The organism is Streptomyces flavofungini (genome assembly GCF_014650815.1).
Classification (GTDB): domain Bacteria; phylum Actinomycetota; class Actinomycetes; order Streptomycetales; family Streptomycetaceae; genus Streptomyces; species Streptomyces flavofungini.
In genome coordinates, this window is sequence record NZ_BMVR01000013.1 from 1 (window position 1) to 57,178 (window position 57,178).

Genomic DNA, 57,178 nt, shown 5'->3' on the forward strand with positions numbered 1-57,178 from the left:
CCGTGCCCGACTCCCCCGAGTCCGAGGCCGGGGTGGTGATTCGCAGGCCCCCCGCATCCAGGGCCGAGGTGGCGGCGGTACGCCGGTCGCTCGCGTCCACGGCCGGGGCGGCGGCCGTACGCGGCTCCCCTGCGCCCGGGGACGGGGTGGTGGCGGTACGCGGGCCGCTCGCGCCTATGCGCGGGTCGGCGGCATCGCGCGGCTCCCCCGGGTCCGGGGCCGAGGTGGCGGCGGTACGCCGGTCTCGCTCGGCCGGCAGCGGGGCGGCACGCAGGTCGCGGGCGTCCGGCACGGAGAGGGGAGCGCTCGCCGGGCGTGCGGGCATCCCCGGCGCCGTGGTCGGCATGGCGGGGACGGCGGCGGCCCGGGCTTCCGCTGCCGGGGTGCGTGCGGTCGGTACGGCGGGCAGCGGGTCGGGGACGCTCGACGGCGGAGGTACCGGCGCGGTACTGCGTGTGTTTGCGGCAGGCGGGCCCGCGGCGGGCGGCGGCACCGACGGCGGCGCGTCCGGCAGTCGCGCCGAAGCGGGCGGGGGCGGCGGCGCGTTCGGCACCCGGTCGGTGGCGACGTCCTCGCGCGCGGGCTTCGGCGGCCGCACCCGGTCGAACGGCGCCAACAAGTCGGCGACCAGCGACTCCTGGTCGTCCGCCGACGGCTCCTCGGCAGGTTCGGCCCTGTCGACCGCCTCGGCCGCACCAGCCGCACCGGTCGTGCCCGCGGCGCCCGTCGTGCCCGCACCGTCCCTCGTGGCCCGCCGAGACGTATCGCCACGGGACGAGTCACCGGACGGGCCCTCGCCCGAACCGCGCCCCAGGTCACCGCGCGCCATCGGCGGACGGACATCGGGAAAGCGCGCGGTGGCGGGCGGAGGCGGCGGATCCGTCGGGACCGGCGGAACGGCCGGGGTGGGGGCGGACGTGACCGGGGCGGCGGCTGATGTGCCCGGGGCGGCGGCGGACATGGGCGCGCCGGAGGCCTGTGGAGGTGGGCCGGATGGCGGAGTCTGCGGGGCGGGGCGCGGGGGGTCCGTGGTGGGGCGAGGTGGGGGGGGCGTCGCGGCGCGTGCGGGTCGCGGCACCTGAGGGGGTGTGCCGGGACGTGGGGGGACGGGGGGCCGTCGCGCCTCCGTGCTCATGCACCCCCCGTTCCGTCGCGTCGCGCGCTCCCTGCGTGCGCGTCACTCTACGGGCTGACCCGACGCCGACGGGCACCAGTCCGCAGGCCCGGGTGATCTGCCCGGATCATCCCCTACCCTGCGGTAGCCACGTCTGGCAGGCTGCGTTCATGAGAGGCCGAGCCGCAGACCGGGCCCGCTACGACCGGGCCACCGCGCACCTCGACGCGCCGCTCGCCGTCGTCGACCTGGAGGCGTTCGACGCCAACGCCGACGACCTGGTGCGGCGGGCCGGCGGGAAGCCGATCCGGGTGGCGAGCAAGTCCGTGCGCTGCCGGGCGCTCCTGGAGCGGGTGCTCGCCCGGGACGGGTTCGCGGGCATCATGTCGTACACCTTGGCGGAGTCCCTGTGGCTCGCCCGTTCCGGCTTCGGCGACGTCCTGCTCGCCTACCCCTCGGCCGACCGCGCCGCCTTCGCGGAGCTGGCCGCCGACCCCAAGCTCGCCGCCGCCGTCACCGTCATGGTCGACGACCCGGCGCAGCTCCGCCTCATCGACGACGCCCGTGACGGCGGCCGCGAAGAGGTCCGGGTCTGCCTGGAGCTGGACACCTCGCTCAAGCTGCTCGGCGGGCGGGTGCGGATCGGCGCGCGGCGCTCGCCGCTGCACGAGCCCGCGCAGGTGGCCGCCCTGGCCCGGGCGATCGGCCGGAAGCCGGGGTTCCGGCTCGTGGGCGTGATGGCGTACGAGGGTCATGTCGCCGGGGTCGGGGACGCCGTCGAGGGGCATCCGGCCAAGTCCCGGGCGGTGCGGATGATGCAGGCCACCGCCCGCAAGGAACTGGCCGACCGCCGTGCCGCGACGATCCGCGCGGTGCGTGCCGCCGCGCCCGGCCTGGAGTTCGTGAACGGCGGTGGCACGGGCAGCGTCCAGCACACCGCCGCCGAGGCCGCGGTGACCGAGATCGCCGCCGGTTCGGGGCTGTACGTGCCGCGGCTCTTCGACAACTACACGTCGTTCAGCGGACGTCCGGCCGCCCTGTTCGCCCAGCCGGTCGTGCGCAGGCCGGGGCCCGGCGTGGTCACGGTGCTCGGCGGCGGCTATCCGGCGTCGGGCGTCGCGGGGGCCGACCGCTCCCCGGTGCCGTATCTGCCGGACGGGCTGCGGTACGACCCGCAGGAGGGCGCGGGCGAGGTGCAGACCCCGCTGCTCGGGCCGCCCGCGGACGACCTGCGCATCGGCGACAAGGTGTGGTTCCGGCACGCCAAGGCCGGTGAGCTGTGCGAGCGGTTCGAGCGGCTGCATCTGGTCGAGGGCGACCGGGTGACGGCGACCGTTCCGACGTACCGCGGCGAAGGCCACACGTTCCTCTAGGCGCAGGTTCCGCCAGCCGCACGGCACCGCGCGGTCAGCGCCTCGTCACGGCGACGGCTCCACGCTGTTGCCCACTCCCCCGCCCGTCTCGCTGTCCCCCACCGGCCTGATCCCCTCGATGACCTTGTCGATGTCGGACAGCGGCGGTGCGCCCTTCGCCGCGTCGATGGTGAAGCGGACGATGACCATCGCCTCGGAGCCGGTGCTCGACGGGAAGGCGAGGGACTGGACGTACCCGCCGGAGCCCTTCTCGGTGTGGACGCGCCAGCGGACGAAGTAGCCGCTGCGGCCGCCGACGGCGACGGTGCCCGCCTTGACCTGCTCGTGCCGGGTCATGCCGCCGAACGGCTCGCGGCCGATGGAGTCCTCGTCGTACGCGGCGTCGACGGCGTCCTTGATGTCCTTCTTGGCGAGCTTCTCCGGCGAGCGTTCGTCGGTGCCCGTGGCCGTGCTGGACGTGATCTTGCCCTGGCGGCAGAGGCCGGGGTCGCCGGGGCAGTCGTAGGTGTCCGGGGTCTGCAGGGTGAGTTCGTCGCCGACGGTGTTCTCGGCCTTCTCCCAGCCGGTCGGTACCGGCAGCGTGATGCCGTTGAGCTGGTCGACGAGCGTGTCGGGGTCCTCGGCGGGCGCGGAGGTCGCGGGCGCGGAGGTGGACTGCGTCGGGCTCGGCGTGTCCACCGTCGAGGTGGTGGGCGCGGTGCTGCCCTGCGGGTCGCCGTCGTCGTCCTGGAGGACCACGAAGCCCGTGACGATAGAGGCGATCAGGACGGCCCCGGCGGCGCAGATGGCGACGGTCCTGGCCCGGCCGCCGCCGCTCCCGCCGCCCGCGGGCACGGGCTGCTGGATCACGGTGGTGGCGAACCCCGGCTGCGGCTGCGGCGGTTGGTACCCGGCGGGCGCCGCGGGAGCGGCGGGCGTACGCCGGTGCTCGGTCCAGGCGGATCCGTCCCACCAGCGCTCGGTGCCGGGCGTCGACGGGTCCGGGTACCAGCCGGGAGGAGGCGACATGCTCATCCCGGCACTCTAGGACGTGGCCACGAGCCACGCCCAACCCGCTCGGGCCGGGCTCCGCACGGAGCCCGGCCCGACATCAGGAGTTCAGCCCCGGTACACGGGGCCTCTGCACACGGAGCCTCAGTTCACCGGACCTCAGTACACCGAGTCGATCTGGTCGGGCACCACGGAGCCGTCCCCGCGCAGCACGGGCGTCTTGCCGCCGTCCGGCGCGTTGTAGGCGGACGTGGAGCACGGGTAGGTGCCGCTCTTCTGCGGCAGCGGCTCGATGAACATCGGGTTCACGACCCAGCGCCCGTCGGCGTTGTCGTACGCCCGGCACATGAACTCGCCCTTGTTGCGGTTGAGCACGAGGTGCGCGCCGGTGGCGTCGCCCACGAACGTCACGTCGGTGTCGGCGTCGCCGCCCCCGATCGCGATGCGCTTGCTCCAGCGCTGCTTGTCCCAGGCCTTCCCGCCCTTGATCTTGTAGATCTCCTGGTTGACGAAGCAGCGCTTGCCGTCGATGTAGGGGATGACCTCGCCCTTGTTGACCCCGACGCCGCCGCAGCCCTGGTTCCAGGTGGTGATGCGGCCCTTGCCGTCAAGGACGGAGCGGATGGCGACGGTGTGCTTGCGGTCGATGCCGACGCCGCCCTTGCCGCCCGCCCACACCTCGGCGACGGGCTCGGAGCCCGCGGAGACGATGTAGACGTCGAATCCGGCCTTCTTCAGGGTGCGGATCAGGTCGCGCTGCTGGTCGTAGTAGCGCACGTACCCCGGCACGGTGTGGCTGCCGATGGTGCGGGTGGTGCCGATCGGCGCGGCGAGGGCCTCCGTGCGGGCCTTCTTCGCGTACGACTCCACCTCCTTGACGGTGTGTCCGGCGAAGAGCTGGGGCACCCAGGCGTACTGCGGGACGGTGCGGCGGTGGTTCCAGGTGCCCGCGAAGGCGGCGGCGCCGCTCATCGTGGTGCCGTCCTCGCGGATCTGCAGGATCTCGTCGGCGCAGGCGCCGTTGGTGGACGTGGGCAGCGGCTTCCCGACGGGCACCTTGGTGCCGCAGGCCCGGGTGAGGGCGCGGTGGCCCGCGGCCGTCATCCACTTGCTGGAGGACTTCCAGCTCTTGGGGCGCAGGATCTTGTCGTGGCGCAGCGCCCAGCTGATGGTGGCGTCGGTGACGTCGTTCTTGGTGATGGTGTTGTCCCAGTCGAAGGCGGCGACCGGGCGCTTGGTGCCGTGACCGAGGTGCGGGTTGGAGCACGTGCCCCGCTCGTCGATGACCTGCTGGAGACGGGCGCGGTTGTCGCCGTACCAGGAGAGCTTCTTCGACAGCTGGGGGCAGTGGGCGCCGGGGTGCGACGCGGGCGCGGCCGTGGCGGCGGCAGCGGGAAGCGTGACGGGCCCGGCCACCAGGGCGGCGGCCGAGGCCAGCGTCAACGCCAGAACGTTTCTGTTACGCATGTGCGTGGACGGTACAGCAGTCCTACCGGGCCGTTGAACCCCCGTACACCGTGTCCTGTTGGTCCTTGATGACCGATCCATCCGTGCGGCGCACCGGAGCCTTGGTGCCGTCCCGTCCGGTGTAGCCGGTGGTGGCGCACGGGTAGGGCGCGGACTGCCTGCCCTTGGGCTCGATGAACATGGGGTTGACCAGCCAGCGCCGGTCGCGGTTGTCGTAGGCGCGGCACATCAGCTCGGGCTTGTTGCGGTTCAGGACGAGCCTGAGGCCGGTGGCGTCGCGCAGGAAGGACACGTCGGTGTCGGAGTCGCCCGCGGCGAACACCTGGCGCTTCGCGGCCGGCTGGATCTTCTCGGCCGCCTTGCCGCGCACCCCGAGAATCCGCTCGTTGATGGCGCAGCGCTTGCCGTCGATGTACGTGATCATCGAGTCGGTGCCGTCCTTGACGGAGCCGCAGCCCTGGAGGCGGGCGGTGAGGCGGCCGTCGCGGGTGACGTTGCGGATGCCGATGGTGTGCCGGGCGTCGAGGCCCACGCCCTTGGCCCAGACCTCGGCGACCGGCTCGGGCGACGCGGAGACGACGTACACGTCGAACCCGGCCTTCTTCAGGGTGCGGATCAGATCGCGCTGCTGGTCGTAGTAGCGGGCCCAGGCGGTGACCTCGCCGGTGCCGACGCGCTGCTCGGCACCGATGGGCGCGGCGAGGTTCTCGGCGCGGGCGGCGGCCGCGAAGTCCTTGACGCGGTGGGGGCTCCAGCCGCGCAGGAGCTGCGCGAGCCAGGCGTACTGCGGCTCCATGCGGCGGTGGTCGAACCCGGCGAAGGCCTGCTTGCCGGTGGTCGTGGCGCCCTCGCCGTACACGGCGGCGATCTCGTCGGCGCAGGCCGTGTGGGTGCGCGTGGGCAGGGTGCGGCCGGTGGCCGGGCAGGCCCGCGCGAGGGCCTTGGCGGCGGGCGCGGTGAGGTAGCGGCTGGTGGTGCGCCAGTCGCCGTGCTCGGGCGTGCGTATCCTGCCGTGGCGCAGCATCCAGAACATGGTGGCGTCGCCCACGTCGTTCCTGATCACCGTGTTGTCCCAGTCGAACACGGCGAGGGGCTTGTCGTGCTTGCGGTAGCCGTCGCCGCAGCGGCCGTAGGTGTCGAGGAGGCGCTGGAGCTGGTTCTTGTTGTCCGCGTACCAGCCCTTGGAGACGGTGAGGGCGGGACACTTCGCGGCGGTCCGGTGGGGGGCCGGAGCGGCCTGGGCGGTGGTGGCGAGGCCGGTTCCGGCAACGGCGAGGGCGGCCGCCGCGGCGGCCAGGGGGCGCTTGATCTTCATGAACACGGTGCCTGTCTACGCAGGTCAGCCGGGCGCCTCACGACGCCCGGCTGACGGGTCGGTGGCCGCTGGGTGAACTACAGCGGCGTGACGTAGGCGCCGGAGATGCCGCCGTCGACCAGGAAGTCCGTGGCGTTCACGAACGACGAGTCGTCGCTGGCGAGGAACGCGACCGCGGCGGCCAGCTCCTCGGCCTCGGCGAAGCGGCCGACGGGGATGTGCACGAGGCGGCGGGCGGCGCGCTCGGGGTCCTTGGCGAACAGCTCCTGGAGGAGCGGGGTGTTCACCGGGCCCGGGCACAGCGCGTTCACCCGGATGCCCTCGCGGGCGAACTGCACGCCCAGCTCGCGGGACATCGCGAGCACGCCGCCCTTGGACGCGGTGTACGAGATCTGCGAGGTCGCCGCGCCCATCCGGGCCACGAAGGAGGCCGTGTTGATGATGGAACCCTTGCCCTGGCGCCGCATGTAGGGGATGGCGGCCTTGCAGCACAGGTACACGGAGGTGAGGTTGACCTCCTGGACGCGCTTCCAGGCCTCCAGGCCCGTGTCCAGGATGGAGTCGTCGTCGGGCGGCGAGATGCCCGCGTTGTTGAAGGCGACGTCGACGGAGCCGTAGGTGTCGTACGCGGTCTTGAAGAGCGCCTCGACCTGCTCGGCGTCGGTCACGTCGACCTTCACGAAGGTGCCGCCGACCTCCTCGGCAGCCTTCTTGCCCGCGGTCTCGTCGATGTCGCCGCACACCACGTGCGCGCCCTCGGCGGCGAGGCGGCGGGCGGTGGCGAGGCCGATGCCGCTGCCGGCGCCGGTGATGACGGCGGTACGGCCGACGAGGCGGCGGCAGGCGGGGGTCTGGGGGGAACCCTCAGAAGATGTCACAGTCTCTTCGGTCACTGGGCGGGCCCTTCCGTGCTGATGAAGACGTTCTTGGTTTCGGTGAAGGCGGCGAGCGCGTCCGGGCCGAGCTCGCGCCCGAGGCCCGACTGCCCGTAGCCGCCGAAGGGGGTCCAATAGCGCACGCTGGAGTGCGAGTTGACGGACAGGTTCCCGGCCCGCACCGCCTGCGAGACGCGCAGCGCACGGCCCACGTCCCGCGTCCAGATCGAGCCGGACAGGCCGTACTCGGTGGCGTTGGCGAGGCGGACCGCGTCGGCCTCGTCGTCGAAGGGCAGGACCACGGCGACGGGCCCGAAGACCTCCTCGACGGCGACCGGCGAGGTCGGCCCGGCCTCGGTGAGGACGGTCGGCGGGAACCAGAAGCCGGGGCCCTCGGGGGCGCTGCCGCGGATCCCGGCGCCGGCGGGCACGTACGACCGCACCCGCTCCAGCTGGGCCCTGGAGATCAGCGGGCCCATCTGGGTCTTCTCGTCGGCCGGGTCCCCGACGACGTACGACTCGACGGCGGGCGTCAGGACCTCGATGAAGCGGTCGTAGACGGAGCGCTGCACGAGGATGCGGGTGCGGGCGCAGCAGTCCTGGCCGGAGTTGTCGAGGAAGGAGCCGGGGGTGGCGAGGGCGGCGGCCTCCACGTCGGCGTCGGCGAAGACGATGTTGGGGCTCTTGCCGCCGAGTTCGAGGGTCAGGCGCTTCACGCGGTCCGCGCACGTGGCCATGATCTGCTTGCCGACGCGGGTGGAGCCGGTGAACACGATCTTGGCGACGCCCGGGTGCTCGACGAGTGCGTTCCCGGCGACGGCGCCCTCGCCGGGCAGGACCTGGAACAGGCCCTCGGGCAGGCCCGCCGCCAGGGCGAGCTCGGCCAGGCGCAGGGCGGTCAGGGGCGTCGTCTCGGCGGGCTTGAGGACGACCGCGTTGCCGGCCGCGAGGGCCGGGGCGGTGCCCCAGGCGGCGATGGGCATCGGGAAGTTCCAGGGCGCGATGACGCCGACGACGCCGAGCGGTTCGAGGATCGTGACGTTCAGGCCGCCGGACACCGGGATCTGGCGGCCGTTGAGGCGCTCGGCGCCACCGGCCGCGTAGTCGAACAGATCACGGGCGTTGCCCGCCTCCCAGCGGGCGTTGCCGATGACGTGACCGGCCTCGCGCACCTCCAACCGGGCCAGTTCCTCGACGTGTTCGTCGATGACGGCGGCGAAGCGGCGCAGCAGCCGGGCCCGGTCGGCGGGGGCCACGGCGGCCCACTTGGCCTGCGCCGCGGCGGCGCGCGCGACGGCCGCGTCGACGTCCTGCGCGGTGGCGGCGGGGACGGTCGCGACGACGTCCTCCGTCGCCGGGTTCAGTACCTGAAGGGACTCAAGCAAGGAAGTGCCTCACATGCGTTCGAAGGAGCGGCGGAGCTCCCAGTCGGTCACCGCGGCGTCGAAGGCGTCCAGCTCGACCCGCGCCATGTTGCGGTAGTGCGCGACGACTTCGTCACCGAAGGCGGCCTTGGCGATGGGGCTGTTCTCCCACAGCTCGGCGGCCTCGCGCAGTGTCGTCGGAACGTGTTCGTAGTCGCCGGTGTAGGCGTTGCCGGTGCAGGCCTCGGGCAGTTCGAGCTTCTGCTCGATGCCGTACAGGCCCGCGGCGACCAGGCCCGCGACGGCCAGGTACGGATTGACGTCGCCACCGGGCAGCCGGTTCTCGAAGCGCATCGAACGGCCGTGGCCGACGACGCGCAGCGCGCAGGTGCGGTTGTCGTGGCCCCAGGCGGCGGCCGTCGGCGCGAAGGATCCGGGCTGGAAACGCTTGAAGGAGTTGATGTTGGGCGCGTACAGGAGCGAGAAGTCGCGCAGCGCGAGGAGCTGTCCGGCGAGGAAGTGCCGCATCACGTCGGACATGCCGCCGGGCCCGTCGCCCGCCATCGCGTTGTTGCCGTCGGCGTCCTGGAGCGAGAGGTGGATGTGACAGGAGTTGCCCTCGCGCTCGTTGTACTTCGCCATGAAGGTGAGCGAGACGCCCTCCTGCGAGGCGATCTCCTTGGCTCCGGTCTTGTAGATGGCGTGCTGGTCGCAGGTGACGAGGGCCTCGTCGTAGCGGAACACGATCTCGTGCTGGCCGGGGTTGCACTCGCCCTTGGCGGACTCCACGGTCAGGCCCGCGGCGGCCATGTCGTTGCGGATGCGGCGAAGCAGCGGCTCGATGCGTCCGGTGCCGAGGACCGAGTAGTCGATGTTGTACTGATTGGCCGGGGTGAGGCCCTGGTAGCCCGCGTCCCAGGCCTGTTCGTAGGTGTCCTTGAAGACGATGAACTCCAGCTCCGTGCCGACGTGGGCGCTGTAGCCCAGCTCGGCGAGGCGGTCGAGCTGGCGGCGCAGTATCTGGCGCGGGGCGGCCACGACGGGCTCGCCGTCGGTCCAGGCGAGGTCGGCCATGAGGAGGGCCGTGCCCTCGTTCCAGGGGACGCGGCGCAGGGTGGAGACGTCGGCGTGCATGGCGAAGTCGCCGTAGCCGCGGTCCCAGGAGGACATCGCGTATCCGTCGACCGTGTTCATCTCCGTGTCGACGGCGAGAAGGTAGTTGCAGCCCTCCGTGCCGTGCTCCAGGACTTCGTCGAGGAAGAACCGGGCGGCGAACCGCTTGCCCTGGAGCCGCCCTTGCATATCGGGGAAGGCCAGGACGACAGTGTCGATCTCGCCGCTCGCCACCAGAGCACGCAGCTCCTCGATGCCGAGCGGGGGTGTGCGGTCTGCCACGGGAAAAGCCTCCTTGGGTCAGCCGAGTGGCCATAAGGTATTGCCGAGAACCATTGCTTGGGAAGGGGGTACGGGCAGATGTCGCACGCGGAGACGGACGACTCGCACCTGGCGGGTGACGAGCGGCTGACGCAGGTCCTGCGTCCGGTCCGGGCGGGCAACGGCTTCGAGGAGGCCCTGGAGCAGATCCTCCAGGTGGTCCGCCTCGGCCTGGTGCCGGGCGGTGAACGGCTGCCGGCCGAGCGGGAGCTGGCCGACCGGCTGGGGATCAGCCGGGTCACGCTGCGCGAGGTCCTGAAGGTGCTCCAGGACCAGGGGCTCGTGGAGTCGCGCCGGGGGCGCTACGGCGGCACGTTCGTGCGCCCGCGCCCGGAGGCGGCGGGCGAGGACGAGCTGCGCCGGCGCATCGCGGACGTGGACGTGGAGGACGCGCTGCGCTTCCGGGAGGTCCTGGAGGTGGGCGCGGCGGGCCTGTGCGCCGCGCACGGGCTCGACGACGGCCAGGCGGGGCGGCTGCGGGACGCCCTCGCCCGCACCCATGACGCGCCGCTCGCCGCATACCGCCGCCAGGACACCCTGCTGCACCTCACCCTCGCCGAGCTGTCCGGCTCCCCCTCGCTCACCGCCCAGTACGCCGCGGTCCGCGCCACGGTCAACGAGCTCCTGGACTGCATCCCCCTTTTGGTACGGAACCTGGAGCACTCCCAGCGCCAGCACACCGCTCTCGTGGAGGCGGTGCTCGACGGTGACGCGGACGGCGCGCGGGAGATGATGCGCGAGCACTGCGGGGGGACGGCGGCGCTGCTGCGCGGGTTCCTGACCTGAGGCGCGGGCACACGGCGGGCGGGGCCGCGGCGGCGCCCGGGAGCCGGGCCGGAGCGCGCGGGTGCGGGCGCCCCGGCTCGCCCCGGCGCCCGCGTGATTAACCACGGCGTAACGCAAGGGTCTTGCTTTCTCACCCCCACCACCGCAAAGGTATGGCTCCATTCCATTGAGTGCCGTTGAATGCCGCCGCAGGGAGCCGTGCCCATGAGCCTGGAGTCCACCGAGCCATCGAAGGTCCGCACCGCCGAGGAAGGGGACGACTATCTGGAACGGCGCGCCCTGCGCCGCGGCAACGCGGGCTGGGTCCTGCTCACCGGCCTCGGCGTCGCCTACGTCGTCTCCGGCGACTTCTCCGGCTGGAACTCCGGCCTCAAGGAGGGCGGCTTCGGCGGCCTCGGCATCGCGATGGCGCTCATGGGCGTCATGTACGCGTGCATGGTCTTCTCGCTCGCCGAGCTGTCGTCCGTGCTGCCGACCGCGGGCGGCGGCTACGGCTTCGCCCGCCGGGCGCTCGGCCCCTGGGGCGGCTTCCTCACCGGCACGGCGATCCTCATCGAGTACATCCTCGCGCCCGCCGCCATCGCCATCTTCATCGGCGACTACGTCGAGTCGCTGAACCTCTTCGGCCTGGAGTCCGGCTGGCCCGTCTACCTGGCCTGCTTCGTCATCTTCATCGGCATCCACCTGTGGGGCGTGGGCGAGGCGCTGCGCTTCAGCTTCGTCGTCACCGGCATCGCCGTGGCCGCGCTCCTGGTCTTCGCGGTCGGCGCCTTCATGGACTTCGACTCCTCCCACCTCAACGACATCGCCGTCGACCACGACGCGTTCGGCTCCAACTCCTGGCTGCCGCTCGGGCTCCTCGGCATCTGGGCGGCCTTCCCGTTCGGCATGTGGTTCTTCCTCGGCGTGGAGGGCGTGCCGCTGGCCGCCGAGGAGACCAAGGACCCCGCGCGCACCCTGCCGCGCGCCATCCGCTGGTCCCTGTGCATCCTCGTCGCCCTGGCCCTGCTCACCTTCTTCGCCTCCGCCGGGGCCCGCGGCTCGGCCGCCATCCAGGACACCGGCAACCCGCTCGTGGACGCGCTCCAGCCCGGCGGCGAGGCGACGGCCCTCAGCCGGGTCATCAACTACGCCGGCCTCGCGGGCCTGGTCGCGTCGTTCTTCTCCCTGATCTACGCGGGCTCGCGCCAGCTGTTCGCTCTGTCCCGCGCGGGCTACCTGCCCCGCTTCCTGTCCCTGACCAGCAGCCGCAAGGCCCCCTACCTGGGCCTCATCGTGCCCGGCGCGATCGGCTTCAGCCTCGCCGCGGCCACCGGCGACGGCGCCCGCATGCTGAACGTGGCGGTGTTCGGCGCCACCATCTCGTACGCCCTGATGTCCCTCTCCCACATCGTCCTGCGCCGCCGCGAGCCGAATCTCCCCCGCCCCTACCGCACCCCCGGCGGCATCCTCACCTCCTCCATCGCCCTTGCCCTCGCCTGCGCGGCCCTCGTCGCCACGTTCCTCGTCGACGTCACGGCGGCCTTCATCGCCCTCGGCGTGTACGTCGTGGCGATCGCCTACTTCGGCCTCTACAGCCGCAAGCATCTGGTGGCACGGGCCCCGGAGGAGGAGTTCGCGGCGCTGGCCGAGGCGGAGGCGGAGCTGGAACGGACGTAGCGTCGACCGTTTCCAGGACGACGGCACGAATCGGTACGACGGCACCCAGCACCACAGCAATACGGCACTACGGCACTACGGAGAGCAACTTGAGCGCGTTGAACAGCGAGGATGCGGCGAACCGGCCGCTGATCGGCATCAGCACCTACCTGGAGGCGAAGGCGAGCTGGGGCGTGTGGGAGCTCCCGGCCGCGCTCCTCCCCGCCGGATACCCGCGCCTGGTCCAGGCGGCGGGCGGTCTCGCGTCGATGGTGCCGCCCGACGACCCGCGGTACGCCGCCGACGTCGTCGCCCGCCTCGACGGCGTCGTCATCGCGGGCGGCCCCGACGTGGACCCGTCCCACTACGGCGCGCGCCGCGAGGACCGCACCGGTCCGCCCGCGCGGGAGCGGGACGCCTGGGAACTCGCCCTGATCCGGGCGGCCCTGGACTCCGGCACCCCGCTGCTCGGCATCTGCCGGGGCATGCAGCTCCTCAACGTCGCCCTCGGCGGCACCCTCGTCCAGCACCTGGACGGCCACGTGGCGGCACCCGGCGTCTTCAGCACCCACACCGTGAAGCACGTCCCCGGCACCCGGTACGCCGAGATCGTCCCCGACGCCGCGACCGACGTCCCCACCTACCACCACCAGGCCGTCGACCGCCTCGGCACCGGCCTCATCGCCTCCGCCCACGCGGACGACGGCACCATCGAGGCCATCGAACTGGCCCCTCCGGGGTGGGTGTTGGGGGTGCAGTGGCATCCGGAGGCGGGGGTGGATTCCCGGGTGATGCGCTCGCTGGTCCTGGCGTCCGCGCCCACCACCTGACCCACGCCCGCAGGACCGCTGAGGACTAGCGCACCCCGCGCGTCAGGCTCAGGAGCTCCCGCACCGGCCCCGCCGGGACGTGTCCCACCGGCCACACGGCCCGAAGCTCTCGCCGCAACCGCACCCCGTCCACGGGCACCCGCACCAGCCGCCGGGCAGCCAGTTCCTCCCCCACGGCCAGCTCGCTGAGCACCGCGGGCCCGGCGCCGCTGACCGCGGCGGACTTCACGGCGGTGGTCGAGGACAGTTCGAGGAGGGGCCGCGCGAGCCCACCGAGCGCGGCCTCAAGGACGGCCCGCGTACCGGACCCCTCCTCCCGCAGGATCAACGGCGATGCCGCGAGCTCCGCCGCCCCCAGCGGCACCCGCCGCCGCGCCCACGCGTGCCCCGGCGCGACGACCACGACGAGCCGGTCCTGCGCGACGACGGCCCCGTCGAGCCCGGCGGGCACCCCGATCCCCTCGACGAACCCGACGTCGGCCTCCCCGGCGAGCAGCCGCCCGGCGACCACCGCCGAGTTCCCGGCGAGCAGCGACACCGCCGTGTCCGGCAGCCGCGCGCGCAGCGCGATGAGCCAGCCGGGCAGCAGATACTCGGCGATGGTCATGCTGGCGGCGACGCGCAGCCGCGAGTCCCGCCGGTCCCGCAGCGCCTGCGCCCCCGCGTCGAAGGCCTCGGCCGCCTCGACGATCCGCCGCGCCCAGTCGGTGACGAGCGCGCCCGCCTCGGTGAGCCGCGAGCCGCGCGGCGAGCGGTCCACGAGGGCCACGCCGAGCAGCCGCTCCATGGACCGGATCCGCCCGCTGGCCGCGGGCTGGGTGATGCCGAGTTCCCGCGCGGCGCGGCCGAGACTGCCGAGGCGCGCCACCGCCAGGAGGAGTTCGAGGCCGGCGAGGTCGGGCACTCGGTGCGCGAGCGGCGCCCCCGTCGTCGTACCAAAGGCACTGCCCGACGCACCAGCGGCACCCGAGGGCGCGCCGGAGCCACCCGCCGCACCGCCGGAACCGGCACCCGCTGCCCCCGCACCACCCGATCCACTCATAAGTCCAGGTTATGCCCTCATAGCCAGGAGATCCCTGGTGGGCCCGGCCGGACAGGCGCACGGTGGAGTCATGGTCACAGTCGCCCCCACTCCCGCATCGGCATCTCCCGCGTCGGCCCACCCGGCCACCGGGCCCCGTACGGGCACCGTCCGCCACCTCGGACCGAACTGGTACGCCTCCGTGATGGGCACCGCCATCATCGCCAACGCGGGCGCCGCCCTGCCGGTGGACGTCCCGGGCCTGCGCTCGGCCGTGACCGCCGTGTGGGCCCTCTCGCTGGTGATGCTGGCGGTCCTGCTCGCCGCGCGCGCCGCCCACCTCGTGCACCACCGCGACCAGGCCCGCGCCCACCTCGCCGACCCGGCCATGGCCCCGTTCTACGGCTGCCTGGCCATGGCGCTGCTCGCCGTGGGCGCGGGCGCGGTGCTCGTCGGCTCCGACTGGATAGGCACCACGGCGGCGATCGCCCTGGACACGGTCCTGTTCACCGCCGGTACGGCCATCGGCCTCGCCGCGGCCGTCACCATCCCGTACCTGATGGTGGTCCGCCACCGCGTGCAGCCCGGCAGCGCCTCGCCCGTGTGGCTGCTGCCCGTCGTGGCGCCGATGGTGTCCGCGGCCGTCGGCCCCCTGCTCGTCCCGCATCTGCCCGCCGGGCAGGCCCAGCAGACCCTGCTGTACGGCTGTTTCGCGATGTTCGGCCTGAGCCTGCTCGCCACCCTGGTGATGCTGCCGCTGATCTTCGCCCGCCTGGTGAACGGCGGCCCGCTGCCCCTGGCGCTCACCCCCACCCTCTTCCTGGTCCTCGGCCCCCTCGGCCAGTCGACGACGGCCGCCAACAAGTTCGCCGACGTCGCCCGCGGCGTCCTTCCCGCCCCCTACGACCAGGGTTTCGCCGTCTTCGCCGTGCTGTTCGGGGTGCCCGTGATGGGCTTCGCGCTGATGTGGCTCGCGCTCGCGACGGCGCTGGTGCTGCGGGCCCGGCGGCGCGGCATGGGCTTCGCGATGACCTGGTGGGCCTTCACCTTCCCGGTCGGTACGTGCGTGACGGGCGCCGAGGGCCTGGGCAAGCACACCGGCCTCGCGGCGTACGACTGGCTGGCCGTGGCGCTGTTCGTGGTGCTCGTGTCGGCGTGGCTGGTGGCACTGGTGCAGACCCTGCGGGGTGTGGCCAGCGGCAAGCTGCTGGCGGCGCCGCGCTGAGCTCCGGGCGGGGGTCGCGCCCGCACCGGCCCGGGCCCCGGCTACGGGTACGTCAGCGGCGGGCGGCCCGCAGCGCCTCCCCGAGCACGGCCGGGGCTTCGGCGAGCGACGGCCCGTACCAGGTGAGATGGCGCCCGCCGACCAGCGCGGCGGGCGTCCGCGGGAACGCCTCGGGCCCGTCGTCCGGCGTGAACCGGTACGGCTCGTCCGGCAGGACCACCAAGTCCAGCTCCGCGGCCCGCAGTTCGTCGAGGGAGACCCGCGGATAGCGCTCGGCGTGGTGCGCGTACGCGTTGTCCACGCCGAGGCGGGCCAGCAGGTCCCCGGCGAAGGTGTCCCGGCCGAGGACCATCCAGGGCCTGCGCCAGATCGGCACCACGGCCCGCGGCCGCCCGCTCTCCCGGGTCACCCCGGCCAGCGGCTCCACGTCCCGCCACGCGGCCTCCGCGTCCACCAGCCACCCCGGCCGCCGCTCACCCCCACACGCGGCAAGTACCCGCTCCAACTCATAGAACGCTCGTTCTAGCTCCCGCACCTCGGTGACGAGCACCGCCACGCCCGCCGCCCGCAGCGCCGCGATGTCCGGCGCCCGGTTCTCCTCCTCGTTGGCGATCACGAGGTCGGGGGCGAGCGCCACGATCGCGGGGACGTCGGGGTTCTTGGTGCCGCCGATCCGGGCGACGTCGAGGTCCGCCGGGTGCGTGCACCAGTCGGTCGCGCCGACCAGGGCGCCGGGCGCGCTGACGGCGACCGCCTCGGTCAGCGACGGCACCAGGGACACCACCCGCACGGAGGGCATCGCTCAGCGCCGTCCGCCGTCCACGGCCTCGATGTGGTCGCCGACCGCGACGACGAGGACGCGGGCGTCGGCGGCCGTGGCGCGCCAGCGGTGCCGCACCCCGCCGGTCAGATACAGGCTGTCGCCGGGCCCGAGCCGGTAGGCACGCCCCTCGGCCTCGACCTCGACGGCGCCGCCGATGACGTACATCAGCTCGTCGTTGCGGTGCTGGAACTCGCGGCCCTCGTCGTGGTCGCCGACGTACTCGAAGGCGTGCAGCTGATGGTGGCCGCGCACCAGGTCGCGCACATGGGTCTCCGGGGTGCCGCCCGCGAGGCTCACCTCGTCGGCGGCGCGCACCACGTCGACGGTGCAGGCCGGGTCGGCGGCGGCGAGCAGCTCGACGGCGGTCGTGCCGAGGGCGTCGGCCACCCGCTCCAGGGAACGCATGCTGGGCCGGGCCCGCTCGTTCTCGACCTGGCTGAGGAAGGGCACCGACAGGCCGCTGCGCGCGGCGACGACGGCAAGGGTGAGCTCAAGACGGCGGCGGCGACGCCGCACGGCCGCGCCCACCCGGAGGGTCTCCTTGTGCTCGTCCATGGCCCCGGCTCCCTTCCTCCGCTCCCGGCCCCGCTGCCGCGCGCACCGGCCGTCCTGCCCTCGTCGTCACCCTTGCGGGTCGACGCTGTCACCCTGATGGGTTTTCTGCACCCTACGCATGTTCGCCAAACGGTTTTACCCAGTTGGGCGCTTCGGGCGCCGGTTATGGCCGCCGCGGGCCCCCGCGCGCCCCGTACGCACCGTGCGCGGTCGGTGACAACTCACGCCAGTAGATCATCTGTCCGGATTCCCCGGGAACGGGTCGGGGACCGGGGCCGCGGAAACAGGTCGGGGGCCGGGGCGGCGGAAACAGGTCGAGGGCCGGGGCGGCCCGCCGGAACGCCGCGAGGGGCGGACCGCGCCAGACGGCGGGGCCCGCCCCTCGGAGGACGGTGCAGACTGCGGCCTACTGCACGGCCGTCATCTTCTCCTCGAAGCCCGGGTTCTTCTTCAACCAGGCGTCGACGGCCTTGGGCTCGTTGTTCTTGCCCGCCTTGTTGATCTCGTTCTCCAGGCTGGCCAGCTGCGGCTCGGTCATCTTGAAGTTCTTGAGCCACTTCGTGAGCTGCGGGTACTGCTGGGGGAAGTCCTTGCTGGAGAGCGTGCGGATCGTGTTGCCCTTGCCGAAGCCGCCCTTGGGGTCCTTCAGCTTGGTCAGGTCGTACTCGTTGTATGCCCAGTGCGGCGACCAGAGCAGGACCGCGATGGGCTCCTTCTTGGCGTACGCCGTCTTCAGCTCGGAGAGCATCGCGGGGGTCGAGCCCGCGGCGATCTCGTACTCGCCCTCCAGGCCGTACCCGGGCAGGACCTTGTCCTTGAGCGCCTGCATCACGCCGGTGCCCGGCTCGATGCCGATGATCTTGCCGTTGAACTTGTCGCCCTTGCCCTTGAGGTCCTCGAGCGACTTCACGCCCTTGACGTAGGACGGGACGGCGACCTCAAGGGACGTCGGGCTGTACCAGGAGCCGAGGTCCTTGAGGTTGGCCTTGTTCTTGTCCCAGTACGACTTCTGGGCGGTGGGCAGCCAGGCGTCCAGGTTGAGGTCGAGGTCACCCTGCGCGAGACCGGTGTAGGCCGGGCCCACGTCGGCCGGGGTCAGCTCCATCTTGTAGCCGCGCTTCTCCAGGACGCGCTTCCACAGGTTGGTGACGGCGATGTTCTCGTCCCACGCGAAGTACGCGGCCTTCAGCGGGCGCTTGTTCTCGTCGCCACCGGCGTTCTTCGGCAGCGGTGCCATCTTGTCGAGCACGCCCGGGTTCTGCTTCAGCCAGGTGCGCACGGCTTCCTGCTGCTTGCCCTTGCCCGCCTTGTTGATCTCGGCCTCAAGGCTGGTGAGCTGCTTCTCGCTCATCTTGAAGTTCTTCAGCCACTTGCCGACCTGCGGATTCTCCTTCGAGAAGCCCTTGCGCGCCAGCGTGTGCACCCCGTCGCCCTTGCCCCAGGCACCCTTCGGGTCCTTGAGCTTCTTCAGCTTGAAATCGCTGTACGCCCAGTGCGGCGACCACAGCGTGGTGACGATGGGCTCCTTCTTGGCGTACGCCGACTTCAGCTCGGCGAGCATCGCGGGCGTCGAGCCGTCGACGACCTTGTACTCCTTCTTGAGGCCGTACGCGTCGAGCACCTTGTCCTTGAGCAGACCCATCATCCCGGCGCTCGTCTCGATGCCGGTGATCTTGCCGTCGAACGTGCCGCCCTTGCCCTTGAGGTCCTCGAGGGAGTCGATGTCCTTCATGTACGCGGGGACCGTCAGCTCAAGGGACGTCGGGCCGAACCAGGAGCCCAGGTCCTCCAGGTCCTTGCCGTACTTCTTCCAGTACGAGGCGTGCGTCGTCGGCAGCCAGGAGTCGGTCTGGAAGTCGATGTCGCCCTGCGCCAGGGAGGTGTACAGCGGTCCGGCCTCCAACTGGCTGGTGGTCACCTTGAAGCCGCGCTGCTCCAGGGCCTCCTTCCAGAGGAAGGTGGAGGCGACGCCCTCGTCCCAGGGGATGTAGCCGATCTTGACTTCCTTGCCCTGGCCGACGTTCTTGGCGTCGGCCACCGACTCGGAGTCGCTGTCGCCGTCCCCGAAGATGCCCATGCCGCCCGCGACCAGCGCGAGGGCGACGACACCGGCCATCGCGACGACGGGCCGGGGGCGGTAGTTCCAGACGTTCAGGCCCTGCGCGGCCCGGAGCTTGGCGAGCGCGCGACGGCCGAGCGGCGAGACCTGGCCGCCCAGGCCGCTGGTGACGCGGTCCAGGTAGATGGCGAGGATCACGATGGAGATGCCCGCCTCCGCGCCGAGGCCGACGTCGAGCTGGCCGATGGCCGCGTTGACGTCGGCGCCGAGGCCCGGGGTGCCGACCATGCCGGTCAGGGCGGCCATGGAGAGGCCGAGCATGATGACCTGGTTGACACCGGCCATGATCGTCGGCAGCGCGAGCGGCAGCTGGACCCGGAAGAGGGTGTTGCGGGGCGTGGTGCCGAACGCGTCGGCGGCCTCGACCAGCTCCTTGTCGACCTGGCGGATGCCCAGCTCCGTCATGCGCACGCCGGGGGCGAGCGCGAAGACGATGGTGGCGACGATGCCCGCGGGGGCGCCCATCCGGAAGAACAGCAGCGCCGGGATGAGGTAGATCATCGCGGGCAGCGTCTGCATCAGGTCGAGGACCGGCCTGACGATGCCGCTGACCGTCTTGGAGCGGGCCGCCCAGATGCCCACGGGCACGGCGATGACCAGCGCCACGACGGTGGAGACGAGCACCAGGGACAGCGTCATCATCGCGTTGTCCCACAGTTCGAGGGACACGATGAACGCGAAGCCCGCGAAGGCGAGCACGCCCCCGAGCAGGCCGCGCAGCCAGAACGCGATGACAGCGAAGATGCCCGCCATCAGCAGCGGCTCGGGCGCGGAGAGGACGTCGTAGAAGCCGTCCCACATGTTCTGGAAGACGGTCTTGATGAAGTCGAACAGCCAGTCCATATGGGTTCTGAGCCATTCGACCGAGTCATTGACCCAGTCGCCGAAGGGAATCCTAGGCACCGCTGCTCACCTTGCCCACGTTCTTGCCGCCGTCGCCCTCGGCGTCATCGTCCTGCTCGACACCGGCGTCCTTGGATATGTCCTGCGCCGGGATGACGGCGCCCGCGGGGGCGTCCTCGGGCGTCATCGGCTCGCCGAGCACCGCGAGCAGCCTGGCCCGCGGCACCACGCCGATCAGTTCGCCGTCGTCGTCGACGACGGCGACCGCCACCCCGCTGGTGGAGCAGGGCGTGAACAGCTCGATGATGGGCGTGGACTCGGTGACCGTGGCGGGGGCCGCGGCCAGCACGTCCTTCGCCGTCTTGAGCTCCTTGCCGTCGGGCGTCCTGGTGCCGTAGGCGGTGTCCGGGTCGGCCATGATGGCGCCCGCGGTCAGCACCCGGGAGCGGTCGACGTCCTGCGTGAACGCGGCGACGTAGTCGTTGGCCGGGGTGACCAGGATGTCCTCGGCCGAGCCGATCTGGACGATGCGGCCGTCGCGCATGACGGCGATCTGGTCGCCCAGGCGCATGGCCTCGTTCAGGTCGTGGGTGATGAAGACGATGGTCTTCTTCAGCCGCTTCTGCAGCTCCAGGAGCTGGTCCTGCATATCGCGGCGGATCAGCGGGTCGAGCGCGCTGAACGACTCGTCCATGAGCAGCAGGTCGGCGTCCGTGGCGAGCGCGCGGGCCAGGCCCACGCGCTGCTGCATGCCGCCGGACAGCTCGTCGGGCCAGGACTTCTCCCAGCCCTTGAGCCCGGCCAGCTCCAGCGCCTCCAGGGCCCGCTTCTCGCGCTCGGCGCGCGGCAGCCCCTGCACCTCGAGGCCGTACGCGGCGTTCTCGAGGACGCTGCGGTGCGGGAACAGGGCGAAGTGCTGGAAGACCATACTGATCTTCTTGGAACGCACCTCGCGCAGTTCGCGCGCGCTCAGCTTGGTCAGGTCCTGCCCGTCGAAGAGCACCTGCCCGGCCGTCGGGTCCGAAAGCCCGTTGAGCATGCGCAGCAACGTGGACTTGCCGGATCCGGAGAGACCCATGACGACGAAGATCTGGCCCGGCTCGACGGTGAAGGACGCGTCGATCACCGCGGCGGTGGTTCCTTCGGCGCGCAGTTCCTCACGGTCGGCTCCGTGGCGGAGTTTCTCCACCGCGTCGGTGGGTCGTCTGCCGAACACCTTGTACAGGTGCTCGGCTTGCAGCCTGGACACATACACCTCTCGGGTTGAACCAAGACGGCCCGCCTCCCCCGCCGGCGGGCCGTGGAGCGACGCGGGTCTGCCCGCTTGCCCGTCAAGAAGTTGAAAACTCGACCGGGTTCGCTCCGCGTGCGCGCCTGCCCACGCTTTCAGGAGCCAAACCCAAGAGTGCCCCAGGTCACATTCACCACTGTTCTTCGACTGCCCCTGTCAGTGCCGTGCGGCATGATGCGCACGTGACTCAAGCAACGCGGCGGCTGATGCTGCTCGACACGGCGTCCTTGTACTTCCGGGCCTACTTCGGGGTCCCCGAGTCAGTGCGGGCCCCGGACGGCACCCCGGTGAACGCGGTGCGCGGCCTGCTCGACTTCATCACCCGCCTCGTCCAGGACCACCACCCCGACGACCTGGTCGCCTGCATGGACGCCGACTGGCGCCCGCACTGGCGCGTGGAGCTCATCCCCTCGTACAAGGCGCATCGCGTCGCCGAGGAGGCCCCCGCGGGGACCCCCGACCCGGACGCCGAGGAGATCCCCGACACCCTCTCCCCCCAGGTTCCGATCATCGAGGACGTCCTGGACGCCCTCGGCATCGCGCGCGTGGGCGTGGCGTCGTACGAGGCCGACGACGTGATCGGCACGTACGCGGCGCGGGCGACGGGCCCGGTCGACATCATCACGGGCGACCGCGACCTCTATCAGCTCGTGGACGACGCCCGCGGCATCCGCGTCCTCTACCCCTTGAAGGGAGTGGGCACCCTTCAGGTCACCGACGAGGCGTGGCTGCGCGAGAAGTACGGCGTGGACGGCTCCGGCTATGTCGACCTCGCCCTGCTGCGCGGCGACCCGAGCGACGGGCTGCCCGGGGTGCCCGGCATCGGCGAGAAGACCGCGGCGAAGCTGCTCGACGCCTTCGGCGATCTGGCCGGGATCATGGCGGCGGTCGACGATCCGCGCTCCAGGCTCACGCCGTCGCAGCGCAAGCGCCTGGACGAGTCCCGCGCCTATGTGGCCGTGGCCCCGAAGGTGGTCCGGGTCGCGAGCGACGTGCCGCTGCCGGACGTCGACCTCGCGCTGCCGCGCGAGCCGCGCGATCCGGCCGCCCTGGAGGAGCTGGCGGCCCGCTGGGGGCTCGGCGGGGCCGTGCACCGGCTCCTGTCGGTGCTGCCGCAGTGACCTTTTCCCGTGTCCCGGACGGAATGCTAAGTTAGGCTTACCTAACCAATAGCGTTTCAGGGGAAGGCCGACCGCCATGGCAGAGCGACCCGCACGCAGGACTCCGAAGCCCCACATCGCGCAGGTCGTGCGCACCGAGCAGCTGACACCACACATGCGGCGCGTGGTCGTCGGCGGCGAGGGCCTGGCGGAGTTCACGGCCGGGGACTGCACGGACCACTACGTGAAACTGCTCTTCGCGCCCGACGGCGTGACGTACCCCGAGCCCTTCGACATCCAGCGGATCCGCGAGGAACTGCCGCGGGAGCAGTGGCCGGTGACCCGTACGTACACGGTGCGCTGGTGGGACCCCAAGGCCCGCGAGCTCGCCCTCGACTTCGTCATCCACGGCGACGAGGGCCTCGCCGGGCCGTGGGCGCGCGGCGCCCGGCCGGGCGATACGGTCCGCATGCTCGGCCCCGGCGGCGGGTACGCCCCGGACCCGACCGCCGACTGGCACCTGATCGCCGGTGACGAGAGCGCCCTGCCCGCCATCGCCGCCGCCCTGGAGTCCCTGCCCGAGGGCGCCGACGTGCGCGCCTTCGTGGAGGTCGAGGGCCCCGAGGAGCAGCAGCCCATCGACACGCACGCCGAGGTCGTCTGGCTGCACCGCGGCGACCGCCCCGTCGGCCAGGCCCTGGTCGAGGCGGTCCGCGCCCTCGACTTCCCCGCCGGCGACGTCCAGGCCTTCGTCCACGGCGAGGCGGGCTTCGTCAAGGAGCTCCGCCGCCTCCTGCGCGTCGACCACCAGGTCCCCCGCGAACGCCTCTCCGTCTCCGGCTACTGGCGCCTCGGCCACAACGAGGACGGCTGGCAGGCCTCGAAGCCGGAGTGGAACGCGCAGGTGGAGGCGGAGCAGGAGCAGACGGCGGCGTAGGAACCGCGCCGGCACGCGGTTCCGGTGCACGGCGCCCGCCCTGGGCGGTGCCGTTGCGCGACGCCGGACGAGGGCGGCCACCCCGAGCGGGGGTGGCCGCCCTTCCGCGTGCACCCCGGCCGGGGACAACCGCCCGCGGACGCGCACCCCGCTCCGGGCGAACCCACCCGCACGAGCCCCCGGCCCGCCGTACGGGCTCCCGTCACCCGGCCGCCGCCTGCCCGTCCCCCCTGATCCGCGCGTGCAGATGCATGTCGTGCCAGCCGTCCTCATGCAGCACGGCGCTCCGCATCGTGCCCTCCACCGCGAAGCCCGTCTTGAGGGCCACCCGGCAGGAGGCCTCGTTGGCCGTGGCGTGGGTGAGTTCGAGGCGGTGCAGGCCGACCACGTCCAGCGCCCAGGCGGACAGGGCGGTCACCGCGCGGGGTGCGACGCCCCGGCCCCGGGCGCGGGGCAGCGTCCAGTACGCCAGCTCCGCCTGGCCGTCGGCGAAGGTCACCTCGCGCAGCGCGACCCGGCCCGCCACCTCGTCGGTGGCCGTGTCCACGACCGCCCAGGTGGCGGTGCGCTCCTCGGTCCAGTCCGCGATCCAGCCCCCGATCCACTCGCGGGCCTCGTCCTCGGAGTCGGCCACGCGCGCGTGCCACCGCTGCAGCGCCGGGTCCTGGAACGCCTCGTACACGGCGGGCGCGTCGGTGAGCGCCCAGGGACGCAGGCGCAGGCCGCCGTCGGCGGGCAGGGTCGGCTGCTCCTGGCCCGCGAAGGTGCCGTGCTCCACCACGTTCGGGATCTTGTAAGGCATGCCGTCATCGTGCAGCGCGGCCGCCGGACAGGACAGCGATTTTCCGCGGCGGGCGCACGGCCGCCCCGGCGCCACCGCGCCCCGTACGCTTGCCCGGTGTGACCCGCAGACGCCGCACCCCGCCCGCTCCCCTGCCGCAGCGCGACGGCGTCGACCCCGTGCGGGTCCGGCTGCCGGACGGCGTGACCTGGACGACCGTGCGGGACCATCTCGTGGACCGGCTCTCGGCGCCGCCCGGCGTCATCGACGCGATGCTGCGCGACGGCCGGGTCGTCGGCGCCGACGGCGGCCCGGTGGCGCCGGACGCGCCCTACGCCCCGGGCACGTACCTGTGGTTCCACCGCGACCTGCCGGACGAGCCGCGGGTGGCGGACAGCATCGACGTCGTGTACCGCGACGAGCACATCGTCGTCGCCGACAAGCCGCACTTCCTCGCCACCATGCCGCGCGGCAGCCACATCACCCAGACCGCCCTGGCCCGGCTGCGCGCCGGCCTCGGCATCCCGGCGCTCGGCGCCGCCCACCGCCTGGACCGGCTCACCGCCGGGCTGCTCCTGTTCACCGTGCGACCCACGGAACGCGGCGCCTACCAGACCCTGTTCAGCGACCGCCGGGTGCACAAGGAGTACGAGGCCGTGGCCGCGTACGACCCCGCAGTGGAGCTGCCCCGCACCGTCCGCAGCCACATCGTCAAGGAGCGGGGCGTCCTCGCCGCCTATGAGGTGCCCGGCGCCGAACCGAACAGCGAGAGCCGCGTCGAACTCATCGAGCACGACGGCCGCCTCGGCCGCTACCGGCTGCTCCCGCACACCGGCCGCACCCACCAGCTCCGCGTCCACATGAACGCCCTCGGCCTGCCGCTCCTGGGCGACCCGCTCTACCCCGAGGTGCGCCCGCCGGTGGCGCCGGACGACTTCCGGCGCCCCCTGCAACTCCTGGCCCGTGTCCTGGAGTTCACCGATCCCGTGACGGGCGCCGCCCGCCGCTTCGAGAGCGGGCGCTCCCTGGGAGCCTGGTCCGCGTACGACGCGTGGGCCGGGCCGGCACAGGACCGGTGAGCCGCGGGCTCAGTAGCCCCGCCACCACTCCAGGAGGCGGCGCCACGCGCCCTTGCGCCGGACCGGCGCGGCCGACGGCTCCGCGGCCGGGGCGGCGGGCACAACCGGCTGCGGCGGGGCGGCCGGTGTTTCGAGGGGCAGCGGCGCCGGGGACGTCACCTCCCAGTGCTTGCGCGGCGTCGGCACGTGCGACATGGGCCGGGCCTTGACGTCCTGCGGCGGCCGTTTGCCGAACTGCACCGGCAGGTCCACCAGATGCCGCGAAAGGATCGACGACCGCCAGCTCAACTCCCGCTCGTCCACGGAGAGTTCCACATCGGGCAGCCGCATGAGCAGCGCGTCCACGCCGGTGTCGGCGATGGCGCGGCCGATGTCCTGGCCGGGGCACTCGTGCGGCCCGCCGCCGAACGCGAGGTGGGAGCGGTTGCCCTGCATGTTCGCGGACAGGTCGGGGCGTACGACGGGGTCGACATTGCCCGGCTGGATGCCGAAGAGCAGGCCGTCACCCTGCTTGATCTGCTGGCCGCCGAGCTGGGTGTCCTGCTTGGCGAAGTAGCCGCACATCGCACTGAACGGCGGCTCGTCCCACAGCGACTGCTCGACCGCCTCGGGCACGGTCATCTGACCGCCGCTGAGCTGGGCGCGGAACCGCGGGTCGGTCAGCACCACGCGCAGCACGTTCGCGATGAGGTTCGCCGTGGCCTCGTACGCCGCGATCAGCACCAGACGCAGATGGGCGGCGACCTCGTCGTCGGTGAGCTGCGCGGGCTGGGCGATGAGGGCGCTGGTGAAGTCCTCCTCGGGCTGGGCGCGGCGGCGCACGCAGTGGCGGGTGAGGGCCTCCATCACGTACGCGTTGCTCTCGATGGCAGTCGCGGTGCCCTTGATCATGTCGCGGGCCGCCTGCACCATGCGCTCGCTGTAGTCCTCGGGCATGCCGAGGACGTGCAGCATCACCATCATCGGCAGCTGCTCGGCGAACTGGCTCACCAGGTCGGCGCGGCCGGTCTCGCAGATGTCGTTGAGGAGTTTGTTGCTGTAGCGGTTGATGTGGCGGCGGATGCCGCGGTGGTCGAGGCCCGCCATGGCGCCGGTGACGGCCCCGCGCAGCCGCTGGTGCTCGGCGCCCTCGGCGAAGGTGGCCATCGGCTGCCAGGTGAACACGGGCGCGAGCGGGTTGTCCGGGCCCGCGGTGCCGTCCTTGACGGCGGTCCACTGCCGGGAGTCGCGGGTGTACTGCGACGGCGTACGGATCATGTGCAGGTTCTCGCTGTGGCCGAGCACCGCCCAGAGGCGTACGTCGTTGTGGATCAGCGCCGGGGCCACCGGGCCGTGTTCGGCGCGCAGCTTCTCGTACACGCCCGCGAGGTCCTGGTCGGCCTCGGGGCCGTACAGGCGACGCAGTCCGTCGCGGCCGAGGCTGGAGGACTGGTGGGCGGGGCAGCCGGGGGGCGGGGCGGCGGCGGGATCGGTGCCGGTGCTCGATGCGGAGTGGGGAGAGTGCCGGGAGGGGGTCGTCACGGTGGTGGCTCCGGGGTCGTGAAGGTTCCGGGGTGGTGCGGGTTCCGGGCGGGTGCGGTACGGGGGGTGGGCTCAGGTCTTGGTCGCGGAGAGGGAGTGCAGATAGCGCATGAGCGTCAGCAGCGTGTCTCTGCTGGAGACCCGGTGCCGGGCGTCGCAGTGCACGATCGGCACGCCCTGCTCCAGGTCGAGCGCCCGGCGCAGGGTGTCCATCGGGTGCCGGGGCGCGTCCGGGAAGTCGTTGACGGCGATGATGAACGGCACGCCCTTCTCCTCCAGGCGTCCGATCACGTCGAAGCTGACCTGCAGGCGACGGGTGTCGATGAGAACGACGGCACCGAGCGCTCCTTCGAAGAGGCCGTTCCACAGGAACCAGAACCGCTCCTGGCCCGGGGTGCCGAACAGATAGAGCACCAGCTCTTCGGAGATGCTGATCCGGCCGAAGTCCATGGCGACGGTCGTGGCGGTCTTGGTCTCGGAGCCGTAGTTGTCGTCGACGCCGATGCCGGCCTGCGTCATGGTCTCTTCGGTGGTCAGCGGACGGATCTCGCTGACCGAGCCCACCATCGTCGTCTTGCCGACTCCGAACCCGCCCACGATGACGACCTTCACGGCGGCCGCGGCCGTGGCGGGCAGGACGTCCTGCGCGCGGGGGCCGGTGATCGCGCCGGAGGTGAGCGTGTCAGAGCTTTTGAAGTCCATGCATCACCGCTTCGAGAAGGGAACGGTCGGGGAGTGCGGAGCGCACGATGGGGGCGCGCGCCAGCACTAAGTCCGCCGCGAGCATGTCCGTCAGGACCACGGTCACCACGCTGAACGGCAGGGCCATGTAGGCCGACAGCTCCGCGACGGACAGCGGCGTCCCGCACAGCCGCACCACGGCGGACTGTTCGGGCTGTGCCGTCGGGGAGGGATCGCCTTGGGCGACGATCAGCGTGACCAGGTCGAGCGGTGCCCGTTCGGAGTCCTCGCCGGTGAGGATGTACAGCCGCTCGGGGTTCTCCGGGCTGCGGCGTTCACGTCGGACTGGCACCTCCGCCTGGAAGCGGGCATCGGGTTCATCGCCTTGCGGGGGGTGTAGCGGATGAGTCATACGGCCTGCCCGTCTCGCCGCGGGGGGCTCGTGAGGTGCGCGCCGATGCGCACCACCAGGTCCCGCATGCGGTTGCCGATCAGTCCGGCGTCGACGGTCTCCTCGGCGAGCACGGCGAGGTAGGCCCCGGCTCCCGCGGCCATCATGTAGAAGTAGCCACCGTTGACCTCGATGATGACCATCCGCATCTTGCCGTCGCTCTCCGGGATCTCGGTGGCCACGGCGGCGGCGAGGCTCTGCAGCCCCGCGCAGGCGGCCGCGAGTCGATCGGCGGCGTCCGGGTCGCCGCCGTGGCGCGCGATGCGCAGCCCGTCGGCGGAGAGCACCACGATCTGCCGGGTGCCGTGGACGCCGTCGGCGAGTTCCTTGAGCATCCAGTCGAAATTGGCCCGCTGCTGGATCACTTCCAGCCCCCCTCGTCGGCGTTGTCGGTGCTGCCGTGGTCGTTCTCGTCGCGGACCTGTCGCTGGGCCGCCGGGTCGCCGGGGCGGTCGCCCTCGGTCGGGTCGTCGCCGTTGACGCCCTTCATGAAGGCCTCGATCCACAGACCGGGTTCCTTCTCCTCCCGCGGGGCGGGCGGCGGAGGCGGCGGCGGGGCGGCGGCCATGGCCGCCTCGGCGCGGCGCTGGGCCTCGGCCTCCTGCGCGTAGCGCTCGCCGAGCGACATCTTGACGCGACTTCTGCGCTGTGGAAGGCCGTTGGCCGTCCACTCGGTGACCTCGGGGATCTCGTCCTCCATGGACACCGTGAGCGGCATGGAGGGGCGGGGCACCGTGGTGACCTTGCGCGGCTTCTTGCGGCGGATGTCGCGGGCCTCTTCGATGATCGTGCCGTCGGCGTTCACCCGCGGCACGGCGGAGGCGCCGATGCCGTGCGCGAGCCCCGGCGCGGCCCCGGTGGTGATCATCTCGCGCGGCACGATGAGGACGGCGCGCACGCCGCCGTACGCGGACTGCCTGAGCGACACCTGGAGGTTGTACATCTGCGAGAGCCGGCCGACGACGGCCATGCCCAGGCGGGGCGTCTCGCCGAGGTCGTTGAGGTCCATGCCCTGCTGGGCCTTCTCCAGCATCCGCTCGGCGCGGCCGCGGGCCTCCTCGCTGAGGCTGACGCCGCCGTCCTCGATCTCCACGGCGATACCGGTCTGCACCTCGACCGCGGTGACGTGCACCCGGGTCTGCGGCGGCGAGTAGCGGGTGGCGTTGTCGAGCAGTTCGGCGCAGGCGTGGATCAGCGGCTCCACCTTGGTGCCGTGGATGGCGACCTTGGCGATGGAGTGCAGATCGACGCGCTGGTACTCCAGGATCCGGGACATGGCGCCGCGCAACACGCTGAACAGCGGTACGGGCTTGGGCCACTGGCGTCCCGGGCGGGCGCCGCCGAGCACGGTGATCGAGTCGGCGAGGCGGCCGATGAGGGCCGTGCCGTGGTCGATGCGCAGCAGGTCGTCGAAGACCTCGGGGTTGCGGCCGTGGAACTCCTCCATGTCGCGCAGTTCGGCGGCCTGCTGGTGAACGATGGACTGCACGCGCCGCGCGATGTTGACGAAGGCGCGCTGGGAGTTCTCGCGCATCTCCTCTTCGCGGTCGAGGGTGTCGAGGATGTGGCGCAGCAGGATGCGCTGGGCCTGCGGCAGGCGGCGGTTGGTCTCGTCGCCGTCGATGACGTGCCGGATGACCTCCGAGGGCGCCTCGCCCTGCCGGACCCGGTAGAGGGTCTCCGGCAGCAGCTCGCGGCCAAGACGGATGGTGTCCTCGTCGTGGGTCTCGATGCGGCGCTGGAGGTGGGCGGTCTGTTTCGCGTGGCTCCGGTGCAGGTCGCGGATGACGCGGCCGCGGCGCGCCGCCTCGGCGCCGACGGCGACGACCATGAGCGTGGCGACGGCGCCGCACCAGCCGACCGCGATCCGGGCCGGCTCGGTCACCGCGGCGACGGCGGCTCCCGTCGCCGCCGCCATCACCATGGCCGGCAGCAACAGCACGCGTGCGTAAGGGACTTCTCGGCCACCGGGAGGCGATTGAACACTCACCATGTATGCCCTCTGAACACTCGTCGTGGGGGAGGAAGTTGGGGAACGGTACGGGGGTGACTTCGGTTGCGCATGGGATGCATGTGATTGATGTGGGGGTGCCGAAGGGATGCGGGGTATTGATGCGTCTTCCGCCGGGTTCGGCCCCGCGCGAGAAAACGAACTTTCGAATATCCGGGAACAAGCGCGCGAATCTGTCGCAACTCGTTCAACTCGCCGCGCTTCGGGCGAGCTTAGTCCGCTCGCATCACGCTGGAGTCATATTCGGCAACCCTCTGCGAGCGCCCGCCGAGAGGCATACACTCTGCTCCATTTGCACGCATGGCGACCGGAACGCTGCGTGCGGTGACGATTCGGGGGCGCGCACCGGGCGCCAACGACGGCGCGGGCACGAAGAAGGCCCCCACCGGTTTCACCCGGCAGGGGCCGCCCCAGAGCTGATGTACGTCAGCCGACGGAGCTGTACGCCACCACACCGCGCAGCAGTTCCTCCACCGCCTTGCGCGCGTTCTTCCCGACCGTGCTGCCCTCGCGCGGCGCCGCCGCCGAGATCTGCCCGAGCACGTCGATGACCTGCTTGCACCAGCGCACGAAGTCACCGGCCGGCATCTCCGCCTCGCGCAGCACCTCGTCCAGGCCCTTGCCGCTCGCCCACATGTACGCCGCCCAGGCGAAGCCGAGGTCGGGCTCGCGCTGCCCGACGCCCTCGGCCTGGTTGATCTTGAACTCCTCCTCCAGGGCGTCGAGCCGGCCCCAGATGCGGACCATCTCGCCGAGCGCCGCCTTGGCCCCGCCGGAGGGCAGCTTCGGCGCGAGCGCGTCGTCGCTGACCCGGGCCTCGTACACCAACGCCGAGACGCACGCGGCCAGTTCGGCAGGGCCGAGCCCCTCCCAGACCCGGGCGCGCAGGCATTCGCTGGCCAGCAGGTCCAGCTCACCGTACAGCCGGGCGAGGCGCTTGCCGTGTTCGGTGACCTCGTCGCCGCGCAGATAGTCGAGCTCGGTGAGCAGCGCGACGATGCGGTCGAAGGTGCGGGCGATGGTGTTGGTGCGGCCCTCGATGCGCCGCTCCAACTGCTGGGTGTCGCGCCGCAGTCGGTAGTACCGCTCGGCCCAGCGGGCGTGGTCCTCGCGCTCGTCGCAGCCGTGGCACGGGTGCGCGCGCAGCTCGGCGCGCAGCCGGGTGATCTCGTGGTCGTCGGCGGCGGCCGCGCGGCCCTTGCGGTGCCGCTCGGGCACGAGGTGCCCGGCCTTGGTGCGCAGCGCGGTGGCGAGGTCGCGGCGCGACTGCGGGGAGCGCGCGTTGAACGACTTCGGGATGCGCATCCGCTCCACGGCCTCGACGGGCACCGGGAAGTCCATCGACGCGAGCCGCTTGACCTGCCGCTCGGCGGTGAGCACCAGCGGCCGCGGCCCGTCCTGGTGCTCGAAGCCGCGGTGCCCGTTGGCCCGGCCCGCGGGCAGCCCCGGGTCGAGCACGAGCGCGAGGCCCGCGTACTTCCCGGTCGGCACGTGGATCACGTCGCCCGGCTTGAGCTTCTCCAGGGCGGCCGCGGCGGCGGCCCTGCGCTGGTTGGCGCCCTGCTTGGCCAGGTCGTTCTCGCGGTCCTTGAGCTCGCGGCGCAGCCGCGCGTACTCCTCGAAGTCGCCGAGGTGGCAGGTCATCGAGGCGTGATAGCCCTCTAGGCCTTCTTCGTTCTTCTGCACCTGCCGGGAGATCCCGACGACCGACTTGTCGGCCTGGAACTGCGCGAAGGACGTCTCAAGGAGCTCGCGCGAGCGGTGCCGCCCGAACTGCTCGACCAGGTTCACCGCCATGTTGTACGACGGCTTGAAGCTGGAGCGCAGCGGGTACGTACGCGTGCCCGCGAGGCCCGCCAGGTGCTCGGGGCTCATGGCGCGCTGCCACAGGACGACCGCATGGCCCTCGACGTCGATGCCGCGACGGCCCGCGCGACCGGTGAGCTGGGTGTACTCCCCCGGGGTGATGTCGGCGTGCTGTTCGCCGTTCCACTTCACGAGCTTCTCCAGGACCACGCTGCGCGCGGGCATGTTGATGCCGAGCGCGAGGGTCTCGGTGGCGAACACTGCCTTCACCAGGCCGCGGACGAACAGTTCCTCCACGACCTCCTTGAAGGTCGGCAGCATGCCCGCGTGGTGGGCGGCGATGCCGCGCTCCAGGCCCTCCAGCCACTCGTAGTACCCGAGGACGTGCAGGTCCTCGTTCGGGATGGACTCGGTGCGCTCCTCGACGAGTTCACGCACCCGCAGCCGCGCGTCGTCGTCGTTCAGCCGCAGTCCCGCGTACAGACACTGCTGCACGGCGGCCTCGCAGCCCGCGCGGCTGAAGATGAACGTGATGGCGGGCAGCAGCCCTTCGGCGTCCAGGCGCTCGATGACCTCGGGGCGGGCGGGTGTCCAGATCCGCGACCGCGATCTGCGCTCCCGCTCGCGGTCGGCCTCACGGACCATCTTGCCCTTGCGGCGGTCCCGCGGGTTGTACGACCGGCTGGCCTCCAGGCGGGCCATCCGGGTCAGGTCCGGGTTGACCGCCTTGCGCTGGCCCTCGCCCTCCTCGAAGAGGTCGTACATCCGGCGGCCCGCGAGCACGTGCTGGAACAGCGGCACGGGGCGGTGCTCGGAAACGATCACTTCGGTGTCACCGCGGACCGTGTCGAGCCAGTCCCCGAACTCCTCCGCGTTCGAGACGGTGGCCGAGAGCGACACCAGGGTGACCGACTCCGGAAGGTGAATGATCACTTCCTCCCAGACGGCGCCGCGGAAGCGGTCGGAGAGGTAGTGCACCTCGTCCATCACCACGTAGCCGAGGCCGCGCAGGGACTGGGAGCCCGCGTACAGCATGTTCCGCAGGACCTCGGTGGTCATCACGACCACCGGTGCCTCGGAGTTGACGCTGTTGTCGCCCGTGAGCAGGCCGACCTGGTCCGCGCCGTACCGCTTGGCGAGGTCCGCGTACTTCTGGTTGGAGAGCGCCTTGATCGGCGTGGTGTAGAAACACTTCTTGCCCTGCTGGAGGGCGAGGTGCACGGCGAACTCGCCGACGATCGTCTTGCCGGAGCCCGTGGGGGCGGCCACGAGCACGCCCTTGCCGGCTTCGAGCGCCTGGCACGCCTCGATCTGGAAGGGGTCGAGGCCGAATTCGTACATCTCGCGGAAGGGCGCGAGTGCGGTGGCCTGCTCGGCGGCACGCTGACGCGCCGCCGCATACCGCTCGGCCGGTGAGAGGTCCTCTGTCATCGTGCTTTCGAGCCTACCGGCCACCACTGACAACGGACGATCATTATCGGGACCGGGGGGAATCCGCAGGTGGCGGGCGTGCGCCGCGTGCGCCCCCCGGTGCGGGAAGCGGTCACGGCCCGAGGACGCGCACCGCCCCCGGCACGCAGGTGGCGGTCAGCGGCAGCTCCCCCAGGCGCTCCCCGTCCGCGTACCCGGTGGTCCCCGCCGCCTCGATCCGCACCTTCGCGGCCCGGTGCGCGGTGACCTTCGGGTGGTCCAGGTGCGTGCCCTTGTAGACCCGCGGAAAGACCTTCAGGAGCGTGCTGCGGCTGCAGTCGCCGACGACCGTGACGTCGAAGAGCCCGTCGCTCATGTCGGCCCCGGCGCAGATCCGCATGCCGCCGCCGTACGACGACCCGTTGCCGATCGCGACCAGCGTCGCGTCGACCTCGTGGACGTCGCCGTCGTCCAGGACGACGCGGTACGGCACCGGCTTGAACGCGGCCAGTTCGGCGAGCATGGCGAGGTCGTACTTGAACCGTCCGGTGGGCCAGCGCATGCGGTTGCCCCGGTCGTTGACCCGTGAGTCGAACCCGGAGGCGAGCACCGTCCCGAACCAGGTCGCGCCGACCCGTCCGAGGTCGACATCCCGGATCCGCTCCTCCTTCAGGGCCGCGGCGACGAGGGCGCCCGCGGCGGCGGGTTCCCGCACAGGCAGGCCGAGGGCGCGCGCGAAGTCGTTGCCGGTGCCCACGGCGATCACCCCGAGCGGGGTGCGAGTCCCGGCGACGGCCTGGAGGGCGAGGCTCGCCATGCCGTCGCCGCCGACGGCTATCAGGGCTCCGGTGCCGCCGTCGACGGCGGTCCTGGCCCGGCGCAGCGCGTCCCCGGCGTCCTCGCCGATGACGGTCCGTACGGAGAATCCGGCCGCGCGCAGGGCGGCCGCGGCGGGCTGCGCGGCGTGCGCGCCCCGGCCGCGGCCCGCGGTGGGATTGACGAAGAGGGTGATCTCGCTGGTCACGGGCGGACCCTACACAGCGGTCCGCCGCCGCAACCAGTCGTGGGGCTCGGCGCCCCGGCGCCCGAGTGGCGTCGTCGTGCCTGTCAGGTGACGTCGTCGTAGCCGTTGTACCGGGAGGTGCGGCCCTCGGCGCCGCTGCTGTCGGTCTGCTCGGGGAGCGCCTTGGCGGCGGGGACGGGCGGGTTCCCGTTGATCGGCTCGGGGGTGAGGTCGAGGTCGGAGGCCTCGTCGTCGTCGAGTTCCGCGTCGGGGTCGGCGCGGCGGCGGCGTTTGTCGTTCAGGACCGAGAAGCCGACGGCGAGGAAGTACAGGACCACGATGGGTCCGGCGAGGGCGAGCATGCCGACGGGGTCGGTCGTGGGGGTCGCCACCGCGCCGAACACGAAGACGCCCATGACGACGCCGCGCCACCAGCCGAGCATGCGGCGGCCGGTGACCATGCCGGTCATGTTGAGCATGACGAGCAGCAGCGGCAGTTCGAAGGAGGCGCCGAAGACCAGGACCATCCTGACGCTGAAGTCGAGGATCTTGTCCATCGGCAGGATGTTCTCGGAGCCCTCGGGCGTGATGCCGAGGAGCACCCGGATGCTGACGGGCATGATCACGTATGCCAGCCAGGCGCCGCCGAAGAACAGCGGCACGGCCGCGGACACGAAGGCGTAGGTGTACTTGCGCTCGCTCTTGTGCAGTCCGGGCGCGACGAAGGCCCAGAGCTGATAGAGCCAGATCGGGCTGGCGCCGATGATGCCCGCCATGAGGGACACCTTCACCGTCGTGGTGAAGGGCGAGAGGAGATCCGTGTACGCGACGGTGGCGCACTCACCGCCGGTCGTCGACATGCCCTCCTTGCAGCGGGGCACGGGGTCGGCGAGGAACTCCATGAGTTGCTCGCTGTAGAACGCGGCGACGATCGCGACGATCGTGATCGCCAGCATCCCCTTCGCGAGCCGGTTGCGGAGCTCGCGCAGATGGTCCGCGAGAGGCATCCGCCCCTCGGGGTCCCTCTCCTTCTTGCGGGCAGACTTGAGCAACCCACGTCCTCATCTCGTGCGGCAGGCCGGCGGTGGCAGCCGGCCTTGGATCAGCGCTGCGTCGTGTGGTCGGTCGGCTCGGCGACCGGACGGGAGCTGCTCACGTCGCCGGGGGCCGCCTGGATCGTACGGGGCTGCTGCTGCGGGGCGCTCTGGTCGGCGGGCGCGGGCGGGTCGGCCGGGGCCTTCTCGTCCTGCTTGCCGTCCGACTTCATCGCCTTGGCCTCGCTCTTGAGGATGCGCGCCGACTTGCCGAGGGACCGGGCCATGTCCGGCAGCTTCTTCGCGCCGAAGAGCAGGACCAGGATGACGAGGATCAGGATGATCTCGGTGGGGCCGAGCCTACCCATAGCTGTCTACCTTCTTCACCGAGGCGTCAGATTTCGGGACCGGCTGTCGGACAGTCGTCCGACCACCGGGCTTGGCAGCGATCGTAACCCCCTGGAGTAAACGCAGGGCAATCCCCGTGCATACTCCCAGTTGCGGCCCGCGCCTCACATTTCGGGCCACTTCAGCAGCGTACCTGCCGGGTATGGGGAGTTGACAGGCCGCACCACGCCCCGCGCCGACGCCCGGCCGGGGCGGGCGGTCAGCCGAGGTCCCTGCCCGCGTGCGCCATGCCGGTCGCGGCCTTCTCCAGGTCCTCGGCGGCGCGGTTGATCCGCCGCGTGGTCTCGGAGACCTGACGGCCGAGCCGCTGCGCCTCGATGAAGACCTTGATCGCGAACACACTCAGGACGGCGAGGCCGCAGAACCCCAAGCCCACCGCCAGCATCGCCCAGAACATGTGCCGAGCCTAGACGGTCGAGTGCAGCCGCAGGGTCCGCACCCCGCCCCCGGTGAGCAGCTCGACGATGCGCTCCCCGGCGGGCTTGCGCACGGCGGTGCCGCACTCCGGGCAGGTGAAGGAGTAGAAGGTCGTACGGCGGCTGGCGCCGATGGCCAACCGCAAGGACCCCGCGGCCAGTTCGAAGCGGGCCCGGCAGTCCGGGCAGGCGGCCTTGAAGAGAACCGCGGCCACCGACTGGGGCGAAAGGGGCATCAGTGACATACTGCGCAACTCTCCTCAGTTCCGTTCTCCACGCACCGCACGGTCCCGCACCACGGGGTCACGCCCCCGCGGTGCCGTCCCCGTCCACGCTCTCCTCGGCCTGCTCCCCCTCGTACGCCGCCAGCGCCTCCTGGGCCGCGCGGCGGGCGCTGTCCGTCAGGTCCTGGGGCGAGACGATGTGGCCGTCGCGGCCCAGGCGCAGGGCGAGACGGCGCAGCGACGCCGGATCGGGCGTGCGCAGGGTGATGCGCAGGCCGCCGTCGGGCAGCTCGTCCGCGCTGTCGTGCGGGTAGTACTCGGCGACCCAGCGGCCGCCGGGGCCCACCTCCACGACGACCTCGGGGTCCTCGGCGGCAGGCTGCACAAGCCCCGCCGAGAGGTCCCGCAGTTCGACCTCGGGCGGCGCGGACGGCTCGTCCAGGATCTTGATCTCGGCGACCCGGTCGAGGCGGAAGGTGCGCCGCGCCTCGGAGCGGCGGCACCACGCCTCCACATAGGTGTGACCGACGCTGACGAGCCGGATCGGGTCGATCTCGCGCTCGCTGAGCTGGTCGCGGGCCGGGGAGTAGTAGCGGATCCAGAGTCTGCGGCGCTCGGAGATGGCGCGGTCCACATCGGCGAAGACGCCGCCCTCGGACTCGAAGGTGACCGACAGCCGGGAGCTGGCCCCGGCGGCCTCGCCGGCGGCCTCCTCCAGCTTCGCCGTGGCGCGCAGCAGGGCGAGCCGGTCGCCCTCGCGCAGGCCGGGCAGCGTGGCGACCGCGCGCGCGGCCACGAGCAGTGCCGTGGCCTCGTCCGCAGCGAGCCGCAGCGGCTCGGCCGTGTCCGCGCCGAGGGCGCCGGGGTTGCGCCACCAGATGCGGTCGCCGTCGGTGTCGATGTCGAGGAGGTCCCCGCCGCGGAAGCTGGTCCCGCACAGCGGCAGGACGTCAAGGTCGGAGATCAGCTCGTCGGGGGTGATGCCGAAGGCGCGGGCGACATCGGCGACGCGGGCGCCGGGGCGCTCGCGCAGATAGGTCACCAGGGACAGCATGCGCCTGGTCTGGTCGATGGCGTTCGCGGCCATTGCTAGTTCCGTTCCCCCTCAGGCCTTGGCCACGGCACGCAGCCGGTCCACGACGTCCGCCCGCAGCTCGGCGGGCTCCAGGACCACCACATCGGGCCCGAACTCCACCAGCCAGGCGTCCAGACCGTGCCCGTACGGAATCTCCAACTCGTCCCAGCCCTCGCCGAGTTCCCGGGCGGCGACGGCCTTGGCGCGCAGCGGATACCCGGCGCCCTTGCGCAGCCGGATCAGCGCGGTGCCGTCCGCCCGCTCCCCCGCCCAGCTCGCCACGGTCTCGCGCACGGTCACCACGTCGGGCACCTCGGCGCGGAACTTCCCGGCGCGCGAGCGGACCTTGCCGGTGATGCGGGAGAGCCGGAACACGCGCTCGGCCTCGCGGTCGCGGTCCCAGCCCGCGAGGTACCAGTGGCCGCGCCAGCACTCCAGGGCCCAGGGCTCGACCTGGCGCTGCTCGGGGCGCGCGGCGGTGGCCTTGCGGTAGTCGAAGACGACGGGGCGCCGGTCGCGGCAGGCGAGCATCAGCGGCTCGAAGGACGCCTCGTGGACGGGAATGTGCGGTTCCAGGGCGCCGTGCGACTCGTACGGGTCCACGTCCTCGGGCAGGCCCGCGGCGCGCAGCTTCTGCAGGGCGCCGCTCGCCGCGCCCGCGAGCCGGGCCTGCTGCCACACCTTCGCGGCGAGGCCGAGGGCGGCGGCCTCCTCGGCGTCGAGCGTGATGGGCGGGAGCCGGTTGCTGTCGCGGCGGGCGAGATAGCCGACCTCGCCGTCCAGGTTCTCCACCGTCTCGATGACCAGGCCGAGTTCGCGCAGATCGTCCTTGTCGCGCTCGAACATGCGGTTGAAGGAGTCCTCGGACCCGGTGGACGGCCCGGAGAGCGCGCTCCGGCCCGGTCCGAAGGGTGCGCCCGGTCCCGGCCCGAAGGCCTCGACGTAGGCCTCGATGGACTCCCGCAGCTCACGCTTGCTGAGCGGACGCCTCGTCCCGAGCAGACACAGCGCCAGATTCATCAGCCGCTCGGCCTTGGCAATGGCCATCGACGCCCTTTCTCTCTCCCGGTCGACGACCGTACCGCCCCGGGGTGTCGCGGCAAAAGCCGAGGGCCCCGCCGTAGCCGGCAGGGGCCCTCGACGGACGTGTCCGGTCGCGGCCGGGCTCGCCCGGGTCCGGCCCGGCGGCTCGCCGCGGCCGGGGTGCGTAAACCGGCGGCGGTCAGACCGCGACCAGGTCGCAGACGAAGATCAGCGTCTCGCCGGGGGCGATGCGGCCGCCACCGGCGCCGCGGTCGCCGTACGCCAGGTGCGCCGGGATGGTCAGCTCGCGACGGCCGCCGACCTTCATGCCCTGCACGCCCTGGTCCCAGCCGGAGATGACCTGGCCGGCGCCGAGCTGGAACTCCAGCGGGTTGCCGCGGTTCCAGGAGGCGTCGAACTCCTCGCCGGTGGAGAAGGCCACGCCCACGTAGTGGACCTTGACGAAGTCGCCCGCCTTGGCGACGGCGCCTTCGCCCTCCCAGATGTCCTTGATCTGCAGGTCAGCGGGGGGCTCACCGACGGGGAAGTCGACCTCGGGCTTGTCGATGTTCACGAATAACTCCTGCTCATGTGCAATATGGGCAACCGGGACAGTCTCGCATCCCGCGACGTCACATCTTGGCGAGGATGTCCACGGAGAAGACCAGCGTGGAGTCCTTCTTGATGGAGCTGCCCTGCGGCGGCTTGTTGGCGTAGCCGTCCTTGGGGGGCACGACGACCAGGACGCGGCTGCCGACCTTCTTGCCCTTCAGGCCCTCGCGCCAGCCGGGGATGACCTGCGCCAGCGAGAACTGCGCGAGCTGACCGCTCTTGTACGAGGAGTCGAACTGCTTGCCGTCCGCCCACAGCACGCCCTTGTACTGGCAGAGCAGCGTGTCGCTCTCCTTGACCTCGTCGCCGTCGCCCTCGATGACGTAGGCGGAGGCGACCCTCTTGGGGGCGTCCGTCTTCGGCACGTCGATGGTGGGTGCCTTGCCGTCGGTGTTCGTCCCGACCTTCGGCAGGTCCTTGTTCTCCTGGGCGACTTCCTTGCCCTTGGCGGAGCTCTTCGTGCTGAACGTGTTCACGATGTCGACGACGAAGACCAGGGTGTCCGTGCCCTTGATGCCCGCCTGCTTGTTGCCCTGCTTGCCGTACCCCAGCTCCGGGGGGATGGCGAGCTCGACGCGGCTGTCGATCTTCTTGCCGACCAGGGCCTGGTCCCAGCCCGGGATGACCTGGCCGACGCCGATCGGGAAGATCGTGGGCGCCTTGCGGTCGTAGGAGTTGTCGAAGACCTTGGCCGTGTCCCAGATCTGGCCCAGGTAGTGAGCCTGGAGATAGTCGCCCTTGGCGACCGTGGCGCCCTTGCCCGCGATGAGCGTCTTCACCGCGAGGTCGGTGGACGGCTTGCCGGAGCCCTTGGCGACCGTCGGCTTCTCGCCGAACTTCGTGCCCTTGGTCACGGCGGGCACGGGACCGTCGACGATCTTCGCCTTCGGCGGCGTGGAGTTCGACGGGGACGGGCTGTCCTTGGACTTGGCCTTGTCGGGCTTGTCGTCGTCGCCGCATCCGGCCAGGGTCAGCAGGCCGGCCGGAACGGCCAGGAGAAGTGAGCGTCGGCGCACGGTGGGGGCCTCGTATCGATCGATCTTGTGGGTTGGCGTGCGCGCAACTCTACGCAGTGAGAAGGGCGCCGTACGAGGAACGTACGGCGCCCCGCGTTGCGTTCCCACAACACCCTGGCGTCTCGTGGGCCACAAACCGGCCACCCACCGACCATGAGCCGGTCACCCGCCGACCGCGGTCCGGTCACCCGGCGGCCGGGCCCGGCTCACCCTGCCCGGCTCACATTCCGGCGATCAGCTTCTCCACCCGGTCGTCGACGGAACGGAACGGGTCCTTGCACAACACGGTGCGCTGCGCCTGGTCGTTGAGCTTGAGGTGCACCCAGTCCACCGTGAAGTCCCTGCGCTGCTCCTGCGCCCGGCGGATGAAGTCGCCGCGCAGCCGCGCCCGGGTGGTCTGCGGCGGCACCGACTTGCCCTCGAAGATCTTCAAGTCGTTGCAGATCCGGGCTGCTTGGCCCTTCCTCTCCAGGAGGTAGTACAGCCCACGACGGCGGTGGATGTCGTGATACGCGAGGTCTATCTGGGCGACCCGCGGGTGCGACATCGTCATGTTGTTCTTGGCCCGATAGCGCTCGATGAGCTTGTACTTCATCACCCAGTCGATCTCGGTGCCGATGCGGTCCAGGTCCTCGGCCTCGATCGAGTCGAGCGTGCGGCCCCACAGTTCGAGGACCTGCTCGACCGTGCCGGTGCGGATGCCCCGGCGGTCGACGAAGTCGACGGCCTTCTCGTAGTACTCGCGCTGCACCTCCAGGGCGGAGGCCTCCCGGCCGCTGGCCAGGCGGACCTTGCGGCGTCCGGTGATGTCGTGGCTGACCTCACGGATGGCCCGGATCGGGTTCTCCAGCGTCAGGTCCCGCATCACCGTGCCCGCTTCGATCATCCGCAGGACGAGATCGGTCGCGCCCACCTTCAGAAGCATGGTCGTCTCGGACATGTTCGAGTCGCCGACGATCACATGCAGTCGGCGGTAGCGCTCGGCGTCCGCGTGTGGTTCGTCACGCGTATTGATGATCGGCCGCGAGCGTGTCGTCGCCGACGACACACCCTCCCAGATGTGCTCCGCGCGCTGGCTCACGCAGTACACCGCGCCGCGCGGGGTCTGCAGCACCTTGCCCGCGCCGCACAGCAACTGCCGGGTGACGAGGAACGGAATCAGGATGTCCGCGAGACGCGAGAACTCCCCGTGCCGGGCCACGAGATAGTTCTCATGACAACCATAGGAGTTTCCCGCCGAGTCGGTGTTGTTCTTGAAGAGATAGACGTCGCCCGCGATTCCCTCCTCGTGCAGGCGGCGTTCGGCGTCGACGAGCAGGCCTTCCAGAATGCGCTCGCCTGCCTTGTCGTGGGTGACCAGCTCGGTCACGTTGTCACACTCGGGTGTCGCGTATTCCGGATGTGATCCCACGTCGAGATACAGGCGGGCGCCGTTCCGCAGAAAGACGTTGCTGCTGCGGCCCCATGACACAACACGGCGGAAGAGGTAGCGCGCCACTTCGTCAGGCGACAGACGGCGCTGTCCCCTGAACGTGCACGTGACGCCGTACTCGTTCTCCAGCCCGAAAATGCGGCGGTCCATGACTGAACATTACGCCCGATGCCCCGTACTGAAACCGGGTTCGGCTGCACCGTTTCGATCATTTTCCGATGAACCCGCAACCACCGGGCCCACACCTGCGGATGCGAACACCCGCGCCGTGCACACGAGCACCAGCAGCGCCGCGCCACCCGCCAGCCCCGGAACCGCGAACCCCCACCGCGTCCCGGCCCACTCGACCACGGGACCGCCCGCCGCCGTCCCCACCGACGTCCCCACGGTGAACGTGGTCACCAGCCACGAGAACGCCTCCGTCACCGTGCCCCGGGGCGCGTGCCGGTCCACGACGATGAACGCACACGCGAGCGCCGGCGCGAGGAACACCCCGGCGAGCGCCGTCAGGGCCACCATCCCCACCGCCCCGGGCGTCAGCACCAACGGCACGTAGCAGACCGCCAGAAGTGCCACGAGCGCCACAAGACGCCGCTCCGGCGCACCACTCCACTGCCGCGCCCCGTAGACCGTGCCGCCCGCCAGCGCCCCCAGGCCGAGGCCCGCCATCATCCAGCCGTACACCGCGTCACCGCCGTGCCCGTCCGCGTACGACACCCCCGCCACCGTGATCGCGCCGAGCGCCGTACCGACGAACAGGAACGCGCCGAGGAGTGCGAGCAACCCCGGCGAGCGCAGCGCGCCCAGCCAGTGCGCCTCGCGCGGCGCCGACCGCCACACGCGCGAGGGCCGCGACACCACCACCGACAGCGCGCCGAGCACACCGATCGCGTTGACCACGAGCAGCGCCGCGCTCGCCGACCACAGCGACACCAGGCCGGTCACCAGGAGCGGCCCGACGGTGAACATGACCTCCTGCGCCACGGCGTCCATCGCGTACGCCGTATGGACCTGCCCCTCCTTGCGCAGCACGTCCGGCCACAGCGCCCGCAGCCCGCCCTCCAGGGGCGGCGTGAACAGACCGGCCACGACCATCGCGGTGTACGCGGCCACGAGCACGTCGGGGCCGGTGAACGCGAACGCCGCCATGCCGAGGCCCGAGACGACGGCCGCCGGCAGCATCACGCGCGGCTGGCCGTGCAGGTCCACCAGACGGCCGAGCAGCGGCTGGCCCACGGCCGTCGCCACTCCGTAGACCGCGGCCAGCGCCCCGGCCAGGCTGTAGGAACCGTCCTCGGCGCGGACGAACAGCACGATGGCGATCGCCGCCGTCGCGTTCGGCAGCCGCCCTATGAGGGTGCCCACGAGCAGGCGCGTCGCGTAGGGCGTGCGCAGGATCTCGCCGTATCCGGAAGCCATCTGTGAGCCTCTCCTCGCCCGCCCGCGCGCCGAGGCGCCCTTAGTTGTACGTATAACTTCGCGGGGTCATACGTACCATGTGCGCTGTTCACCAGTCCACTGCCCGCACCCGCCCGCAGCGCGCCGGGCGCACCGACCGTCGGAGCGTGACCGCGCGCCGGTGCTCACCGAAGACCCAGACCGCCCCGCCGCGCCGGGGCCCGACAGCGACCAGGAGGCGTCCGTGGCCGGACTCCAGCACGACACCGCGGCCCCCCGCCCGACCAGCCGCGACGTCGCCCGCGCCGCCGGGGTCTCGCAGGCCACCGTCTCGCTCGTCCTCGGCGACAAGTGGCAGGGCCGCGTCGCGGAGCGCACCGCCGAGCGCGTCCGCGCCGCCGCCCGCGAGCTCGGCTACCGCCCCAACCTGGCCGCCCGCAACCTCCGCCTCGGCCGCACCCGCACCGCCCTGCTCGTCGTCCCCGCCCTGACCAACGAGTTCTTCGCCCGCGTCCACACCGGGGCCGCCCGCGTCGCCGCCCAGCACGGCTTCGGCGTCGTCCTCTACCCCGCCCCGGACCTCACCGCCCCGGCCCGCGACCCCTTCGACTCGGCCCGCGCCTCACTGGACGGCGTGCTCGCCTCGTCCATGGCCTCCGAGGCCCTCGGCGCCATCCGGGGCGACGAACTCCCCCTCGTGATGCTCGACAGCGACCCCGCCGGCAGCCTCGGCGCGAGCACCGTCAACCTCGACATCGCCGACGGCATGCGCCAGGCCACCGAGCACCTGCTCGGCCTCGGCCACCGCGACCTCCTGCACCTGGCCGCCGACATCGACTCCTGGACCTTCCATGTGCGCCGCGCGGCCCTCAGCACCGCCCTGCGGGGCACGGGCGCGACCGTGCGCACCGCCAAGGCGCTCTTGACCGTCGACGACGCCCGCGTCGCCGCGGAAGCCGCGCTCAGCGCGCCCGGCCCCCGCCCCACGGCCGTCATCTGCGACGACGACATCCTCGCTGCGGGCGTCTGCAAGGCCGCGCGCCGTCTCGGGCTGCACGTCCCCGACGACCTCAGCGTCACCGGCTTCGACGATCTGACCCTCGCCACCGCCGTCGAACCCGAACTCACCACCGTCGCCCTGCCCGCCGAGCAGTTCGGCGAACAAGGCATGGCCACCCTCATCGCCGTCCTCGACGGCCGCGCCCCCGAGCCCGCGCCCCTGCCCGTCCACCTCGTCGTCCGCGGCTCCACCGCACCAAGCCCCACAGCGCAGAGCCCCGTGCCCCGGCACTGAACGCCGGGGCACGGGGCCGATTCGCCTGCTTCAGGCCGCGGAACTACTCCTCGGACGCGCCCGAACCGGAATCCGATTCGGCGTCCGAGGCGGCGTCCGACTCCGCGTCGTCCCCCGCATCCGCCGCCGTGCCGTCCTCGCCGAGCAGCCGCTCCAGCTGTCGGCCGACGATCCGCTTGAACTTCCGCTGCTGCGGCCGCGTACGGTCGAGGACCGCCACCTCAAGGCGCTCCGCGGGGATCTCCCGCTCACTGCCGTTGGTGTCGCGCGACAGCGACTGGACCGCGAGCTTCAGCGCCTCGGCCAGCGTCATCCCGTCCTGGTGGCGCTGATCGAGATACGTGCTGATCTGCTCCGCGTTGCCGCCCACCGCGACCGAGCCGTGCTCGTCGACGATCGAGCCGTCGTGCGGCAGCCGATAGATCTGGTCGCCGTCCGGGGTCGCGCCGACCTCGGCCACGACCAGCTCGACCTCATACGGCTTCTCGGCGTTGCTGGAGAAAATCGTGCCCAGCGTCTGCGCGTACACATTCGCCAGACCGCGGGCCGTCACATCGTCACGGTCGTATGTGTACCCGCGCAGATCCGCGTATCGGACACCGCCGATGCGGAGGTTCTCGTACTCGTTGTACTTTCCGGCCGCGGCGAAACCGATCCGGTCATAGATCTCGCTGAACTTGTGCAGCGCACGGGACGGGTTCTCACCGACGAACACAATGCCATCGGCGTACTGCAGCACGACCAGACTGCGACCGCGGGCGATGCCCTTGCGGGCGTATTCCGCCCGGTCGGCCATGGCCTGCTGGGGTGAGACATAGAACGGCGTCGACACCGGCTATCCGTCCCTTTCTGTCAAAAATTCACACAACAACAACGGGGCACTCAGAGCAGCGCGGCGCGCGGACCGTCCGGCTGCTCGAGACGACGAGCCAGAATCGTGCGCGCGATCTCGGAGGTCTCCGCCTCCGCCAGCCTCCGGAAGCCCTCTTCGGAGATCACCGTCACAATCGGATAGATCCGCCGGGCGACATCCGGACCGCCCGTCGCCGAATCGTCGTCCGCGGCGTCGTACAACGCCTGCACGACGAGCGTCGTCGCCTGCTCCTCCGTCAGATCGTCGCGGTACAGCTTCTTCATCGCGCCGCGCGCGAAGACCGAGCCCGAGCCCGTCGCCGCGAAGCCGTGCTCCTCGCTGCGGCCGCCCGTCACGTCGTACGAGAAGATGCGGCCCTTGGCGCGGTCCACGTCGAACCCCGCGAAGAGCGGGACGACCGCGAGGCCCTGCATCGCCATGCCCAGGTTGGACCGGATCATCGTCGAAAGGCGGTTGGCCTTGCCCTCCAGGGAGAGCGTCGTCCCCTCGACCTTCTCGAAGTGCTCCAGCTCCAGCTGGAACAGCTTCACCATCTCCACGGCGAGACCGGCCGTGCCCGCGATTCCGACCGCCGAGTACTCGTCGGCTGGGAAGACCTTCTCGATGTCGCGCTGCGCGATGACATTGCCCATCGTGGCGCGACGGTCACCGGCGAGCACCACGCCGCCGGGGAACGTCGTCGCCACGATGGTGGTGCCGTGCGGAGCCTCGACCACGCCCTGCATCGGCGGCAACTGCCGCTTGCCGGGGAGCATTTCCGGCTGATGCGCGGAGAGGAAGTCCATGAAGGACGAAGAACCGGGGGTCAGGAAGGCAGCCGGTAGACGCCCGGTGCTACGAGTGTTGGCTTCCACGGGATTCCTTCCAGGTAACTGATGGCCCGGCGAAAGGCACCGGGATCACATCCCAACTCGCCGATCGCCGAATTGCAGTTGAAGCACAGTACGCCACGGACCCTACCCGTCCCGTGGCAGTGATCCACATAGACCGCCGGGCGCTCATGGAGGGCCCGACAGCCCCCGCCCGCCCTTGGAAGCCAAGGGAGAAGCGGCTTACTGGCCACCCTTTTGCACGAAGGAGCGCACGAAGTCCTCCGCGTTCTCCTCGAGGACGTCGTCGATCTCGTCCAGGACGGAGTCCACGTCGTCGCTCAGCTTCTCCTGGCGCTCCTTGAGGTCCTCGGAAGCCTGCGCGTCCTGCGCCTGCTCCTCGACCTCCTCGGTGGAACGCGTCGCCTTCTGCTGTCCGCCGCCGGTGTCCTTGGTCGCCATCTACCTCACCCCGCTCGGTTAGACGTTTCTTGATCAGACCCTACAAGCCGGGTCTGACATCGGCCCCGCACTTCGTACAACGTGCGGGGCCCACCTTTGTGATTCCCCCGCCGCGGACCTTTCAGCCGCCTTTCAGCCGCCGGAGAGCAGCCGCACCAGATCCTCCGCCGTGCGGCACCGGTCGAGGAGCTCCTTGACGTGATTACGCGTTCCGCGAAGCGGCTCCAGGGTGGGCACGCGCTGGAGCGAGTCGCGACCGGGCAGGTCGAAAATGACCGAATCCCATGAGGCCGCGGCGACGTCGTCGGCGTACTGCTCCAGACAGCGGCCCCGGAAGTAGGCGCGGGTGTCCTCGGGCGGCTTGGTGCGGGCCCGCTCCACGTCGCTCTCGTCCAGGAGGCGCTTCATCTTGCCGCGGGCCGCGAGGCGGTTGTAGAGGCCCTTCTCGGGGCGTACGTCCGCGTACTGGAGGTCCACCAGGTGCAGCCGGGCGGCATCCCAGTCGAGGCCGTCGCGGCGGCGGTAGCCCTCCATGAGTTCCCGCTTGGCGACCCAGTCGAGCTCCCCGGAGAGGCTCATCGGGTTGTTCTCCAGGCGGTTCAGGACGTCTTCCCAGCGGGTGAGGACGTCCTTGGTCTGGTCGTCGGCGTCCGCGCCGTACCGCTCCTCGACGTACTTGCGGGCCAGCTCGAAGTACTCCATCTGGAGCTGGACGGCGGTGAGTGTGCGGCCGCTACGGAGCGTGACCAGATGCTGGAGGGTCGGGTCGTGGGAGATCTGGTGGAGGGTGCGCACGGGCTGGTCGACGGCCAGGTCCACCGCGATGAAGCCGTCCTCGATCATGGCGAGGACCAGCGAGGTGGTGCCGAGCTTCAGATAGGTGGAGATCTCCGAGAGGTTCGCGTCGCCGATGATCACGTGCAGGCGGCGGTACTTCTCGGCGTCGGCGTGCGGCTCGTCGCGGGTGTTGATGATGGGCCGTTTGAGGGTGGTCTCCAGGCCGACCTCGACCTCGAAGTAGTCGGCGCGCTGGCTGAGCTGGAAGCCGTGCTCGTGGCCGTCCTGGCCGATGCCGACGCGGCCCGCTCCGGCGAAGACCTGGCGGGAGATGAAGAAGGGCGTGAGGTGGCGCACGATGTCCGAGAACGGGGTCTCCCGCTTCATCAGGTAGTTCTCGTGCGTCCCGTAGGAGGCGCCCTTGTTGTCGGTGTTGTTCTTGTAGAGGTGGATCGGCTGGGCACCGGGCAGCGCGGCGGCCCGTTCGGCGGCCTCGGCCATGATGCGCTCGCCGGCCTTGTCCCAGAGGACGGCGTCGCGGGGGTTGGTGACCTCCGGGGCGCTGTACTCGGGGTGTGCGTGGTCGACGTAGAGGCGGGCCCCGTTGGTGAGGATCACGTTGGCGAGGCCGATGTCCTCGTCGGTGAGCTGGCTGGCGTCGGCGGATTCGCGGGCGAGGTCGAAGCCCCGCGCGTCCCGCAGCGGGTTCTCCTCCTCGAAGTCCCAGCGGGCGCGTCGCGCCCGGTGCATCGCCGCGGCGTAGGCGTTGACGATCTGGGACGAGGTGAGCATGGCATTGGCGTTCGGGTGGCCGGGGACGGAGATGCCGTACTCCGTCTCGATGCCCATTACTCGCCGTACGGTCATGCGGCCCTCCTTGCCCGGCGGCGCCCTCGGTCGGGGGCACCGCTCAAGTACCGCTGGTTCTCCGGTGCGTGTGCGGTGCCCGTCCCCGCACTGCGCGACTCGGCGGTACGGAAGAGCCTAGAACGCCTCTGCGCTGGTGGGGAGATCATTTCCTGCTTTGCTCTCGCTGGGTTGGTGACGCGGCTGCGAGGCGCCCGCGACCGGCGGAAAACAGTCGGCTGCGGGTACCCGTGGAGGGCACCCGCAGCCGCCCTGCCATCTACAGGTACTGACCGGTGTTGGCCACCGTGTCGATGGAGCGTCCGGTGTCGGCGCCCTGCTTGCCGGTGACGAGCGTGCGGATGTACACGATCCGCTCGCCCTTCTTGCCGGAGATGCGGGCCCAGTCGTCCGGGTTGGTGGTGTTGGGCAGGTCCTCGTTCTCCTTGAACTCGTCGATGCAAGCCTGGAGGAGGTGAGAGACCCTGAGGCCCTTCTGGTTCTGCTCGAGGAAGGCCTTGATGGCCATCTTCTTGGCGCGGCCGACGATGTTCTCGATCATGGCGCCGGAGTTGAAGTCCTTGAAGTAGAGGACTTCCTTGTCGCCGTTGGCGTACGTGACTTCGAGGAAGCGGTTCTCCTCGGACTCGGCGTACATCTGCTCCACGACGGACTGGATCATGCCGTGCACGGTGGCGGCCTTGTCGCTGCTGTGCTCGGCGAGGTCGTCGGAGTGCAGCGGCAGTCGCTCGGTGAGGTACTTGGCGAAGATGTCCTTGGCCGCTTCGGCGTCCGGGCGCTCGATCTTGATCTTCACATCGAGGCGTCCGGGCCGCAGGATGGCCGGGTCGATCATGTCCTCGCGGTTGGAGGCGCCGATGACGATGACGTTCTCCAGGCCCTCCACGCCGTCGATCTCGGCGAGCAGCTGCGGGACGATGGTGTTCTCCACGTCCGAGCTGACGCCGCTGCCGCGGGTGCGGAAGAGGGATTCCATCTCGTCGAAGAAGACAATGACGGGGGTGCCTTCGCTCGCCTTCTCGCGGGCACGCTGGAAGACCAGGCGGATGTGGCGCTCGGTCTCGCCGACGTACTTGTTGAGGAGCTCGGGGCCCTTGATGTTGAGGAAGAAGCTCTTCCCCGCGGGCTGGCCGGTGACCTCGGCGACCTTCTTGGCAAGGGAGTTGGCGACGGCCTTGGCGATCAGTGTCTTGCCGCAGCCGGGCGGGCCGTAGAGCAGGACGCCCTTGGGCGGCCGCAGTTCGTGCTCCTTGAAGAGGTCGGGGTAGAGGTACGGGAGCTCGACGGCGTCTCGGATCATCTCGATCTGACCGCCGAGGCCGCCGATCTTCTCGTAGCTGATGTCCGGGACCTCTTCGAGGACCAGTTCCTCCACTTCGCTCTTCGGTACGACCTCGTAGACGTAGCCGGAGCGGGGCTCGAGCAGGAGGGCGTCGCCGGGGCGGATGGTGACGTCCAGGAGCGGCTCGGCGAGCCTCACCACCCGTTCCTCGTCGGTGTGCCCGACCACCAGGGCCCGATCGCCGTCCTCGAGGATCTCCTTGAGGGTGACGATGTCCCCCACGCTCTCGTACTCCATGGCCTCGACCACGTTGAGCGCTTCGTTGAGCATGACTTCCTGGCCGCGCCTGAGGTCGTCGAGTTCGACGCTCGGGCTGACGTTCACGCGGAGTTTGCGGCCGCCGGTGAAGATGTCGGCGGTGCCGTCCTCGTTCGCCGTGAGGAAGACTCCGAAGCCGGCCGGCGGCTGCGCGAGCCGGTCGACTTCTTCCTTGAGGGCCACGATCTGGTCGCGGGCCTCGCGGAGCGTGTTGGCGAGCCGTTCGTTCTGCGCGGACACGCCTGCCAGGTTGGTCTGCAGCTCGACGATCCGCTCTTCGAGAATCCTCGTATGACGCGGAGAGTCGGCGAGCTTGCGTCGCAGGACGGCGATTTCCTGCTCGAGATAGGCAACCTGACCGGCTGGGTCCTCAGACCCTCGCCCCGGCCGGATGCCGCGGTTGATGTCGTCGTCGTGGGCTGCCACGGTCCTCACCTCCTCCAAGGGGAGCTGGACGCTTCCTGACCCTACCTGGGTGGGTGCTGATTGAAACCCCTAGATCACAAAGACGGTGGGGGTGTGTCCGATCTTCACCCTTGCGCTCTCCCTCACGCCAGGGGAATACCCACCCAACAACATCGGAAAGCCGCCGGTTGTAGGGTCGAACTGTTCAACACCCGTCAGGGCTGGCCGGACTTGCAGCAAAGTCGGCCCTGCTCGACGCAGTTTCGGCAGGAGAGATGACCGTGCAGCACGAGGCGGAGACCGTCGGCGAGAGCCATGATCTGCTCGAGGTCTGGATCGATCAGGACCTGTGTACCGGCGACGGCATCTGTGCCCAGTACGCGCCCGAGGTCTTCGAGCTGGACATTGACGGCCTGGCATATGTGAAGGGCGGCGACGACGAGCTATTGCAGGCGCCGGGTGCGACAACACCCGTACCACTGCCGCTCCTGCGTGATGTCACCGACTCCGCCAAGGAGTGCCCGGGTGACTGTATTCATGTACGTCGGGTTTCGGACAAGGTCGAGGTCTACGGGCCAGACGCAGAGTGACCAAATAGTTTCGCTGCGTGACCGGAATGGGGTCCGTGGTTACCGTCCGACGGTATCCACGGGCCCTTCTTCGTGTCCGCCGGGTGTCCGCACTGTCCACGCGCCCCCGACTGCGACGGCGCGTGGGGCGGCCGGTGCGTCACACGCCGCGCGTCGCGCCGGGTGTCGAGCGGGTGAACGCGCCGTTCTTCCACTGCCACTTGGCCTCGTCGCGGAGGTCGGGGCGGTAGCGGGGTACGTCGAGCGAGGAGTAGCCGAGGAGCGTCGCCGTCACGGCCCCGTGGCGCACCGCGAGCGCGCGGACGGCGCGGCCCTCCTTGGTGTCGAGGAGGGTGGCGACGACGCGCGGCTCGCCCTGCCGGGTCCGGGTGATGACGTACAGGGCGTGCGGCGGGGTGCCGGAGCCGGCTGCGCAGTGCACGGCGGCGACGGTCTCGGCGCGGCCGTCGCCGTCGAGGTCTCCGGTCGCCTTCTTGGCGACGACGGACTTGGCCGGGCAGTCCAGGGGGTAGGCGACGGCGGCCGGGTCGGGCGCGGGCGCCGGGGCGCTTCGGGACTGCGGTGCGGACTGCTGCTTGGCGTCGGTCGGGGCGGCGGTGGCCGGGTCGGTCTGGAGGAAGCCCGAGGCCGCGACGACGGCGGCGAGCGCGGCGGCGGTGGCCACCCAGTGGATGGGTCGGGTGGCCCACGGCCGGTCCACCGTGTGGGCCAGTTCCGGGACGGCGGGGTGCTGCACGAGGAGTGTCTCCTGTGAGGGCTGTGCCGGTGGGGGTGGGTGGCCAGCATGCTGCCACACCTCACAGCGCCGGGGAACACCGGGGTCCGGTGCGGTGACACGCGTCCAACGCGGCGGCGCCGCCGCCGAGTTCCCTGGGTGCGGTGGGAACTCGGCGGCGGCGCCGGTGCGTTGGGTGAGTACGCCGGATGCGCGCGGTGCGCACCCCGGCGGACGGTCAGCGGGGGCTGCCGCCGTCGGCGTTCGGGCCGGTGTAGTCCTCGCCGTAGGCGCCCTTGGCAGGGCGACGGCGCCGCATGGGCGGCTCGACGCCGTCCGCGAGGCGGCGGGCGGTGAGGAGGAAGCCGGTGTGGCCGATCATGCGGTGGTCCGGGCGGACGGCCAGGCCCTCGATGTGCCAGTTGCGGATCATCGATTCCCAGGCGGTCGGCTCGTTGAAGCCGCCGATCTCGCGGATCGACTCGACGGTGCGGGCGAGCTGCGTGGTGGTGGCCACGTACGCGCACAGGATGCCGCCGGGCACCAGGGCCTTGGAGACGGCCTCCAGGCACTCCCAGGGGGCCAGCATGTCGAGGATGACGCGGTCGACCTCGGTGTCGGACAGGTTGTCCTGGAGGTCGCCGACGGTGAGCTGCCAGGCGGGGTGGGGGGCGCCGAAGTAGCGCTCCACGTTCTGCTGGGCGATCTCGGCGAAGTCCTCGCGGCGCTCGTAGGAGTGCAGCATGCCGTGGTCGCCGATGGCGCGCAGCAGGAAGGCGCTCAGTGAGCCGGAGCCCACGCCCGCTTCCACGACGCGCGCGCCGGGGAAGATGTCGGCGAAGGCAAGGATCTGCCCCGCGTCCTTGGGGTAGACCACGGCGGCACCGCGGGGCATGGACAGGACGTAGTCGGGGAGCAGGGGACGCAGCGCGAGGTAGGCGACGTTCCCCGTGGTGCGGACAACACTGCCCTCGGGAGCACCGATCAGCTCGTCGTGCGGGAAGGAACCCTTGTGGGTGTGGAAGTTCTTCCCGGCCTCGAGCGTGAACGTGTAGTGGCGTCCCTTGGGGTCGGTGAGCTGGACCTGGTCCCCGACCTTGAAGGGCCCGCGTCGGCGGGCGGCACCGGTCGGTTCGGACATGTGACCAGCCTACCGGCCGCGGCGGGAGCCGCCGACCACCGCGGTCGTGCGGGCCCCGCCGGGTGCGGTCAGCTCGGCCGGGCCATGGCGTTGACGAAGGCGCGCTCGACGTCGGCGGCGGACAGGACGCCGTAGATCTCTCCGGAGGTCTCGACGACAAGGTATTCGGTGGCCGGGGTGGCCCGCAGCCGGTCCAGAAGCTCCTCTCCCGCCAGTTCGACGGGGACGCGCATGCCCTCGGTGATGTCCTGGGCGAGGCCGCTGACGGTGACCCAGGGGCGGCGGTGTTCCGGTACGCCGACGATGGCGGCCTCCCGGACGACGGACAGGGGGTCGCCGTCGGCGTCCACCACGACCAGGGCGCGGGCGCCTGCGGCGTTGGCCCGGCGCAGGGCCTCGGAGAGCGGGGTGTCGGTCTCCACGGGGACGGCGCGGCGGGTGAGCGCGCGGGCGCGCAGTTCGGGCAGGTGCTCGCGCAGGCGGGCCATGCGCAGGCTGTTGCCCGCCCCGGTCCAGATGATGGCGGCGAGGATCGCGGCGAGCAGGGCGTCGGTGACGGTGTCCATGCCGCCGATGTCCTGGGTCTCGCCACCGAGGGCGCCGGACTGGTTGAGGATCGGCAGGCCGATGAGGACGGAGATGGCGAGCGCGCGGCCGACCCAGGCGGCGGCGATGGTGCCGCTCATGGGCTTGCCGGTGATCTTCCAGACGACCGCACGGAGCATCCGGCCGCCGTCGAGGGGCAGGCCGGGCAGGAGGTTGAAGGCGGCGACGATGAGGTTGGAGATCATCAGTCCGGCGAGCAGGACGCCGGGGACCGTGCCGGGTTCCACGGCGCGCATGCCCGCGTAGAACACGCCCGCGAGGACGAGGGAGAGCAGCGGGCCGACGAAGGCGAGGACGAACTCGCGCCCGGGGGTCTCGCTCTCCTTCTCGATCTCGCTGACGCCGCCGAAGAACTGGAGCTGGATGCGGCGCACGGGAAGCTTGAAGCGCAGGGCCGCGACCGTGTGGGCCAGCTCGTGGACGAGCACGGAGGCGTAGAAGGCGACCGCGAAGAACAGTGACACGAGATAGCGGGCGTTGCCGAGCTCGGGCAGCACGCGGTCGAGCTGGCCGCCGAACACCCAGGTGATCAGCGCGGCGACGAGGAACCAGCTGGGCGCGACGTAGACGGGCACGCCGAAGGGGCGTCCCATGAGGAGGCCGCCGCCGGGGTTCTTCGGCTCGTCCTTGTGTTCCTTGAGGGGCTCGCCGGTGTGGTGGGCGTGGGCCCGGGTGGGGTGGTCGGCCGGGTCGGGCTTGCGCACGGATACGGGGGTGCCGGGGGCCGGGGGTGCGGTGCGGTCGCTCGCCGGGTTCGCGGGTGCCGGGTGGGGCGTGTCGGACTCCGCACCGGCCGGACGCTCGGCCAAGGGCGGCGCCGCGTCCGCTGCCCCGCCGGGCTCCGCAGGGCGCGCCGCGCCCGACGCCGCCTCCGGCTCGCCGACCGCGTCATCGGAACGCCCGGGGTCGCCGGAGCCGCCCCCCCGGGCCCCGGTCCGGTCCTCCCCCGCGTCGTCCGCAGGGGCGCTCGCCGCCCGGGCAGGCGCGGTCTCCGCCTGACCGGAAGCGTGTTCCGCCAGGCCGGACCCGGCCTCCGCCCGGCCGGAAGCGTGTTCCGCCTGGGCGGGCGTGTGTTCGTCGGACTGCGGCCTGCCGCTGCCGCCGCTTTCGTCCACGATGTCCCCTCGTTCGAAGCGTCCCCCGCTCCTGCTGTGGCGCGGTACACACACGATCATGCAGGGCGGGAGGGTCTGTCGTCGATGGTATGCGGCCGTTGTCAGTGGCGGGTCGTAGGGTCTGTCGTCATGGAGACCAGGACCGAGGATGTCGGGGTGGCCGCGCGCCCGGCGTCGCTTTCACCCTCGCGCGCGAGCGATTTCATGCAGTGCCCGCTGCTGTATCGCTTCCGGGTGATCGACAAGCTGCCGGAGAAGCCGAGCCCGGCGGCGACGCGGGGCACCCTGGTGCACGCGGTCCTGGAGAGACTGTTCGACGCGCCCTCGGCGGAGCGCACGGCGCCGCGGGCCAAGGAGCTGATCCCGGGCCAGTGGGACCGGCTGCGCGAGGCCAAGCCGGAGCTGGCCGCGTTGTTCGCCCCGGACGGTGCGGACGGCACGGATGCCCCGGACGAGGACGGCGCGGCCGCGCGCTTGGCCCAGTGGCTGGCCGACGCGGAGAAGCTGGTCGAGCGCTGGTTCACGCTGGAGGACCCGACGCGCCTTGAGCCCGCCGAGCGGGAGCTGTTCGTGGAGGCCGAGCTGGCCTCGGGCCTGAAGCTGCGCGGCATCATCGACCGCGTCGACGTCGCCCCCACCGGCGAGGTCCGCATCGTCGACTACAAGACCGGCAAGGCCCCCCGCCCCGAGTACGCCGAGGGCGCGCTGTTCCAGATGAAGTTCTACGCCCTCGTGGTGTGGCGCCTGAAGGGCCTGATCCCGCGCCGGCTCCAGCTCGTCTATCTGGGCAGCGGCGACATCATCACGTACGACCCGGTGGCGGCGGACCTGGAGCGGGTCGAGCGCAAGCTGCTCGCGCTGTGGGACGCGATCGTGCTCGCGACGGAGACGGGGAACTGGCGGCCGCGGCCGACGAAGCTGTGCGGCTGGTGCGACCACCAGGCGGTCTGTCCGGAATTCGGCGGCACTCCCCCGCCGTATCCGCTTCCGGTGAGGCCGCCGGAGTCGCCGGGCGACGAGCAGGGCAGAATGGGCCCGAGCTAGGCGAAGGAGAGTTACGTGGCCATCCGCGTCCTACTGGTCGATGACCAGCCGCTGCTGCGCACGGGTTTCCGGATGATCCTGGAGGCCGAGCAGGACATCGCGGTCGTCGGCGAGGCCGGAGACGGTCTGCAGGCTCTGGACCAGGTCCGGGCGTTGCAGCCCGATGTCGTGCTGATGGACATCCGCATGCCGAGGATGGACGGGGTGGAGGCGACCCGGCAGATCACCGGCCCCGGCCGGGACGGACCGGCGAAGGTCCTCGTGCTGACCACCTTCGACCTCGACGAGTACGTGGTGGAGGCGCTGCGCGCGGGCGCCAGCGGCTTCCTCCTGAAGGACGCGCCGGCGAACGAGCTGGTGCAGGCGATCCGGGTGGTCGCCTCCGGTGAGGCGATGCTCGCGCCGAGCATCACGCGTCGGCTGCTCGACAAGTACGCCGGGCACCTCCCGTCCGGCGACGAGCCGGTCCCGGACACACTGCACACCCTCACCGACCGCGAGGTCGAGGTCCTGAAGCTGGTGGCGCGCGGGCTGTCCAACGCGGAGATCGCCGCGGACCTGTTCGTCAGCGAGACCACGGTGAAGACGCACGTGGGCCATGTCCTGACGAAGCTGGGCCTGCGCGACCGCGTGCAGGCGGCGGTGTACGCGTACGAGAGCGGCCTCGTCCGGCCGGGGGCGCAGTAGCCCTCCGGCGGGGCCCTGGCGTACGGGGCTCAGGGCCGGACCGTACGACAGGCCGGGAACAACACTGAGGGGGCGCCCGCCGGGCGCCCCCTCAGTCGTGCTCACCGCAGCCGGGCGTCAGCCCTTGCTGAGCTCCCAGAAGCGGAAGACGGTCGACGCGTCCAGGCAGGACTCCACGCCGTAGACGCTCTCCTGGACGACCGCGTACTGCTTGGCCTGCCAGACCGGGAGGATGGGCAGCTCGTTGGCGACGATGTCCTGGAGCTTGCCGTACTCCTTGTCGCTCTTGGTGCGCTCCCGCTGCGCAGCCGTGCTGGGGATGATCTTCCCGGTGATGTCGTTGTTCTCGTAGTGGTTCGACAGGACGTTGCCCTTGCCGAAGAACGGCTGCGTGAAGTTGTCCGGGTCCGGGTAGTCCGGCACCCAGCCCTTGACGTACACGCCGTACTTCCCGGCCTCGATGTCCTTCTCGTACTGCTCGAACTCGACGGACTTCACGTTCGCCTCGAACAGGCCGCTCGCGTTGAGCTGCTTGGCTATCGCGCGCAGCTCCTGGTCCGTGGCCGGGCCGTAGCGGGACGGGGTGGACCACAGCGTGAGCTTGGCCTTGCCGTTGATGCCCGCTCCGCGCAGGGCCGCGGCGGCCTTGTCGCGCTGCGGGCGGGCGCCGTAGGTGTCGAAGAAGGCGGTGTTGTGGCCGCCGATGCCGGCCGGGACGATCGAGTACAGCGGCGTCGCCGTGCCCTGGTACACCTGGTCGACCAGCGCCTCGCGGTCGAGGAGGTAGGCGATGGCCTTGCGCACGCCGGGCTTGCCGGCCATCGGGTCCTTCATGTTGAACACCAGGTGCTGCACTTCGGCGCTGGTGCCCTCGACGACCTCCATCTTGCTGTCGGAGCCGCCCTTTTCGATGTCGGCGATGTCCGCGGCGGCGAGGCCTCGGTAGGCGACGTCGATGTCGTGGTCGGTGATCGCCTGCTTCAGGCCCTTGCGGTCACCGTGGAAGAAACGCAGGGTGACGCCGTCGTTGCGGGTCTTGGCGGTGCCCTCGTACCCGGAGTTGACGGAGAAGACCGCCTCGTCCTTGTCGAACGAGTCGAGCCTGTACGGACCGGAGCCCACGGCCTCGCCGTCGGCGCGGAGCTTGTCCTTGGGGTACTCGCGGTGGTCGACGATGGAGCCGGCACCGGAGGCGATCTTGCTCGGGAAGGTCGCGTCGGGGAACTTCAGCTTGAAGACGACCGTCTTGGCGTCCGGCGTCTCGACCTCGTCGAGCATCGGGAACATCAGCGCCGGGCCGGTCTTGTCGTTGATCTGCTGGACCCGGTCGAAGGAGTACTTGACGTCCTTCGAGGTCAGTTCGTTGCCGTTGCTGAACTTCAGGCCGTCACGCAGCGTGCAGGTGAAGACCTTGGTCTGCTGGTCGGTGAAGCCGCACTTCCGCGCGGCCTCCGGCTCCGGTTCGGTGGCGCCGTTGGGGAAGCTGAGCAGCGACTGGAAGACGTTGTTGAACAGCAGCCACGAGCCGGGGTCGTAGCCGGACGCCGGGTCGGTGGCGAGGACGTCGTCGGACATCCCCACCACCACGGAGTCGCTGTCCTTGGCGGAGCCGCCCGACTCCGATCCGCAGCCGGTCAACAGGGTGGCGGCCAGACCCGAGGTGAGGGGCAGGGCCAGCCACTGGTTACGCATTTTCACTTACGTGCCTTGT

The 57,178-nt window shown here is 71.4% G+C and carries 50 protein-coding genes and 2 pseudogenes; 12 read left to right on the forward strand and 40 right to left on the reverse strand.

The window, feature by feature from the left end:
* A pseudogene (locus tag IE274_RS29230) lies at positions 1 to 829 on the reverse strand (hypothetical protein); the annotation flags it as partial.
* 455 nt (positions 830 to 1,284) lie between these two features.
* Here IE274_RS29230 and IE274_RS29235 point away from each other — a divergent pair.
* Entirely contained in the window at positions 1,285 to 2,487 is a 1,203-nt protein-coding gene (locus IE274_RS29235) for an amino acid deaminase/aldolase (protein WP_190118929.1), read from the forward strand.
* Between the two features lie 45 nt (positions 2,488 to 2,532).
* Here IE274_RS29235 and IE274_RS29240 read toward each other — a convergent pair whose 3' ends face one another.
* The 6 genes from IE274_RS29240 to IE274_RS29265 all read right to left on the reverse strand — a co-directional run bounded on the left by IE274_RS29240 (position 2,533) and on the right by IE274_RS29265 (position 9,893).
* Entirely contained in the window at positions 2,533 to 3,501 is a 969-nt protein-coding gene (locus tag IE274_RS29240; protein ID WP_190118930.1) for a DUF2510 domain-containing protein, read from the reverse strand.
* Positions 3,502 to 3,636: 135 nt separating this feature from the next.
* The gene (locus IE274_RS29245; RefSeq protein WP_190118931.1) at positions 3,637 to 4,944 is read right to left on the reverse strand and encodes an HAD family hydrolase; all 1,308 of its coding nucleotides are present in this window, start codon (positions 4,942 to 4,944) and stop codon (positions 3,637 to 3,639) included.
* 22 nt (positions 4,945 to 4,966) lie between these two features.
* Positions 4,967 to 6,259 carry an HAD family hydrolase gene (locus IE274_RS29250; protein WP_190119118.1) on the reverse strand — a complete coding sequence of 431 codons (1,293 nt, stop codon included), beginning with the start codon at positions 6,257 to 6,259 and terminating at the stop codon, positions 4,967 to 4,969.
* Positions 6,260 to 6,336: 77 nt separating this feature from the next.
* Complete coding sequence (locus IE274_RS29255) at positions 6,337 to 7,152, reverse strand: 3-oxoacyl-ACP reductase (protein WP_190118932.1); 816 nt, start codon at positions 7,150 to 7,152, stop codon at positions 6,337 to 6,339.
* Entirely contained in the window at positions 7,149 to 8,519 is a 1,371-nt protein-coding gene (locus IE274_RS29260; RefSeq protein WP_190118933.1) for an aldehyde dehydrogenase family protein, read from the reverse strand. The genes IE274_RS29255 and IE274_RS29260 overlap by 4 nt, the downstream gene beginning before the upstream one ends.
* A 9-nt stretch (positions 8,520 to 8,528) precedes the next feature.
* Positions 8,529 to 9,893: a glutamine synthetase family protein gene (locus IE274_RS29265; protein ID WP_190118934.1), complete on the reverse strand. Its 1,365-nt coding sequence runs from the start codon at positions 9,891 to 9,893 to the stop codon at positions 8,529 to 8,531.
* 78 nt (positions 9,894 to 9,971) lie between these two features.
* Here IE274_RS29265 and IE274_RS29270 point away from each other — a divergent pair, with 78 nt between their 5' ends.
* The 3 genes from IE274_RS29270 (at position 9,972) to IE274_RS29280 (ending at position 13,186) form a co-directional block, all read left to right on the forward strand.
* Entirely contained in the window at positions 9,972 to 10,718 is a 747-nt protein-coding gene (locus IE274_RS29270) for a FadR/GntR family transcriptional regulator (protein WP_190118935.1), read from the forward strand.
* Positions 10,719 to 10,922: 204 nt separating this feature from the next.
* Positions 10,923 to 12,377 (forward strand): ethanolamine permease, encoded by a 1,455-nt coding sequence (gene eat, locus IE274_RS29275; RefSeq protein ID WP_190118936.1) that lies wholly within the window; start codon positions 10,923 to 10,925, stop codon positions 12,375 to 12,377.
* Positions 12,378 to 12,466: 89 nt separating this feature from the next.
* Positions 12,467 to 13,186, forward strand: a complete 720-nt coding sequence (locus IE274_RS29280) for a gamma-glutamyl-gamma-aminobutyrate hydrolase family protein (RefSeq protein WP_229909890.1) — start codon at positions 12,467 to 12,469, stop codon at positions 13,184 to 13,186.
* 25 nt (positions 13,187 to 13,211) lie between these two features.
* On the opposite strand, the gene IE274_RS29285 is transcribed toward IE274_RS29280, so the two are convergent.
* Positions 13,212 to 14,228 (reverse strand): LysR family transcriptional regulator, encoded by a 1,017-nt coding sequence (locus tag IE274_RS29285; RefSeq protein WP_190118937.1) that lies wholly within the window; start codon positions 14,226 to 14,228, stop codon positions 13,212 to 13,214.
* Positions 14,229 to 14,298: 70 nt separating this feature from the next.
* On the opposite strand from IE274_RS29285, the gene IE274_RS29290 reads away from it, so the two are divergent.
* Positions 14,299 to 15,432 (forward strand): TDT family transporter, encoded by a 1,134-nt coding sequence (locus IE274_RS29290; RefSeq protein ID WP_190118938.1) that lies wholly within the window; start codon positions 14,299 to 14,301, stop codon positions 15,430 to 15,432.
* 52 nt (positions 15,433 to 15,484) lie between these two features.
* On the opposite strand, the gene IE274_RS29295 is transcribed toward IE274_RS29290, so the two are convergent.
* The 4 genes from IE274_RS29295 to IE274_RS29310 form a co-directional block, all read right to left on the reverse strand.
* A complete protein-coding gene (locus IE274_RS29295; protein WP_190118939.1) occupies positions 15,485 to 16,231 on the reverse strand; it encodes a helical backbone metal receptor in 747 nt (248 codons plus the stop codon).
* 3 nt (positions 16,232 to 16,234) lie between these two features.
* The gene (locus IE274_RS29300; protein WP_190118940.1) at positions 16,235 to 16,810 is read right to left on the reverse strand and encodes a helix-turn-helix domain-containing protein; all 576 of its coding nucleotides are present in this window, start codon (positions 16,808 to 16,810) and stop codon (positions 16,235 to 16,237) included.
* Between the two features lie 406 nt (positions 16,811 to 17,216).
* Positions 17,217 to 19,832, reverse strand: coding sequence for an ABC transporter permease/substrate binding protein (locus IE274_RS29305; RefSeq protein ID WP_190118941.1), 2,616 nt, complete (start codon positions 19,830 to 19,832; stop codon positions 17,217 to 17,219).
* Positions 19,825 to 21,021: a quaternary amine ABC transporter ATP-binding protein gene (locus IE274_RS29310; protein ID WP_190118942.1), complete on the reverse strand. Its 1,197-nt coding sequence runs from the start codon at positions 21,019 to 21,021 to the stop codon at positions 19,825 to 19,827. The genes IE274_RS29305 and IE274_RS29310 overlap by 8 nt, the downstream gene beginning before the upstream one ends.
* A gap of 248 nt (positions 21,022 to 21,269) precedes the next feature.
* Here IE274_RS29310 and IE274_RS29315 point away from each other — a divergent pair, with 248 nt between their 5' ends.
* Positions 21,270 to 22,184, forward strand: coding sequence for a 5'-3' exonuclease (locus tag IE274_RS29315; RefSeq protein WP_190119120.1), 915 nt, complete (start codon positions 21,270 to 21,272; stop codon positions 22,182 to 22,184).
* Between the two features lie 76 nt (positions 22,185 to 22,260).
* A complete protein-coding gene (locus IE274_RS29320) occupies positions 22,261 to 23,100 on the forward strand; it encodes a siderophore-interacting protein (RefSeq protein WP_190118943.1) in 840 nt (279 codons plus the stop codon).
* A gap of 202 nt (positions 23,101 to 23,302) precedes the next feature.
* Here the strand turns inward: IE274_RS29320 and IE274_RS29325 are convergent, their stop codons facing one another.
* Entirely contained in the window at positions 23,303 to 23,902 is a 600-nt protein-coding gene (locus tag IE274_RS29325; RefSeq protein ID WP_190118944.1) for a GNAT family N-acetyltransferase, read from the reverse strand.
* Between the two features lie 98 nt (positions 23,903 to 24,000).
* Between IE274_RS29325 and IE274_RS29330 the strand changes: the two genes are divergently transcribed.
* Entirely contained in the window at positions 24,001 to 24,960 is a 960-nt protein-coding gene (locus tag IE274_RS29330) for a pseudouridine synthase (protein WP_229909891.1), read from the forward strand.
* Between the two features lie 9 nt (positions 24,961 to 24,969).
* Here the strand turns inward: IE274_RS29330 and IE274_RS29335 are convergent, their stop codons facing one another.
* The 17 genes from IE274_RS29335 to IE274_RS29415 form a co-directional block, all read right to left on the reverse strand.
* Entirely contained in the window at positions 24,970 to 26,481 is a 1,512-nt protein-coding gene (locus IE274_RS29335) for a cytochrome P450 (protein WP_190118946.1), read from the reverse strand.
* A gap of 72 nt (positions 26,482 to 26,553) precedes the next feature.
* Positions 26,554 to 27,183: a GTP-binding protein gene (locus IE274_RS29340; RefSeq protein ID WP_190118947.1), complete on the reverse strand. Its 630-nt coding sequence runs from the start codon at positions 27,181 to 27,183 to the stop codon at positions 26,554 to 26,556.
* Positions 27,164 to 27,574: a DUF742 domain-containing protein gene (locus IE274_RS29345; RefSeq protein WP_190118948.1), complete on the reverse strand. Its 411-nt coding sequence runs from the start codon at positions 27,572 to 27,574 to the stop codon at positions 27,164 to 27,166. Before IE274_RS29345 ends, IE274_RS29340 begins: the two co-directional genes overlap by 20 nt.
* Positions 27,571 to 27,978, reverse strand: a complete 408-nt coding sequence (locus tag IE274_RS29350) for a roadblock/LC7 domain-containing protein (RefSeq protein WP_190118949.1) — start codon at positions 27,976 to 27,978, stop codon at positions 27,571 to 27,573. Before IE274_RS29350 ends, IE274_RS29345 begins: the two co-directional genes overlap by 4 nt.
* Positions 27,975 to 29,606, reverse strand: a complete 1,632-nt coding sequence (locus tag IE274_RS29355) for an ATP-binding protein (RefSeq protein ID WP_190118950.1) — start codon at positions 29,604 to 29,606, stop codon at positions 27,975 to 27,977. The genes IE274_RS29350 and IE274_RS29355 overlap by 4 nt, the downstream gene beginning before the upstream one ends.
* A 444-nt stretch (positions 29,607 to 30,050) precedes the next feature.
* The gene (locus IE274_RS29360; RefSeq protein WP_190118951.1) at positions 30,051 to 32,861 is read right to left on the reverse strand and encodes a DEAD/DEAH box helicase; all 2,811 of its coding nucleotides are present in this window, start codon (positions 32,859 to 32,861) and stop codon (positions 30,051 to 30,053) included.
* A gap of 112 nt (positions 32,862 to 32,973) precedes the next feature.
* Positions 32,974 to 33,864 (reverse strand): diacylglycerol kinase, encoded by an 891-nt coding sequence (locus IE274_RS29365; RefSeq protein ID WP_190118952.1) that lies wholly within the window; start codon positions 33,862 to 33,864, stop codon positions 32,974 to 32,976.
* Positions 33,865 to 33,947: 83 nt separating this feature from the next.
* Positions 33,948 to 34,895, reverse strand: coding sequence for a twin-arginine translocase subunit TatC (gene tatC / locus IE274_RS29370; protein WP_482715408.1), 948 nt, complete (start codon positions 34,893 to 34,895; stop codon positions 33,948 to 33,950).
* Between the two features lie 50 nt (positions 34,896 to 34,945).
* Entirely contained in the window at positions 34,946 to 35,245 is a 300-nt protein-coding gene (gene tatA, locus IE274_RS29375; protein WP_190118953.1) for a Sec-independent protein translocase subunit TatA, read from the reverse strand.
* Positions 35,246 to 35,484: 239 nt separating this feature from the next.
* Complete coding sequence (locus IE274_RS29380) at positions 35,485 to 35,682, reverse strand: hypothetical protein (protein ID WP_190118954.1); 198 nt, start codon at positions 35,680 to 35,682, stop codon at positions 35,485 to 35,487.
* 9 nt (positions 35,683 to 35,691) lie between these two features.
* Positions 35,692 to 35,937, reverse strand: a complete 246-nt coding sequence (locus IE274_RS29385; RefSeq protein ID WP_229909893.1) for a phage terminase large subunit family protein — start codon at positions 35,935 to 35,937, stop codon at positions 35,692 to 35,694.
* Positions 35,938 to 36,004: 67 nt separating this feature from the next.
* Positions 36,005 to 37,012, reverse strand: coding sequence for a helix-turn-helix transcriptional regulator (locus IE274_RS29390; RefSeq protein WP_190118956.1), 1,008 nt, complete (start codon positions 37,010 to 37,012; stop codon positions 36,005 to 36,007).
* Between the two features lie 18 nt (positions 37,013 to 37,030).
* Positions 37,031 to 38,047 (reverse strand): helix-turn-helix transcriptional regulator, encoded by a 1,017-nt coding sequence (locus tag IE274_RS29395; RefSeq protein WP_190118957.1) that lies wholly within the window; start codon positions 38,045 to 38,047, stop codon positions 37,031 to 37,033.
* A gap of 175 nt (positions 38,048 to 38,222) precedes the next feature.
* Positions 38,223 to 38,597 (reverse strand): FKBP-type peptidyl-prolyl cis-trans isomerase, encoded by a 375-nt coding sequence (locus tag IE274_RS29400; RefSeq protein ID WP_190118958.1) that lies wholly within the window; start codon positions 38,595 to 38,597, stop codon positions 38,223 to 38,225.
* A gap of 58 nt (positions 38,598 to 38,655) precedes the next feature.
* Positions 38,656 to 39,651: an FKBP-type peptidyl-prolyl cis-trans isomerase gene (locus IE274_RS29405; RefSeq protein WP_190118959.1), complete on the reverse strand. Its 996-nt coding sequence runs from the start codon at positions 39,649 to 39,651 to the stop codon at positions 38,656 to 38,658.
* Positions 39,652 to 39,871: 220 nt separating this feature from the next.
* Complete coding sequence (gene pafA, locus IE274_RS29410) at positions 39,872 to 41,233, reverse strand: Pup--protein ligase (protein ID WP_190118960.1); 1,362 nt, start codon at positions 41,231 to 41,233, stop codon at positions 39,872 to 39,874.
* 9 nt (positions 41,234 to 41,242) lie between these two features.
* Positions 41,243 to 42,502: an MFS transporter gene (locus IE274_RS29415; RefSeq protein ID WP_190118961.1), complete on the reverse strand. Its 1,260-nt coding sequence runs from the start codon at positions 42,500 to 42,502 to the stop codon at positions 41,243 to 41,245.
* Positions 42,503 to 42,725: 223 nt separating this feature from the next.
* Here IE274_RS29415 and IE274_RS29420 point away from each other — a divergent pair, with 223 nt between their 5' ends.
* Positions 42,726 to 43,775, forward strand: a complete 1,050-nt coding sequence (locus IE274_RS29420; RefSeq protein WP_190118962.1) for a LacI family DNA-binding transcriptional regulator — start codon at positions 42,726 to 42,728, stop codon at positions 43,773 to 43,775.
* Between the two features lie 43 nt (positions 43,776 to 43,818).
* Here the strand turns inward: IE274_RS29420 and prcA are convergent, their stop codons facing one another.
* The 6 genes and pseudogenes from prcA to arc form a co-directional block, all read right to left on the reverse strand.
* Complete coding sequence (prcA, locus tag IE274_RS29425) at positions 43,819 to 44,607, reverse strand: proteasome subunit alpha (RefSeq protein ID WP_190118963.1); 789 nt, start codon at positions 44,605 to 44,607, stop codon at positions 43,819 to 43,821.
* Between the two features lie 50 nt (positions 44,608 to 44,657).
* Positions 44,658 to 45,503 carry a proteasome subunit beta gene (gene prcB / locus IE274_RS29430; protein WP_190118964.1) on the reverse strand — a complete coding sequence of 282 codons (846 nt, stop codon included), beginning with the start codon at positions 45,501 to 45,503 and terminating at the stop codon, positions 44,658 to 44,660.
* A pseudogene (locus IE274_RS29435) lies at positions 45,455 to 45,670 on the reverse strand (endonuclease domain-containing protein); the annotation flags it as partial. The pseudogene IE274_RS29435 and the gene prcB, both read right to left, overlap by 49 nt.
* A gap of 31 nt (positions 45,671 to 45,701) precedes the next feature.
* Positions 45,702 to 45,920: a ubiquitin-like protein Pup gene (locus tag IE274_RS29440; protein WP_016325855.1), complete on the reverse strand. Its 219-nt coding sequence runs from the start codon at positions 45,918 to 45,920 to the stop codon at positions 45,702 to 45,704.
* A 132-nt stretch (positions 45,921 to 46,052) separates the two neighbouring features.
* The gene (gene dop / locus IE274_RS29445; RefSeq protein WP_372447038.1) at positions 46,053 to 47,564 is read right to left on the reverse strand and encodes a depupylase/deamidase Dop; all 1,512 of its coding nucleotides are present in this window, start codon (positions 47,562 to 47,564) and stop codon (positions 46,053 to 46,055) included.
* A gap of 259 nt (positions 47,565 to 47,823) precedes the next feature.
* Positions 47,824 to 49,590: a proteasome ATPase gene (arc, locus tag IE274_RS29450; RefSeq protein ID WP_030356239.1), complete on the reverse strand. Its 1,767-nt coding sequence runs from the start codon at positions 49,588 to 49,590 to the stop codon at positions 47,824 to 47,826.
* A 254-nt stretch (positions 49,591 to 49,844) separates the two neighbouring features.
* Between arc and IE274_RS29455 the strand changes: the two genes are divergently transcribed.
* Positions 49,845 to 50,159: a ferredoxin gene (locus tag IE274_RS29455; RefSeq protein ID WP_030356238.1), complete on the forward strand. Its 315-nt coding sequence runs from the start codon at positions 49,845 to 49,847 to the stop codon at positions 50,157 to 50,159.
* Between the two features lie 139 nt (positions 50,160 to 50,298).
* Here the strand turns inward: IE274_RS29455 and IE274_RS29460 are convergent, their stop codons facing one another.
* From IE274_RS29460 to IE274_RS29470, 3 genes are all read right to left on the reverse strand, one after another.
* Positions 50,299 to 50,895, reverse strand: coding sequence for a hypothetical protein (locus IE274_RS29460; RefSeq protein ID WP_190118965.1), 597 nt, complete (start codon positions 50,893 to 50,895; stop codon positions 50,299 to 50,301).
* Positions 50,896 to 51,112: 217 nt separating this feature from the next.
* Positions 51,113 to 52,015 (reverse strand): tRNA (adenine-N1)-methyltransferase, encoded by a 903-nt coding sequence (locus tag IE274_RS29465; protein WP_190118966.1) that lies wholly within the window; start codon positions 52,013 to 52,015, stop codon positions 51,113 to 51,115.
* A 68-nt stretch (positions 52,016 to 52,083) separates the two neighbouring features.
* Positions 52,084 to 53,736: a site-2 protease family protein gene (locus tag IE274_RS29470; RefSeq protein WP_190118967.1), complete on the reverse strand. Its 1,653-nt coding sequence runs from the start codon at positions 53,734 to 53,736 to the stop codon at positions 52,084 to 52,086.
* A 129-nt stretch (positions 53,737 to 53,865) separates the two neighbouring features.
* Here IE274_RS29470 and IE274_RS29475 point away from each other — a divergent pair, with 129 nt between their 5' ends.
* Positions 53,866 to 54,780, forward strand: a complete 915-nt coding sequence (locus tag IE274_RS29475; RefSeq protein WP_190118968.1) for a RecB family exonuclease — start codon at positions 53,866 to 53,868, stop codon at positions 54,778 to 54,780.
* Between the two features lie 15 nt (positions 54,781 to 54,795).
* Positions 54,796 to 55,467, forward strand: a complete 672-nt coding sequence (locus tag IE274_RS29480; protein WP_190118969.1) for a response regulator — start codon at positions 54,796 to 54,798, stop codon at positions 55,465 to 55,467.
* A gap of 117 nt (positions 55,468 to 55,584) precedes the next feature.
* On the opposite strand, the gene IE274_RS29485 is transcribed toward IE274_RS29480, so the two are convergent.
* Positions 55,585 to 57,165: an ABC transporter substrate-binding protein gene (locus tag IE274_RS29485; RefSeq protein ID WP_190118970.1), complete on the reverse strand. Its 1,581-nt coding sequence runs from the start codon at positions 57,163 to 57,165 to the stop codon at positions 55,585 to 55,587.
* Positions 57,166 to 57,178 lie beyond the last annotated feature (13 nt).

What these genes read in the sequence shown, in the direction of transcription:
- IE274_RS29235 (WP_190118929.1), top strand. Translation starts at nt 1,285, where the DNA reads ATGAGAGGCCGAGCCGCAGACCGGGCCCGCTACGACCGGGCCACCGCG.
- IE274_RS29390 (WP_190118956.1), bottom strand. Translation starts at nt 37,012, where the DNA reads ATGGCCGCGAACGCCATCGACCAGACCAGGCGCATGCTGTCCCTGGTG.
- IE274_RS29290 (WP_190118938.1), top strand. Translation starts at nt 14,299, where the DNA reads ATGGTCACAGTCGCCCCCACTCCCGCATCGGCATCTCCCGCGTCGGCC.
- pafA (WP_190118960.1), bottom strand. Translation starts at nt 41,233, where the DNA reads ATGGACCGCCGCATTTTCGGGCTGGAGAACGAGTACGGCGTCACGTGC.
- IE274_RS29340 (WP_190118947.1), bottom strand. Translation starts at nt 27,183, where the DNA reads ATGGACTTCAAAAGCTCTGACACGCTCACCTCCGGCGCGATCACCGGC.
- IE274_RS29395 (WP_190118957.1), bottom strand. Translation starts at nt 38,047, where the DNA reads ATGGCCATTGCCAAGGCCGAGCGGCTGATGAATCTGGCGCTGTGTCTG.
- IE274_RS29315 (WP_190119120.1), top strand. Translation starts at nt 21,270, where the DNA reads ATGCTGCTCGACACGGCGTCCTTGTACTTCCGGGCCTACTTCGGGGTC.
- IE274_RS29325 (WP_190118944.1), bottom strand. Translation starts at nt 23,902, where the DNA reads ATGCCTTACAAGATCCCGAACGTGGTGGAGCACGGCACCTTCGCGGGC.
- IE274_RS29295 (WP_190118939.1), bottom strand. Translation starts at nt 16,231, where the DNA reads ATGCCCTCCGTGCGGGTGGTGTCCCTGGTGCCGTCGCTGACCGAGGCG.
- IE274_RS29345 (WP_190118948.1), bottom strand. Translation starts at nt 27,574, where the DNA reads ATGACTCATCCGCTACACCCCCCGCAAGGCGATGAACCCGATGCCCGC.
- IE274_RS29245 (WP_190118931.1), bottom strand. Translation starts at nt 4,944, where the DNA reads ATGCGTAACAGAAACGTTCTGGCGTTGACGCTGGCCTCGGCCGCCGCC.
- tatA (WP_190118953.1), bottom strand. Translation starts at nt 35,245, where the DNA reads ATGGGTAGGCTCGGCCCCACCGAGATCATCCTGATCCTCGTCATCCTG.
- IE274_RS29360 (WP_190118951.1), bottom strand. Translation starts at nt 32,861, where the DNA reads ATGACAGAGGACCTCTCACCGGCCGAGCGGTATGCGGCGGCGCGTCAG.
- eat (WP_190118936.1), top strand. Translation starts at nt 10,923, where the DNA reads ATGAGCCTGGAGTCCACCGAGCCATCGAAGGTCCGCACCGCCGAGGAA.
- IE274_RS29415 (WP_190118961.1), bottom strand. Translation starts at nt 42,502, where the DNA reads ATGGCTTCCGGATACGGCGAGATCCTGCGCACGCCCTACGCGACGCGC.
- IE274_RS29355 (WP_190118950.1), bottom strand. Translation starts at nt 29,606, where the DNA reads ATGGTGAGTGTTCAATCGCCTCCCGGTGGCCGAGAAGTCCCTTACGCA.
- IE274_RS29385 (WP_229909893.1), bottom strand. Translation starts at nt 35,937, where the DNA reads ATGCCCCTTTCGCCCCAGTCGGTGGCCGCGGTTCTCTTCAAGGCCGCC.
- IE274_RS29320 (WP_190118943.1), top strand. Translation starts at nt 22,261, where the DNA reads ATGGCAGAGCGACCCGCACGCAGGACTCCGAAGCCCCACATCGCGCAG.
- IE274_RS29465 (WP_190118966.1), bottom strand. Translation starts at nt 52,015, where the DNA reads ATGTCCGAACCGACCGGTGCCGCCCGCCGACGCGGGCCCTTCAAGGTC.
- IE274_RS29300 (WP_190118940.1), bottom strand. Translation starts at nt 16,810, where the DNA reads ATGGACGAGCACAAGGAGACCCTCCGGGTGGGCGCGGCCGTGCGGCGT.
- IE274_RS29240 (WP_190118930.1), bottom strand. Translation starts at nt 3,501, where the DNA reads ATGAGCATGTCGCCTCCTCCCGGCTGGTACCCGGACCCGTCGACGCCC.
- IE274_RS29440 (WP_016325855.1), bottom strand. Translation starts at nt 45,920, where the DNA reads ATGGCGACCAAGGACACCGGCGGCGGACAGCAGAAGGCGACGCGTTCC.
- IE274_RS29270 (WP_190118935.1), top strand. Translation starts at nt 9,972, where the DNA reads ATGTCGCACGCGGAGACGGACGACTCGCACCTGGCGGGTGACGAGCGG.
- IE274_RS29250 (WP_190119118.1), bottom strand. Translation starts at nt 6,259, where the DNA reads ATGAAGATCAAGCGCCCCCTGGCCGCCGCGGCGGCCGCCCTCGCCGTT.
- IE274_RS29285 (WP_190118937.1), bottom strand. Translation starts at nt 14,228, where the DNA reads ATGAGTGGATCGGGTGGTGCGGGGGCAGCGGGTGCCGGTTCCGGCGGT.
- IE274_RS29455 (WP_030356238.1), top strand. Translation starts at nt 49,845, where the DNA reads ATGACCGTGCAGCACGAGGCGGAGACCGTCGGCGAGAGCCATGATCTG.
- dop (WP_372447038.1), bottom strand. Translation starts at nt 47,564, where the DNA reads ATGACCGTACGGCGAGTAATGGGCATCGAGACGGAGTACGGCATCTCC.
- IE274_RS29475 (WP_190118968.1), top strand. Translation starts at nt 53,866, where the DNA reads ATGGAGACCAGGACCGAGGATGTCGGGGTGGCCGCGCGCCCGGCGTCG.
- IE274_RS29380 (WP_190118954.1), bottom strand. Translation starts at nt 35,682, where the DNA reads ATGTTCTGGGCGATGCTGGCGGTGGGCTTGGGGTTCTGCGGCCTCGCC.